Source organism: Pseudomonas sp. 10C3 (assembly GCF_036346185.1).
GTDB lineage: Bacteria > Pseudomonadota > Gammaproteobacteria > Pseudomonadales > Pseudomonadaceae > Aquipseudomonas.
The window spans coordinates 56,536-112,965 of record NZ_JASJVE010000002.1 but is presented as its reverse complement, the minus strand read 5'-3'; the positions used below and the strand labels follow the sequence as shown (position 1 = coordinate 112,965).

Here is a 56,430-nt window from a genome sequence, read left to right as displayed (position 1 = left end):
GAATGCAGGGTCCATGCCCGCCAATGAGGCACATGGTAGCGTAGGTGTGACAGCAGTTGCACGGTCGACGCGATCTGAACGCCGACGGCAAAGAGCCCGGCGTCGGGCCGGGCTCGGTTGTTAGGGTAATCAGTCTTGCTGGGTGGCTAACGATCTGGATGGAGCGTCATAACAACGTCTCGACAGTGTCACTGCCTGGTCGTGGCTGTGAAGAAACGCGGCTTGCCGACATCCTGCGCTATTTGCCGGTAGGTGCAGTCGTCGGTTGCCGCCAGAAGCTTTCTGCCATCTTTTAACGTTGCCAAAAACGTCACTTCCTTTTCCTCACTGGCCAGCATGAAACCTGCTGCGGCGCCTACAGGCCCCAACACCAACCCGCCGGTCAATCCAAAGCCGATAGCGTCTGCGGTTTTTTTAGTTGACGCTTCGCTGGCTACCTCCAGATTTTTTATCGTAGAAACCGAAATCTTGATGCCGGGCCAGGGGTAAAGGGGTGTCGTGAGCGTAATTGAACCGGAACTGTACTCGCCATCACCTTGAAGAAAATCACCCGCCAGCGCTTTGATTTTGGCCATGTGGAATCCTCCTTCAGTGTCACTGCAAAAATATTCAGTCAATCCTGGCGGGATGGAAGACAGTGCCGTCAGTCTGCTTTGGACACGGACGGCTGGCGCCCTTGCGCGTCGGTCTGTCAGGCACAGGATGGATTGTTGATAAAACTCAATACCGCTCCAGCCTCGGGGGGTAAAACCATAATAGCAGTGGGAAGCTCGCTGTCAGATGCGAGAAATCAATGAGTCCATAAAGAACGCGAGGATCCGCCATGAACGATTTAAGTCTACGCCAGGATATTTTGGATGAGCTTGAATTCCAGCCGAACATTGATGCGGTCCACATCGGTGTAGCTGTAGATAAGGGCGTCGTCACACTGACAGGTCATGTCACTAACTATGCGCAAAAAATCGCGGCGGAGCGTGCCGTGAAGAGCGTCAAGGGTGTTCGAGCCATTGCCGAGGAAATCGAAGTGCGCTTTCCGAGTGACTTCGTCGTCGCGGACGACACCATTGCCTCCAGGACACTGGATGTCATCAGTTGGAACACTGAAGTTCCGGATGATCGAATCAAGGTCAGGGTTCAGGCTGGCTGGGTAACGCTGGAAGGCGAAGTGGACTGGCAATTCCAGAAAGAAGCCACTGAACGTGCAGTGCGCAAACTGTCCGGTGTCAAGGGCGTCACTAACCTGCTCACGCTTAAACCACGGGTGAATGCTGCAGACGTTCAACGCAGGATCGAAGATGCGCTGAAGCGTAATGCTGCCCTTGAGGCTCACGGTATTCATGTCAAAGTCACTGGTGGCACCGTGAAACTCGAAGGTAAGGTTCACCTCTGGCTCGAACGTCAGGCAGCTGAGCGGGCGGCATGGTCTGTCCCCGGTGTTTACAAAGTTGAAGATAAGCTAACGATTGGTTGATGCTCGGGGCCAGGCGATGCTCTTCTCGTTCGCCTGGCCCCACGCTGTTGAAAGGAGCACGTTCATGAGCGAGATAAGGCGAGAGCATCTTCGTCGTATTGCACTGGAGTTAGAGACGCTACGCGCGAGCATTCATCAGCTAAAGGCGGAAGAAGACGTCAGCTCCAAACTTTTGCCGGGCAACAATCCTGCCAATAGCCATCATGCGCTTGAGCGCGCTTTTGAAGATTTACGCGACTCCATCAATCATATGGAGGAAGTCTTGGCGACACTGGCCGAGGCCACGGGGGAAGTTTAAAATCGCGATCAATCACCAGGCATTTACCTAACCTTTACAGTCATCGGTTGGCGATACGAAAGCCGTTGATGTCTGAAGTATCAGGTAATAAATACCTGTCGTGAAGAGAGCGAATGTATGGTGAGTCGAGTAGTGAAAATGGCGATTGTGGTGGCGGTATTGTCGTCCATGTCGGGCTGTTTCTTTGGACCTTGGCATGACGGTTATGGGCATGGTCACCGTTACTATGAGGGTGGCCGGCGTTGATCGAATCGGATCTGATCCAGTCAGGCTGTGACACCCAAGCAGCCTGACGGTCCGCAATCATTAAGGCTGCGACTTAAGGAGTTACTCGTCGCGGCCTTCCATCATTGTTCGTTTGAGCATGACGTAAACGGCGCCCGCGCCGCCGTGTTTTGCCAGGCAAGAGGCAAAGCCCAGCACTTGTGAATGCTGGCGCAGCCATGTGTTGACGTGGCTTTTGATCATCGGGCGTTTGCCATCCAGGCGCACCGCCTTGCCATGGGTCACGCGCACGCAACGAACTTCCAGCTTGGTCGCTTCGGCCAAAAACTCCCAGAGTGTTTCCCGCGCTACTTCGACGCTCATGCCGTGCAGGTCCAAGCCCCCCTCGAAGCTGATCTGCCCGAGTTTAAGCTTGCGCATCTGGCCTTCCTGGACGCCATCACGAGCCCAGCTCAATACGTCCTCCGGGCCAACGTCGATGACGAATTGGTCGGACAGGCCATCAACGATCACCGAGTCAGTGCGCACAGTAGCAGCCTGACGCAGTTTGGCCAGGTGCTTACGGTCGGCTTTGGGTTTGCCGACGTCTGCGTGATCGTGCTTGATCGGCTTTACGCCGCGGATCTCGTTTTTAAACAGGGAAAAATCGTCGTCTTGCATTTAAGCCTCCGCGCAGGACGGCTAGTTTACCTGCGTCACGCCTTGCCAGGCGTGACTAAAACGTTATCGCTGTGCCCGGTTGTGTTTCCAGTGAGCGATACGAAGAGGGTTTGTCAGCCTCAGTCGTGCTTTTTCATCAGATGCGGTGCCATGTTCAGCTCGCTGGGCCGGCGCAGACGACGACGGCAGCGACGCCATATCGAGACACCGAGATACAGCAGGAACAACCCGATCGCCACCACGAGACTCGCTCCGCCCGCGCTGGCATTGAGCTCGCCCAGTGCTGGCGGGTGACCGATCAAGCTGGCAATACCGGCCATCACCAGTAAAACGCCACAGGTGGCCAACAGTGCTGCAAATGCGGCGCCGAAGCGCATCCGCCAGTTGCTTGGGCCTTTTGGGCGCAAGCGACGAGCATCGAAACCATCGGATATCTTCATTCCGATTTCCTCTCAGGGTATCGGCGCTCTGACCAGGATATAACCTGGTGGTTCCCGTTTTGGCGGAAATCAAGGGCTGTGGGGATGATTAATGGATGGGCGGTTACATCCAATTCGTCTCTTTGGCAGAGGTAACCCAGCCGTTTTTCAGGAGCTGCCAAAGCGATGAGGCCGGGTCAGCATCCTGATGGATCAAGCCTGACTCAGATCAAATCCCGGGTCAGTGCAAGCGTTGCGAAGTTGTCCGCCATGATCGCCATCTCGGTCTGATGAACTATCTTGGCGCTGATCACGCCCTGCTTGCTGGGCAAGTCGCGGGTTGCGCAGGCGTCGTCCACCAACGTGCAGCGATAACCGTAGTCTTTGGCTGCGCGTACGGTGGTGCTGATGCTTGAATGGCTCATGAAGCCACACACGATCAGGTCCAGAGGCCCCAAGCGTTGCAACAGATCGTGCAGGCCAGTGCCGTGGAATGCGTTTGGCAGGAGCTTCTCGATGACCGGCTCTTCGCCTTGAGGCAATAGCTGGGGAAGGAACTTGCCGCGCTCACCTTGCGGATCGAATAAACCGCCCACGGTGCCAAGATGGCGCACATGCACGATAGGTCGACCCGCTGCCCGGGCAGCGTCCACCAATTGGCAGATATTGGCCACGGCCTCATCAATGCCTGTCAGCGCCAGCGGACCACTGACGTACTCCTTCTGCGCATCGATAATGATCAGGCTGGCATTGCTCAGATTAGCCGGTGCGTAACCACGGCCACTGAGTTGAAACATCGTTTTTGGGTCGGACATCTGGGGCTCCTGTCGGTGGCGCTTTTGTCACATTGTCCTCTGGCTGAGCGGTTCTGTGAATGGCAACGATTGGAAGTGGCGTGGTTACTGGGCTGCAAGCCATCGGACTGTTTGCGATTCATGTCATTTTGCCTGCTTCGTGGCTACGAAGTCATCGCAGGTTGTCTGCTGTCGAGGGTGTGATCAATCATCTTTTGGGCATCGTTTGTTCAGGCCATGGCTGATAGAATCGTCCGTCGTTTTTTCAAGGAGCATGCCCCCGTGATCACTTCCCGCCTGCGCACCCTGCGCGACCATATCCGTTGGGCCGTTAGCCGTTTCCATGGGGAAGATCTGTTTTTTGGTCACGGCACCGACAATGCCTGGGACGAAGCCCGTCAGTTGGTGCTGGGCGCGGTGCATCTGCCGTGGGAAATTGCCGACAGCTACCTGGATTGCCGTCTGGAAGACGACGAGCTGGTTAATCTGCAACGCTTGCTCAAACGCCGCATTGACGAGCGCATCCCAACCGCTTACCTGCTGGGGGAGGCGTGGTTCTGTAGCCTGTCGTTCATCGTGGACGAAAGGGTTCTGATCCCTCGTTCACCGATTGGCGAGCTGATCGAAAAACGTTTTGAGCCGTGGCTGCCAGTAGACCCAGCACGCATTCTCGACCTGTGCACGGGCTCCGGTTGTATCGGCATTGCCTGTGCGTTCGAGTTCCCCAACGCTGAAGTGGTGTTGGCCGACCTTTCTTTCGAAGCGCTGGAAGTGGCGAATCAGAACATCGAGCGTCACGGCGTGGATGAGCGCGTCTACACCGTGCAGGGTGATGGTTTCGACGGTTTGCCGGGGCAGCGATTCGACCTGATCGTCTCCAACCCTCCTTATGTCGATGCCGAAGATTTCGCCGACATGCCGGATGAATATCAACATGAGCCGGAGTTGGCGCTGGCCTGTGGCGATGACGGTCTGAACCTAGTGCGGCGCATGCTCAGTCAGGCTGCGGAACATTTGACCGAGAAGGGCTTGCTGATCGTCGAAGTCGGCAACAGCCAGATCCATGTCGAGGCGCTGTACCCGGAAGTCGACTTCGCCTGGCTGGAGTTTGAGCGGGGAGGGCATGGCGTGTTCATGTTATCGGCCGAGCAATGCCGCGAACATCAAGCGCTGTTCGCTTCTCGGGTTTGATCGTAATGAGGGGTGCGTGATACGGCGCCTTCAAGAAAGTGAGAACCCCGGTAAGTTTAGATTTACCGGGGCATCGTCGACCTCAATCCCCAAGTATCTGACGGTGCTTTCAAGTTTCATGTGACCCAGCAGGAGTTGGACTGCCCTTAGATTCTTCGTTCTACGATAGATCAGGGAGACCTTCGTTCGCCGCAGCGTGTGGGTGCCGTACATGGCTGGGTCAAGACCAATGTTTGTTACCCAGGCTTTGACTATTCGAGCGTATTGCCTGGTGGAGAGATGATCTGAACCGTGGATCCGGCTCTGAAACAGGCAGTCCTCGTTAGTGGTTTTCATGGCTTGTCCTCCACCTTGAGGGAGGACAAGAATGGATCAGTTGCGGTACACGGTCGCTAACCGGCCAGAAGCAGTCATTCGAGCGTGTCTATAAAATGCGTGACGACTCAGTCTGAACTGATAAACCCTTTGGGGAGCTGGTGGAAGGCGAACGCGCTCGGCTAGCTATTTCTCTTCAGGGGCTGCATCCTCGGAACGGTTGGTAATGTCGATTGGCCAGCCGTTGGCCTAGTGCATCAAGCTGTTCATGGAGGAATCATGTCGATATTGAATGACGTACTGCTCTGGTCGGAAAAAGACCTATCTCTTTGGCTTCGAGATGCAGCCAGAAGGCTGCTGCTCAATGAGCAATTGGGCCCTCAGGATTTCCGTGATTTTTACGCGCTTCTGAAGCATGAAAACGACATTGAAGTCGTGGACGGCCTTCAGGCAAACCCGCTCAGTGCCGATCACATACCCGCCGGTGGTGAGGCGGCATTAAGCGTCACGCTCAAGTCGATGAGTGATTTGGAAAACGTCAATAGAATTATGCCAGGCCAAGTCCTTTCCTTTGAGGAGAAGGGCGTGACCGTGATTTATGGCGGTAATGGCGCCGGGAAGTCTGGTTATGCGCGAGTATTGAAACATGCCTGCCGTGCTCGAGACAGGGGCGGTGAGATACTCGGTGATGTCACCAAAGCGGCGGTGGGCGCCGGTAAACCCAAGGCGACGTTCACCGCGTCGTTGAACGGGGTAGCTCAGACGTTTCATTGGACAAGTGGGTCGGTGCCCCCTCCACAGCTTTCTTATGTGAGTGTATTCGATACCTCTTGCGCGAGCGCCTACCTAATAGAGGGCGATGCAGCGTACCTTCCAAGGGGATTAGACGTGGTTGAGGCTCTGGCAAGTAAGGTTGTGCCAGAGGTCTTAGCCTTAATGAATGACGAGTTGAAGGGAATTGACGTCTCGCTCGACATTCTTGCCGGGTTTAATAAAGAAACTGCCGTCGGCAGGTTGCTCGAAAACTTTGGAGAAAAGACAAGTAGGGAGAATATTGTCCGTCTGGGCACGCTTTCGCAGGAAGAGCGAGACAGGCTCAGTAATCTGGAGTTAGCGATAGCAGAGCCCGATCCAATATTGAAATACCAAAGTTTGAAGACTTCTGCCGCTCACATCAAAAATCTTGCAGAAACAATTCTGAAGAAAGAGAAGTACACGACGGAGAAGGCCTTAGATAAGCTTAAGCGTTTGGTTAAAGAATCGTGCGATGCTACAGAGGGCGTGGATGCTGCTGCACGAGCGCTTAGGGTCGAAGATGATCTTTTGCCAGGTTCTGGTGAAGCTATTTGGAAAGAATTGTTTCTTGCTGCGCAGAAGTACTCTACAAGTGTTGCGTATCCAGGCCATGACTTCCCTAATTGTGCGGAAGAGGCTGTCTGTGTGCTCTGTCAACAATCGGTAGAACCAGCCGCAGGTAGAATGCGACGGTTCGATGATTTTATAAAAGAAAATGTAACCAAGCTTGCTTCGGAGAAAAAAACAGCGCTTGATGATGTTCTGGATCAGATAGATCGCTCAAGTTTGGATTTCGGATTTAGCCAAGCCCTGGCAGTAGAGCTAGAGGGAGAGGCAGAAGGGTTGGTCGACCGAATTAAGAACTATCAAGATCAAATTAATGGCTACAAAGCATGGATGTTAAAAGCAGCCCGCTCTGTAAATTTGGACGACGTCCCAGACCTAGATGCTAGTCCTGTTAGTGAACTGCGTAAGGTTGCAGCCATTAAACTTTGGAAAGCCAGATTCTATAAAAAGGCGTCGAATCCCGAAAAGCTCAAAAAGCTATCAAATGAGCTAGCCGAGCTGAAGTCTCGTGCAGCTCTTGCTCTGATAGTTGAGGCTGTGCTGGCCCTTCATGGTCGTATTGTCTATCGTACCAAGCTTGATGGGTGTAAGGGGCAATTGAATCCTAGAGCTATTTCAGCGAAATCTAAAGATATAGCGGGGAAAATAATTACCGACTCCTTGAGGAAAGCTCTTGATGAGGAGTTTATCAAACTGGGTATCGGGCATATAAAAACCAAACTCAAGGAAAGAGTTGATCGCGGCACCGTAAAATTCACGTTATTGCTCGATCTGCCTGCTGCAAAAAAAATAGAGCAAGTTCTGAGTGAAGGTGAGCAGCGAGCGGTTTCGCTTGGAGCATTTTTAGCGGAACTTAAACTTTCGGATCATCGAGGTGGGATTATATTTGATGATCCCGTATCGTCTCTTGATCATGTGAGGCGACGTCAAGTTGCTCGACGATTAGTTGAGGAAGCTGCTTTTAGGCAGGTGATTGTTTTGACGCATGATATATCCTTTCTGAGTGAATTAATCGACTCGTTAGGGGAGGCGAAAGAGATCCCTCACCTTGTTCACCATCTAGAATGGGTGGGAGATGCTGCTGGAGTAATCAAGCAGGGGTTACCGTGGGATAAAACTGGATATAAAGAACGGATTCGCCAGCTTGAAGCTCGAGTAAAAAAAATGGAGCCATGGCCCGTTTATCCAGGCGAAGAATTAGTGCGAGATGTGCGAATTCTTTATAGCGACATACGTGCGACGGTAGAGAAGGTCGTAGAGGATGTCGTATTAAATGGAGTTGTTACTAGGTTTAGTGACATGGTTGGCGTCGGGAATTTGCATAAGATTACGGGACTTCGAAAGCAAGACGCTGATGATATTGTAATGTTGTGGAAAAAGGGCCATAGGATGACGGAGGCGCATCTTCAGGCTATGAATAAAGACATGCCAGTAGCGGGGTTGGAAGAAATCAAGACGGATGTTGCATCTATTCAACTACTAGTAGATAACGTCAATAAATATCGTGCTAAACCCGCCGAAGCGTGATTGCTTCATAAGCCCGGCGTAAGCCGGGCATCACCGAAATTCTTTGATTCAGAGCCCCGCATCGATGATCAGCTCGGACGGATTGCACCCCCGTGCCGCTGAAATAATCGGGGACAGACCACGTATTGATACTGCCGGCAGACCGCACCCTGCAGCTCTTTGCCGGTCACAGCGGGCAGGAGTCGGCCAGAAGCAGACATTCAAAACTTTGAGGCTTAGTTTGTATAGATTTCAGGGATACCGAGGAACCGAGTGATCAAACTGCTATCCATTACCAGCCATAAATCCAGATACAGCAGCGACTTCTACCCAACCTTTGCCATTGACGGCATGGCTCTGGAGATTTGGCTGCCCAAGCAGAATCCGGATGCTGAGTTCCACCTCGTAGGTGCACACTCTGGTTTGTATAATAATATAATAAGCTTTAGTTAAAATGCTTCGACCCGAAAATACAACAGCAACACAACATCAATACAGCCATCGCCTAATGCATGGCCAGGAAAAACTGTTTATGCGCGCTACCCGCAGGCTCAGGTTGCTTCTACAAAACGATCTCCACACACTCAGCCAGATCGATAACAGCAGTAGGCGTGGGAGCCGAAAGAGAATTGAAAAATTGAATCGCCGAGGGACTGTCGATTATGGCTTGGCAAAATGCTGCTTTCCATTCTTTGGGCCGATCCCCTTCTGTGACCCGCTCCCTAATCCGCTGCACCATCGCACTTTGGATATTTATACCTTTAACCGAAACTATCCGTTTCCAGTGATCAAATTCCGAACGTAAAAAAATTTGCATCCGAGCATGGATCTCTATTTTTTTTAGATGCTGCCTCACTCTTGTCAAATCATTCCCGCTCAGCCCTCCAGCCCAAAACTTAACTGTAAATTTTGGGGAATTAGTTTCATTACAAATCTCTATAACTACACCAAATCGCACCTTAGATAAAAGATCTGAATATATTGGGTGTATAAAAATTGCAGACAGTGTCTCATCACAATAGTAACGTTTCCCTTTAATCGGAGCACACCCAATGCACTGGGGAACCAAATTATTTGGATAGATCGAATATTCTGGCCATTTATGTTTGGGAATAAAATGATCAAGAGTATTGGGCTTGTAGGGACTGCCACAAGAAGGACAGGCCCTAAGACCATGATTATTACGCCTATCACGAATAACTTTTTTCAAGTTTGCAGGTGCATCCTCATAATACTCTACAAGCAAGTCCTTTTGTGCTATGTAGTTACTAGGTGGCGGCACTGACGCAAAGTCCTCTATGAGCGACTGATACCCTTCATAAGAATTATTAAGATCATCGTAAAGATCTATTAGATCAGAAACATTTTCTTTATCTGAAGTCTGCGCAATGATTTGCCAATCCGCCGAAATGGCTAAGCGCTCTAAGTAATCCATTACTCGTCCTCAAAGATTATGTTAGCTTCTTTGAGTTCAAATTGGGATGCTATATAGCCTAACGCCTCATCACCTAAGTGCTCTCCCAGCGCCTTTATCGCCTCATCCACATCCTTAAAATTTTCTATTTCTTTATCAAGAGATCTCTGGAAAGGTTTTGGCGTTTGATAATCATCAAAAGCAGCACCAAGAATTAAGTCAAGAGACTCCCCATATGTTTCAAAAATAGGAGATGTCACCACAGTCCCCACTGGTGAAGAATGCAGTATTTGAATACCATCCTGTGAAACCTCTCGGGCTAAGATGGCTGAATGAGTTGCAACAATTGCATATGAGGACGTTTCCTGCATAAGACTTTTCAACATTGAGATCAAACCTACCTCCAAGCTCGGATGCAAATATAACTCCGGCTCATCGAGGATCACCAGGCTTTCATCCTCAATTTCAGCAGCCAAGGCGGGAATCATGTAAGAATATATGATCTGACCTGAACTCAGCGGCATTTCTTTTTCATCCTTTAAAAAGAAAATTCCAGACTTAAAGTCTATAGTTTTTTCAATTTCCTCGACCGAAACACCATATCTATCTTCAACCTTTATAAATTCGCCGTCTTTGGAGCGCAATGCGAGCGTATCGAATTTCACTGACATCTTGAGTGTAGCTATCAGCAAGTTTAATCGATGCTGGTCACTCCACCAATTATTTTGATCGTGGCTCATGATTTTTAAGACTGAACGAGCGCTATGCTCTTTCGGCCAATCCAAATTAAATTTATCTGACTCGTTTCGAAAGCCTATATACGAATATTTATTCACCTTTAGCAATCTTTTCTTTTGAGCTGGCGGAAGCTGCCTAGACCTCAAGCCCTCTGGGGTTTGCTTTTTTAACAACGCCTCGGAAATCTCATTGTCCGTATAGAATTTTTCAAATGGCGAGTATGCAACAACGACTAGCTTATGAAAGTAAGGCCACTTCTCCTTACCCTCAATTATGCCTGTGACAAGCTCCGTGACATGTTTCAGTATATGACTCTTACCAACACCGTTCGCACCAATTATCAAATTTAAATTGTTGCTACCTACTGTCCTGCTGTTATCAAAATTAAACTCTATAGTCTCAAACGACCCCGGGAGCGTATCAATACTTATGCTAATTTTTTCTTCTGGAGAGTAGTTTCCTAGCGCGATAGAGAACCCCTTTTTTATCCGCGCCTCAGCGGGCTGACCATCCCTTAGCAACGTGGACTCAAAGCCTGCCCAAACTCGGTAAGCATCATAATTTCCATAGAAATAACCAGCATCACAGATACCCAACAGATAGGTTTCTGCCTCCTCGGAAGAAAATGAATTCCTAACCTTCTGGTAGTGTTCGACACTAGTTCCAAGTGACACTATTCGCTCAGGATCTAGCAGAGAACTAATCTTGTAAGATTTAGTTTCAGGAATCAAAGCTCCGCTCGCTACAAAAAAGGTCGACGTATCATGAATGCTATTAGCTAGAACCTTAATTTCGCCTAGAGCGAGAAGCTTCTGATCTTTAATCAGAAGAACTTGAAACGTCACTATAAATCCGAAGTCATCCCACGGCGCCTTATGTTTATTCCATATATTATCTTGAACAAGATGAATTCCAGGAATATCAGTTACCGCTTTGGTTTTTGAAAAATAAAATTCCATTTTTTCTCAATTGGCAATTTTTATCAAAGTAGTAATGCAGCCGTCCATAGTTTCGTCTACAAAGATAAGCATGTCAACTACTTGCTTTAGGCACATTCAATCGATGCACGTATGGCAAAAACTTTCAGTTATAAATCTGCCTAGCAACCATCTGAATATATTCATTTGGAAATAGGCCGGAACAGCCGTGCCGCGATGGCTAAGCGCAAGTCCATTTAAGCAAGTTAGCATCGCATTAACGTCTACATATGACGCGACGAAAGTCCCAACTGATCATTACACTAATACGAGCGAAGGCGTTGTTTTATAGACGAGTTCATCCGCTTTGGTTGAAACAAAATCTAGAAAGTTAGTGCATGGTCAAGTCCATGCAATTACGCAATCTGGTGCACCACCACCGATAACAACACACAAATCGCAACCTGGTTTTCTGTGTGACAGCGCGGCGTCGAAGACTCGGTGGGGCCTCCTAACGCAAGGGAAACCTAACGGTGCGTAGCGATCCAGATCAGTAGCCCAGCCTGGAATACCGCGAACGCCACCAGGCAAGCGATGGTGAAGCGCAAGCTGCTGTCTTCGCGTTTGAATCGGGTGACGGACTCCTCCTGTTTGCGCAGCTTGACGTCTTGCTCCTGCAAGTTCTGTTCTGCTTGCTGGAGCATATTGCCCGCGTCGAGAATCTCGACCATCTGGACCTTTTCGCTGTTCCAGGTGTTAAGCAGTTCGCTGACGTTTACCGCTTTGACGCTGCCCTTCATGTGCTGGGCGTCGGCGTACGTAATCTCGAAGCCCTGAGTGCGTAGAAAATTATCCCGGCGCAGGCGCGTGTCTTCGTTAAGGGCGTCTTTACTGGCGAGCACATTTTCGTCGATCTGGTAATGCGACCATCTTTTTTGCGCCCAGTGAATGCCCTGAGCCATCAGAAAGCGACCGAGACCACGATTCCACGGTTCTATCTGTAACCCGGCTTCGGGGCTGAAGCGCACCCGATGAGTGGCGTGATCGACCCATACGTCCAGGTGGTTCTGCTCTTTGCGCACACGTTGCGCAGGCAATTGGATATCCATGCGTAACAGGCTGTGTTCTTTATCGTTGCGCTCGGCGCGGCCGAACTGCACGAAGCGCAATGGGCGGCCGCCGGTGGCCCGGTCGGTCGGCAGTGGCGCCAGGCGCAGCATTTTAAAATGTTCCGGTTGAACGTCCGCCCACGGCAAGCTCGCAGGATCCGGCGCAACGGCTGCGTTTTCGGCTTCAACTTCAGCGTCGGGTGTGGCTTGAGTGTCGGTCATATCAGCAGTCCTGTGGCCCAGGCACCAAGCAGCAAACTCAGTGCCAGCCATCCGCTATCGGCCGTTTTTTTCAGGACTGAAGGCCATTGGCCGGTTTGTGGACAGGCCAGCGCGCATTACGCGGCGGGCAATGCGCCAATAAAACGCAGGATTCGCGTTGAAAGCTCACTGGCGAGCGGTAACTGCGGGTCTTTGTAGGACGCTAGCTGGCGTCCAATGTCATTGGGGACAATACGCAAGACATGGTTCATGCCGTCGATCAGAGCCAGCTCCGCGTCGGGTTTGGCCGCATGGAGAAGCTCGGCATCACCCACCCCCACCTGAATGTCGTTACGACCTTGAATGATCAGCGCCGGAACCTGCAGTTTTCCGAAGGCGGCGGCCGGGTCCTGGCGGAGCAGCGAAATCAAATACGGCTGCACGCTCGGGCGGAATACCACATCGAGAGCGGGTGGCACGTTGTCATCGGTGTGGCCTGCCTTAAGCGAGTCGATCAGCTGTTCGCTACGTTGCAGCAAGGGTGGGGGCAATCGGTATTGCAATTGTTCGCGCAACACTTGATCCACCGGGCGCCCGGTGCCTGCGACGGAAATCACTGCCGCAGCTCCAGCTTGCTCTGCGGCGAGGGCGGCGACCAGGGCGCCTTCGCTATGCCCCAGGAGAATCAAGCGTCCCAGGCGTGGGTCAGTCTTGAGCATTTTTCCCCAGGCCGCTGCGTCGGCGACATAGGCTTCGATGCTCAGGTTGCGCTCATCGGGCGTGGCCGCTTTGCTCGCGGCGACGCCCCGCTTGTCGTAGCGCACGCTGGCGATATTGTGTTTGGCGAGGACTCTCGCCAGAAGCTTCATGCTGTCGTTACGACCGCCGTCGGTGTTGTTGCCATCACGGTCGGTGGGGCCGGATCCAGCGATGATTAATACCACGGGGACAGGGGCGTCGGATCTGGGCAGCAATAAGGTGCCAAACAGCTCGCCGGTTCCCGTATCGAGGCTGATGGGACGTTGCAATACGCTGGGTGTGGCTGCGTGGGCAAGGCCTGTCAGCAGGGGCAGGGTTACGGTAATAGCACGAATTAAAGTGGTGACTCGTAACATCGGTAGGCCATCATCTGTTCAAGTGCCGATTGGACGCGTCAACGCGGATAAGGTTCGGCAATACGCTTGAAGGATGAACTACTCAGGCAGCCTGCGTATACTGGCGTGCTTGCGGTTTTTGATTGATAAACAGACCGTTTGATTGTTTTAGCTTATTTTCGCGGAGCGTCCTGCATGTCCGGCAATACCTACGGCAAGCTGTTCACTGTTACCACTGCTGGCGAAAGCCACGGCCCGGCACTGGTCGCTATCGTTGACGGCTGCCCGCCAGGGCTTGAGCTCTCGCTGGAAGACTTGCAGTTCGATCTGGATCGCCGCAAGCCCGGCACGAGCCGCCACACCACGCAGCGCCAGGAGGCCGATGAAGTCGAAATCCTCTCTGGTGTGTTCGAAGGAAAGACCACGGGTTGCCCTATCGGCCTGTTGATCCGCAATACGGATCAGAAGTCCAAGGACTACTCGGCAATTCACGACCTGTTTCGCCCGGCGCACGCCGATTACACCTACCACCACAAGTACGGCGTGCGCGATTACCGCGGCGGTGGTCGCAGCTCGGCCCGTGAAACGGCGATGCGCGTGGCGGCGGGTGCCATCGCCAAGAAATACCTGGCCAGCCAGGGCATTCGGATTCGCGGCTACATGAGCCAGTTGGGCCCGATTGAAATTCCGTTCAAGACCTGGGAGTCGGTGGATCAGAACGCATTTTTCTGCCCGGACCCGGACAAAGTGCCGGAGCTTGAGACCTACATGGACCAGTTGCGTCGGGATCAGGATTCGGTCGGCGCCAAAATTACTGTGGTTGCCGAAGGCGTTAAGCCTGGGTTGGGCGAGCCGATTTTCGACCGTTTGGACGCGGAACTGGCCCACGCGATGATGAGTATCAATGCGGTCAAGGGCGTGGAGATTGGCGCCGGTTTCGCCAGCGTCGCCCAGCGCGGCACCGAGCATCGCGACGAAATGACGCCGCAGGGTTTCCTGTCGAACAACTCTGGCGGCATTCTGGGTGGGATTTCGTCGGGGCAGCCAATCGTCGTCCATCTGGCGCTTAAACCGACCTCAAGCATTACCACGCCAGGACTTTCGATTGATGCCCATGGCAACCCGGTCGACGTCATTACCAAAGGTCGTCACGACCCCTGCGTCGGTATCCGCGCCACGCCTATCGCTGAGGCCATGATGGCCATCGTGTTGATGGATCATTTCCTGCGCAATCGCGGGCAGAACGCCGATGTGCAGGTGTCGACGCCTGTTCTGGGTCAACTGTAATGCTCGATAACGGTGATGCAGCCACGGCGGTTTAGCCATGGTTTCACTTCCCGAAGGTCAGATCCCTTACTGGCGATTGTCCAGTTTCTATCTGTTCTACTTCGCTTTGCTGGGTTCGACAGCGCCGTTTCTGGCGCTGTACTTCGATCACCTGGGGTTTTCCAGCGCACGCATCGGTGAACTGGTAGCCATCCCCATGCTGATGCGCTGCATCGCCCCCAATATCTGGGGTTGGCTGGGAGATTACACCGGGCGCCGCCTGGCGATTGTGCGCTTTGGGGCGATCTGTACGCTGCTGACGTTTTCCTTGATCCTGTTCGACAAGAGCTACGCCTGGCTGGCAATGGTCATGGCGTTGCATGCGTTCTTTTGGCATGCCGTATTGCCGCAGTTCGAAGTCATCACCTTGGCCCATTTGCAGGGGCAGACCGCCCGCTACAGCCAGGTCCGGCTGTGGGGCTCTATTGGTTTCATCCTCACGGTGGTGGCGTTGGGTCGGCTGTTCGAGTGGTTCAGCCTGGACGTATACCCGCAGGCGCTACTGTTGATCATGGCCGGTATTGTCGCCAGCAGTTGGTGGGTGCCCAATGCGCAACCCGCACCGTCGACGCACAGGTTGGCCAGTGGCGGCTTTCTTAAACAGCTTGCCAGTCCCGGTGTTCTGGCTTTTTACGCCAGCGTTGCATTGATGCAGTTGAGCCACGGCCCTTATTACACCTTCCTGACCCTGCATCTGGAGCATTTGGGCTACAGTCGCGGCCTCATCGGTCTACTCTGGGCTTTGGGAGTCGTGGCCGAAGTGTTGATGTTTTTGTCGATGAGCCGGATTCTGACGCGGTTTACCCTTCGCCATGTGCTCATGGCGAGTTTTTTACTGGCTGCGTTACGTTGGTTGCTGCTGGGCAATTTCGCCGAACATTTGCCTGTGTTGTTGTTTGCCCAGATCCTGCACGCCGCGACGTTCGGCAGTTTTCACGCGGCGGCTATCCATTTTGTGCAGCGCAGTTTCGGCCCCGGGCAGCAGGGTCAAGGGCAGGCGCTGTATGCCGCGCTCGCCGGCACTGGAGGTGCCTTGGGGGCGTTGTATTCTGGTTATAGCTGGAATGTATTGGGGCCGAACTGGACCTTCAGCATTGCCAGTCTTGCGGCGCTCGCCGCAGCCGTCATGATTGCGACACGAATGAAAGAGGACAGGGCATGACCCGCGAACAACTCGCTCAGGAAATCATCGACGCCGGGTGCTTTTTGTATGGCCGTGGCTGGTCGCCAGCCACCAGCAGTAATTATTCGACACGGTTGTCGGCGACCACCGCGTTACTGACAGTGTCAGGCAAGCATAAAGGTCAGTTGGGCCAGGATGACGTGCTGGTCACCGACCTTTCCGGCAACAGCCTGGAGCCGGGCAAAAAGCCTTCTGCCGAAACCTTGCTGCACACCCAGTTATACCGCTGTAAGCCACAGGTAGGCGCAGTGCTGCACACCCATTCTGTCAATGCGACCGTGTTGTCGCGCCTGACGGCGGGGGATAGGGTGGTGTTCGAAAATTATGAACTGCAGAAAGCATTTGCGGGCGTGGCGACCCATGAATCAAAGGTTATCGTGCCGATTTTTGAAAATGATCAGGACATTGCCCGATTGGCGGCAAAGGTCCAACCTTGGCTCGACGCCCACCCTGATTGCCCCGGCTACCTGATTCGTGGCCACGGTCTTTACACCTGGGGCGCGCGAATGAGCGATGCATTGCGTCAGATCGAAGCGTTTGAATTTTTGTTCGAGTGCGAGCTCAAGACTCGCGCTCTATTGAACCGTTAAGGAAATGCCGTCATGAGTAGCTTGTCCGTTTATCACGTCTCTACGCCTGATTTGCCGAACAAAGTATTGACCCATCTGGAAGACATCGCCTCAACCCTGGCCGAACATGGCGTTGGCTTCGATCGCTGGCAAGCGACGGCACCCGTCACGCCGGGTGCTTCCCAGGAAGAAGTGATTACCGCGTATCAGGTACAGATCGATAAATTGATGACCGAGCGCGGTTACGTCACGGTGGATGTGATCAGCCTCGACCGCGACCATCCGCAGAAAGCCGAACTGCGCGCCAAGTTTCTTGATGAACACCAACATGCCGAAGACGAGGTACGGTTCTTCGTGGCCGGACGTGGTTTGTTCACGCTGCACATCGACGACTATGTATATGCCGTGCTGTGCGAGAAGAATGATCTGATCTCCGTCCCGGCGGGCACTCGTCATTGGTTCGACATGGGGGAACACCCGCATTTCGTGGCGATCAGGTTGTTCAACAACCCGGAAGGCTGGGTGGCAACGTTCACCGGCGAACAGATAGCCAACCATTTTCCACGGCTTGAAGACTAAAGACCCGGAGTTTGCATGCCTATTAAAGCTGTCCTTACCGACATCGAAGGCACCACCAGCGCGGTGAGTTTCGTGTTTGAGGTGTTGTTCCCTTACGCCGCCAGGCATTTGCCGGACTTTATTCGTCAAGAGGCCACTCAGCCTGCGGTGGCCTTGCAGTTGCAAGCGGTGCGCCACGAAATCGACGAACCCCAGGCTGATGTCGAGCGTGTGATCGAAATTTTGCTGGAGTGGATTGCCGAAGACCGTAAGGCCACGCCGCTCAAGGCGCTGCAGGGCATGGTCTGGGAGCAGGGCTATCGAGCTGGCCAGTTGAAAGGCCATGTTTACCCGGATGCGGTCGAGGCGCTCAAGCGCTGGCATCAGGAAGGTTATGAGCTGTATGTCTACTCGTCTGGCTCGATTCAGGCTCAGAAGCTGATTTTTGGCTGCTCTGATGCAGGCGATCTGTCTGCGCTGTTCAGCGGCTATTTCGATACGACGTCCGGGCCCAAGCGCGAGCCGCAGTCGTATCGCAGCATTGCCGCAGCAATAGGTCGTCCGGCAGAGGAGATTCTGTTTTTGTCCGATATCGTCGAAGAACTCGACGCTGCGCAACAAGCGGGCATGCCAACTTGTGGCCTGGTTCGCAATGGCGGCGAGTTGGTTGGACACGCTAATGTCGCCAGTTTTGCGGTGATTGACCTGTCGGCGTTCTAAAACGTTTTGCTTTTCGTCTGCAGGGACTTCGTTGTAAGCCCTCTAACTGCAATTACCCTTGATAGAGGGTGATTGCGGCCGACGATAGGCCATGACTTCCATTATGATCGTGCGAAATGTCTGTAAGGTTTTTCTTATTGCTTTGTAGGAAGTGGCTTGTTGGTAAGTAAGTAAACCCTGTTTATAATTTCCTTTATTTTTAAATGCCTTTTACTGTGCAACTCTCTGTCGGTCGATTCCTGAATACTTTATGTCGGGGGTAAAGGGAGGTGGTCATGGGAAGTGCAGTATCAGTCAACGCCGATTTGACCCAGCTCATTCAACAGATGGTGGTCAGCATTACAGAACTCAATGGCGACAAGGCCATCGAAAATGCCTTGGGTTGGTTAAGATGCCAATGCTGTTGTGAGCGGGCCATGCTGTATCAGTTCAAAGGGACCGTATTGCTGACTTGCATTACCTCTAATGTGGACGGTGTCTGGAGCGACCTCTACCGTCATGGTCGATTGATGATGGATGATCCAGTGATCCGCAGTTATCGCGAGCACTTGGGGTTCATGGACTGGGACAAAGCGTTCGAACGTCATCCACCGACGCCGACCTACAAAGAGGTGGTTCAGGATTACCGACTGATGCCCGGCGCCTCCTACGGCTATTCCAACGAGGCTAGCGTCCAGCAAGGTGTTGTTACCGTGTGTTCACTCAATGCGATGAGCCGTACGCTCAACGATAGAGACAAGTACCTGTTGAGCAATCTTGTCCCTATTCTGCATATGGCCGGCAAAGGCCGAAAACTGCATGCCAAGGCGCTCACCGAAAAAGAACTGGAAGTGCTCAAGTGGGCTCGCGCAGGCAAGACAGCGTGGGAGATCAGCGTTATCCGTGCTATTTCCGAAGCCACGGTGAAGTACCACTTCAAAAGTATTTATTCCAAGTTAGGCGTTTCCAATCGAGCGCAGGCGGTGGGGGAGGCGCTTTGCCAAGGCATTATTAAATGACTCAGCCCAAGGGCGTGGCGACCACACCCGGCATCAGCATGTCGATGTGATAGCCCTGACGGCCGTCCCCCACAGCGATGTGCAGGCCTTCGATACCTTCGTTGAGTTGGGAATTGATGCGGTAGTCGATCTTGTCGGCAATGCTGGCATTGACCCCGAATGCACACTCGGTCAAGTGCAGCCCCCGGGGGCCGGTGGCTTCGGTCAGCAATGCACAGTAGTCGCGAGCGTTGACGGTAAAGGACCTGACCTGACTGTCGACGATGATCGCCGTGGCGCCATGGGCAGCGACAGCCTGGGCCAGGCTGGCCAACGATTCGATCAATCGGGGCGCAATAGACGGATCAGGATAGCCGCGGGCGTAGAGGATGCCGGAGACGTTAAATTCGCCATCAAGGGTGAAGGTCCGGGGTTCATCCGGGTCCATATGGGTGTAATGGACTTCCAGCAACTCAGCCAGCGGGAATATATAAAAGCCCTTGGACGCCTGAATGTCTTCCTCGATCATCGCGTAGGGCGCAGCCTCATTGACGATGCGCAATGTACCGAGTGTGTTGTCCCCGGAAAGGCGCAACACGTGATGCTCATCGAGCAGCGACAGCAGTTGCTCCTGCTTGCGCATGGCCAGACGATAGTCGCAGGAACAGATCAGGTCGAGGGTGTAGATCCCGCTTTTCAGCGATGGGTCGAATGCGTGAGCCTGGGTATACAGCGTTTGCCCTGACTGGCAGTGGGCCGCCAGCTGTTGCAGCGATTCGGTTGCTTCTCTGCTGAACGTGATGCACACACTGTTGGCAGGCAAACAGCTCAGTTCGTTGATCAACAGGGCATTGATTGATTGATGTTGTGCGTGGGCAATCAGTGCGCTGGAGTCTGTCAGTAAACTGATATCGCGTGAGCCAAAAAAATGGTCGAGGTGTTTTAAGTTATTCATTGTTGGGTACTCGGCAGTTAAGAAACACACCATGACGATAACGTCATGGTGTGCCTGACCACGTTAAGCGGTTATACACATCACCACTTGGTCAGCGGGTAAAAGCCGAAGGTGTTCTGTTGAGTGGGTTTGATGCGCTTGAGTGTTTGCGTGTTCATCCGGTTCACCTGTTAGTTGAAATCAGGTACGTCATGTACCTGGCAGGGAAACCTTATGATGAACGCGGCACGAATAAAACTATCCGGTCGGGCAGGTGCGCAGTGTTCAGGAAGGGTATTAACTGTTGCGGTGGGCTTCTATGGGGGTGCACATGCAACAAGGCCGTGGACGCTGAATGCGCGCCTACGGCCTTGTTCGCTAATGCTTATGCCACGTTGGATGAACTCAGCGTGTGTAGTAGGTCGGCAGATCGAAGCGGTGCTGACTCTGCAGCATGGAGAGTGCTGGCAGTTCACTGGCTTGTGCGGCCAGGTCTCGGCGAATCGCGCTGATCACCCACTGCAGTTGCACGGCAGTGTGCAGCTGAGCGTAGGACACCGAACGACGGATCTGCTTGCCTTCGCTGTTGCGCAAACTCAACAACACTCCACCATCGGGACGGGCTTGGGTGGTGACTTCGAACTCGGAAAATACGGATGCAAATTTTTCTTGAATGAAAGTCATATCTAGCGGCTCCATTGCTCACGGGATAACAAGCGTGGAGTGATTAGTGCAGTGTCTGTGCCAGTCTCGGACTTTGTATAATACGTAATAAAATCAACAGCTTAAAAATATCGTGTTTTTCTTGAATCGTGCAAAGTGCATGAATGGCTGTCGAGCATCCTGCATTTTGCCGGGAATACAGGGGCGATGGAGTTTGGCAGAGGCTCTAACGATCAGCGGTTTTATGAGGCGTGCTGAAGCTAGGACAGCGGTCAGGTGGGTTAATCCCATCCTTACGCCAATGCTCTTTAGGTGGGAGATACAAAATTTTTCAAATCCATCGTGTACACCCTTTGAACGGCTGACGTACTTTCTTTGTGGTTGCGGCAGGGACGTCACCGCACCGCTCGCGCCCAAAACAAAAAATAGAATCACGCGGCTACGAAGGGGCAACCATGAGTCATAGCGACATGATCACGTGGGCCATGATGGCCCGTAAGCTTCCTTCTATCGCCAGGGCGCTGCCACGGGTGATCAAGGGCATGAAAATGTCCAATGTCACCAAGGCCGATCAGCCGTGCGGCTTGGGCTGGACTTTTGAACACGCGGTGTTGCGCAACCCGCAGGGCCCGGCACTCCTTTATAAAGACTGCGTATTCACTTACGAGCAGGTCAATCAGTGGGCCAATCGCATCGCCCATCACCTGATCGGTCAAGGCCTCCGCAAGGGGGATGTGGTCGGGATTTTCATCGAGAATCGTCCTGAGCTATTGGTGCATGTGCTGGCCGTGGCAAAAATCGGCGGCGTGTGCGCAATGCTCAACACCTCGCAAACTCAGGGTGTGTTGGTACACAGCCTGAATCTGGTGAAGCCGCTGGCGATTATCGTCGGCGAGGAATTGGTGGCGGTTTACGATGCCGTGCGCACCGAGGTCGCCATCGACGCAGGCAAAACCTTCTTCGTAGCCGATCAGGACACCAGCAGGGATGCAGGGCAGGCCCCGGAGGGTTACATCAATCTGGCGCGGGTCAGCGCTGAAGAATCCCCGGCAAACCCAATAACCACCCAGCGCATCTACTTCAATGATGCGTGCTTTTATATCTACACGTCGGGCACCACTGGTTTGCCCAAGGCGGGTATTTTCAAGCACGGTCGCTGGATGAAAACCCATGGTGGTTTCGGCATGATCGCGCTCGACATGCGGCCTGACGATATTGTTTATTGCACGTTGCCGCTGTATCACGGTACAGGGCTGAACGTGTGCTGGGGCTCAGCGATATGCGGTGCTTCGGGCTTTGCGATCCGACGCAAGTTCAGTGCCAGTCAATTCTGGAGTGATACGCGCACGTTCAAGGCGACCACGATTGGTTATGTCGGCGAACTGTGCCGCTATCTGATGGATCACCCGGAGCAGCATAACGACGCGGACAATCCGGTGCGCAAGATGATCGGCAATGGTCTGCGTCCCGGGGTCTGGGCCGCGTTCAAAAAACGCTTCGCTGTCGACCATGTCTGCGAACTGTACGCTGCCAGCGACGGCAATATCGGCTTCACCAATGTCCTCAACTTCGACAATACCGTTGGCTTTTCCCTTCAGGCCTGGACGTTGGTGGAATACGCCCATGAAAGTGGCTCGCCGATCCGTAACGCTGATGGCTTCATGCAGAGGATCGGGAAGGGAGGACAGGGATTGCTGCTGGCGAAGATCGATGAGAAAGCACCGCTGGATGGCTACACCGAGCCTGAGAAAAACCAGAAAGTGATCCTTTGCGATGTGTTTGAAAAGGGTGATCGGTACTTCGACACAGGGGATCTGCTGCGCGATATCGGTTTTGGCCATGTGCAATTTGTCGACCGGTTGGGCGATACCTATCGCTGGAAGGGCGAAAACGTATCGACCACCGAGGTCGAGAACATCATGCTTCAATACCCTAAAATCTCTGAAGTCGTGGCGTACGGTGTCGAGATCATGAACACCAACGGTCGTGCCGGGATGGCGGCGATTACCCCGGCAGAGTCGCTGGCGACCCTGGACTTCCAGGAGTTGCTGCAGTTCGCGAAAAGTCAGATGCCGTCCTACGCAGTGCCAGTGTTCCTGCGCGTGAAGGTCAAGATGGAAACCACGGGTACGTTCAAGTACCAGAAGACCCGACTGAAGAACGAGGCCTTTGACCCCGGCAAAACCGGGGGTGATCCGGTTTACGCCTGGCTACCGGGTTCAGACACCTATGTGCCGGTAACGCCCGATGTGCTGCGGGATATCCATGCTGGCAAGTTTCGCTATTGAATTTGGCTATGGACCACATACCTTGACCCTGGGCGGGCAGCTCTGGAAACTGGCGGACATACGCTGATTCCAACTGCCTGCGCCGTTCAAGGAGTACACCATGTCAGATCATTCCAAATCGGCTGCCGATGCCACATTAATGACCGATGACGAGGCCCTGGAGTTTGCCGAGCAGGTATTTGATGTTGCACGCAAAGGCGACGCATTGATGCTTGGGCGTCTACTGGAAAAAGGTCTTACCCCCAATTTGCGCAATCACAAGGGCGACACGTTGTTGATGCTTGCCAGCTACCATGGACATCTGGACAGCGTCCGCGTGTTATTGGACTTTAAAGCTGATCCTGAAATACGTAACGACAACGGTCAGAGCCCTATTGCCGGTGCGGCGTTCAAGGGTGACCTGCCTGTGGTCAAACTGCTGGTTGAAAACGGCGCCGACGTCGAAGGCGCCTCTGCGGACGGGCGTACTGCGCTCATGATGGCGGCCATGTTCAACCGCACCGCAATCGTCGATTACCTGCTCTCTAAAGGCGCCAACCCTCATGCGCAGGATGCCAACGGCGTCACCCCATTGGCCGCGGCGCAAACCATGGGCGCGGCGGACACCGCCGAGCAATTGAGCAAGCTCAACGGCTGATCGTTCCGACTTCCTTGTGATCGCGCTGGGGCGGTCGCTCAGGGGTAGCGTTAATCAAGGCCTTACCAATAGAGCCCTGATGGATTTCAAGTTATCCTTCGCGCCTTGTTTTCGCGCCCCCTATTCGCCTATTGTCAGGACAGCCCATGAAGAACCAACTCATAGAATTAATCAGTAAAATCAGTTCGGGTTGCATGGGCGAGGAAGAAATCGCGCACATCGCGGCTGAGGCCGCCCAAGCTTACGCCGATCCCCAGGCGTTTCTCGCGACCAATCCTGACATCAACTACGACGACAGTTTCCCCATCCCGTTGGGCGAATGGGTCGTGGTTGGCAGCTTGCCGGAGACCGTGTTGTTTCAGGCCGACAGTTACATGGACCTGTTTGCACAGATCGTTGAATCCTTCGGTCAGGACGTGACCTTCAACATCAAACCCAAGCAATTGGCCAAAACCGAAGCATTGACCGCTCTCAACCGTATTCAGATTCAACTGAGCAGCATGAACCGGGAGAAGGGCGGTTACGTACTGATGAACCTCAGTCAGCCATTGGACGATGAACTGCAAGCGGTGCTGATCTATGGTCAGGATCAGGATCGGGTGATCGAGTTGGCGGCGGCAGTGGGTATCACGGCAGCGCCTTCACTGGAAGCCCTGCGCATTGCCTTGCATGTTTGATCGGCGCACGACCTTGGTCAGCGGGCACGAAAAATAAGATGCTGGCGAAATGGAACCCTCACTGCGTGCAACTATCCTAATCAGAGAAGTATTCAATTAGGAGCAACACCATGGGTTCTACGTTTAATGGTCTGGTCGGTCTGATCATCCTTGCCCTGGATATCTGGGCAATCCTCAATGTATTGAAAAGCGGCGCCGAAACAGGGATGAAGATCCTGTGGGTATTGCTGATTGTGCTGCTACCGGTTTTGGGCTTGATCATCTGGGCGATTGCCGGACCGCGCGGTAACGTGCGCCTCTGACACGTTTGACCTGACGCTGACGTACCCCTCAAGCGCCTGACTGCTGCAGTCAGGCGCTTTTTGTTTTTCAGGTCCGGGCAGCATGGGCTGATCAATAGAGGTTCGACCTGTCATCGTCCGCGACGTAGAATGCCCGACTTTCTCAGGGGCAGCGCTTTTACTAAAAGCGGCTCACTGTCCGTTGCTATCAGCATCCACCGGGGGTTTACCCATGAGCGATTATCAAGAGACGTTGTATGAAGGTTACGGCCAGCGCTTCCGTATGGAAAAACTGCTGCACGAAGTGCGCACCGAGCATCAACATCTGGTGATCTTCGAGAACCCGCGCATGGGCCGGGTCATGGCGCTCGACGGCGTTATCCAGACCACTGAAGCCGACGAATTCATCTACCACGAGATGCTCACCCACGTACCGATCCTCGCCCACGGCGCAGCCAAGCGCGTGCTGATTATCGGTGGCGGCGATGGCGGTATGCTGCGCGAAGTTGCCAAACATCGCAGCATCGAACACATCACCATGGTTGAAATCGATGGCACCGTGGTCGAGATGTGCAAGCAGTTCTTGCCGAACCACTCGAAAGGCGCTTTTGAAGATTCACGCCTGAATCTGGTGATCGATGACGGCATGCGCTTCGTGGCGACCACCGAAGAAAAATTCGACATCATCATTTCCGACTCCACCGATCCGATTGGCCCGGGCGAAGTGTTGTTCTCCGAAAACTTCTATGAGGCCTGCCGCCGCTGCCTGAACGAAGGCGGTATTCTGGTCACCCAGAACGGCACGCCTTTCATGCAGTTGGCCGAAGTGCAGACCACTGCCGGTCGCCTGCGCAGCCTGTTCCCGGACTGGCACTTTTACCAGGCCGCGATCCCGACTTACATCGGTGGCGCCATGACCTTCGCGTGGGGCGCAACCAATACTGACTACCGCAAACTGCCTTTGGACACGTTACGTCAGCGTTTCGCCGGCAGCGGTATCGTGACGCGTTATTACAATCCTGAAATCCATATCGGTGCCTTTGCGTTGCCGCAGTATGTTTTGCAGGCAGTCAACAAGCCAAGTAACGACTGATTTTTGATGTGGAAAGTCGCCATCATTGGCGGCTTTTTGTTACGTGGAATAGCGATTTAGATCGTCGTATGCAAACTCCCCGACACACAACCTTACATTTAAGTCGCTGCGCGAGACGAAATTTTCACAGCCCATTCCAGAAAATCATGCGCGGTTATTTCGCCCTGTGGCGGCCAAGACCCTTGCTTTAGAGCCACGGGAACCTTTTTTTAGATGCGCTGTCGTTGGCGATTTGGCGCGCATCATTGGTAAACTCCACACACGATCATGAATAAATTGCCCGCCGCGCCAACCTCGCTGTCTCGAACAGCGTAGGGCGCACATGCATTTGAACTTCATTTACCCTGAATCCAACGGATCCTAGAACACCATGGCCACACAGGACGCCCTGAGTCATCAGCACGCCTCGTCGCGCTTGCTGCAACCCACCGTCAAATCGCATCTGGCTTACACGCTGCTGAGCGGCTTGGTCTTGATGGTGATGTATACCCTGCTGCGAGTCGCGCTGCTGGTCTATAACCGCGAAATGATTGGTAGCATCCCTGCGTCGACCTTTTTCGAGGCGATGGTCAATGGCCTGCGTTTCGACTTGCGCCTGACAATTTACCTGCTCATTCCTCTGGTGCTGGCGTTGTTCAGCGCCCGGGCAATGACTGGGCGTGGGTTGTTCCGGTTTTGGTTGACGATTGGCGCCAGCATCACGCTGTTCCTCGGCCTGATGGAGTTGGACTTTTACCGCGAGTTCCATCAACGCTTGAACGGGCTGGTGTTCCAGTACGTCAAGGAAGACCCGAAAACCGTGCTGAGCATGCTCTGGAACGGCTTCCCGGTGGGACGCTATCTGCTGGCCTGGGCGGCGGTTACCTGGGTACTGAGTCTGCTCTTCAAGGGCATCGACCGTCTGACTCGAACCCGTCGGCGGCTTAATGTCAGTTCGAGCAGCAACCGCTCGGTCGCACCGTGGTATCTGCGTATCGGCGTGTTCGTGGCCTGCCTGATGGTTGCCGTCGTCGCCGCTCGTGGCACCCTGCGTCAGGGCCCGCCATTACGTTGGGGGGATGCGTACACCACTGATTCGAACTTCGCCAACCAGTTGGGCCTCAATGGCACCTTATCGTTGATCTCTGCTGCCGAAGCCCTGACGTCCGACCAGCGCGCCAATATCTGGAAGGCCACGCTGCCCCAACCGTTGGCGGAACAAACCGTGCGTGACATGTTGCTGACCGCCAGTGACAAGCTGGTTGATGCCGACACCGCTGCCGTGCGCCGCGATTCCTTGCCACCCGTGGAAAAAACACTGCCGATCCGCAACGTGGTGGTGATCCTGATGGAAAGTTTCGCCGGTCATTCGGTGGGTGCTTTGGGCAGCGATGCCAACATCACGCCTTACTTCGACAAGCTGTCCAAGGAAGGTCTGCTGTTCGACCGCTTCTTCTCCAATGGCACGCATACCCACCAGGGCATGTTCGCCACCATGGCCTGCTTTCCAAACCTGCCAGGTTTTGAATACCTGATGCAAACCCCGGAAGGCAGCCACAAACTGTCCGGCCTGCCGCAGTTGCTAAGTGCCCGCAAATACGACGATGTCTATGTCTACAACGGCGATTTTGCGTGGGACAACCAATCAGGCTTCTTCAGCAACCAGGGCATGACCAACTTCATTGGCCGTAATGATTTTGTCGATCCCGTGTTCTCCGATCCAACGTGGGGTGTGTCCGATCAGGATATGTTCGACAGAGGCGCTCAGGAGCTGAAAGCACGCGAAGGTGGCAAGCCTTTCTATGCGTTGCTGCAAAGCCTGTCCAACCATACGCCGTATGCGTTGCCGGAAAACCTGCCCGTCGAGCGGGTTACCGGGCATGGCACGCTGGATGAGCATTTGACGGCCATGCGTTATGCCGACTGGGCGTTGGGGCAATTCTTCGAGAAGGCGCGCAAAGAGCCTTACTTCAAAGAAACCCTGTTCATCGTCGTCGGGGATCACGGTTTCGGTAACGATCAGCAAGTCTCCGAAATGGACCTTGGTCGCTTTAACGTACCCATGCTGATGATCGGCCCAGGCGTCCAGGAGAAATTCGGTCAGCGCAGCAGTATTGTCGGCACCCAGATTGATATCGTTCCGACCATCATGGGGCGTTTGGGTGGCGAATCGCGTAACCAATGCTGGGGTCGTGACTTGCTGAACCTGCCTGAAGGCGATAAAGGTTTTGGCGTGATCAAACCATCGGGGGGCGAGTTGACCGTCGCCCTGGTGACTGGCGATCGTATTCTGATCGAGCCCAAGGATATGGAACCTCGCGTGTACCAATATGAGCTGGGCGCCAAGCCCCACGCCGAACTGATGCCTCAACAAGCTGATTTACCACAGCTAAGGCTGAAGCTGGAAAGCTTCCTGCAAACCGCAACCAAGAGCCTGATGGAGAATACCGCGGGCGTGGTCGACAGCAAGCCGCGCTAAGCGAGCGGCGTACTAAAAAAGAGACCTTTACCGGTCTCTTTTTTTGTCCGCCCGGCAGCCAAAACAGTGGAACGAATACTGGATTTTCAGGGTCCAGATTAAGTAAGCCGCTTTCTTCGGCTTCGCTGAGGAGACATAGATGAAACAGTGGACCATTACTTATCTTGATAAAGATGGCGTCCGACAAAGCCTAGAGTTTGGCAGCGAGCAGCGTCCTGATATGGAGGCAGCGGCAGACTATCTACGCGAGGTTTTGTACCCTGTGGTTGATAAACTTGATCTGAACGACCTTGACGGCCGGGCACCCGAGCCGACGGTAAAATCCCTGAAGGCACTGCACAGTGTGCAAATTATTTCGGTCACTGAAACTCCTTGAATCATACCTTTGGCCATTGCTTGATCTGCCATTTGGCACGGACGGCCGATAGGGTTACTCTGCAAATGAGGCCGAAGCTGGCTTGCTTTGGCTTCCTCCATGTCGATGCCCTGTCTACCTGATAGATCTGGCCTTGTCAGCTACATGCTTGGCTCCTGGCGACAGACTATCTGTTGCTGAGCGACCACCAATCGGCGGGTCGCGTTGGGAGTGTTGAAACTCTATCTATCGTTGCATAGGAGGACGTTTCATGAGCACAGCCTATCAAGAGGACATCAGCAGTAACGTACTGCGCCGCATGAAAGAGGGCGGTTTTGATTTCGCACGTATTCATCCCATCGAGTTTTATGCCGTTTTCCCGGATGAGGAGCGGGCACGGCAAGCGGCAGGGCAGTTTCGTGGGGAATCCTTGAACGCGCAGGTCAGCGTCCGTGATGACGGGGCATGGCATCTTCAATTGAGCAAAGTGATGTACGCCACTTATGGTGGGATCGATGATTTCGAGCAAGACTTTCAAACGGTGATCACACCGCTGGACGGTGAGGTCGAGGGGTGGGGCGTGACTCAGGAAATCAAGCGTTTTAATTAACGCCCGAGGGTGTCCCCGTTGCAATCCCCTTACCGGCTGACCTTTTGTCAGCCGGTTTTAGTTTGTAGGTTCTAACCGTTAGAGGGATTGTTGGGTGGGTTGTGAAACAAAATTACACCTGTGAAATCAACGCTGACTATGCTGGTAATAGATAGCGTTATTGAAGGACGCGTCGCAATGAGGCGTAGGTGAATAAGTTGGGGCGGTTACTGCACAGGAATGGTGCGGTTGCGTTAGGGGATTTATCCAACTGTTTGATATTAAAGCGTTTATGCCGATGGCACGGGCCTTGCGAAGGCCTTTGGTGTCCGTGGTGACAAGGAGTACGGCATGATCCGCACCTTTTATGATGAAATGTACGACGCTGGCGGTCTGGTCCGTCCGCATTATCGGGAGTTTGCCCGTTGGCTGGGTGAGACGCCGCCGGAGCTTTTGGCTCAGCGCAGACGTGAAGCCGACCTTTTGTTTCATCGTGCCGGGATTACGTTCACGCTGTATGGGGACGACCAGGGCACTGAGCGGTTGATTCCGTTCGATACGATTCCGCGCAGTATTCCGGCCAGCGAATGGCGGATTGTGGAACGCGGCTGTATTCAGCGGGTCAAGGCGTTGAACATGTTTCTCGCCGACCTGTATCACGATCAACGGATTATCAAAGCCGGGATTATTCCCGCCGAACAGGTGTTGGCCAACGAGCAATATCAGTTGGCGATGCAGGGCCTGAATCTGCACCGTGACCTTTATTCGCATATTTCCGGTGTTGACTTGGTGCGTGATGGCGACGGCACCTACTACGTGCTTGAAGACAACCTGCGCACACCCAGCGGCGTCAGTTACATGCTCGAAGATCGCAAGATGATGATGCGCCTGTTCCCGGAGCTGTTCGCCGCTCAGCGCATCGCGCCCATCGATCATTATCCGAACATGCTCCTCGACACCTTGAAAAGCTCCAGCCCCATCGACAATCCGAGCGTTGTAGTCCTGACTCCTGGCCGCTTTAACAGTGCCTTTTTCGAACACGCCTTTCTGGCGCGCGAGATGGGTGTCGAGTTGGTGGAAGGGGCCGATCTGTTCGTGCGTGATGATCGCGTCTTCATGCGCACCACTGACGGGCCTAAAGCCGTCGATGTGATCTACCGGCGTCTGGATGATGCGTTTCTCGATCCGCTGGCGTTTAACCCCGACTCAATGCTCGGCGTCCCGGGCCTGCTTTCGGCCTATCGCTCGGGCAATGTGGTGCTGGCCAATGCCATCGGGACCGGCGTAGCGGACGACAAGTCGATCTATCCCTATGTGACGGACATGATCCGTTTCTATCTGGATGAAGAGCCGATTCTGCAAAATGTGCCGACCTGGCAGTGCCGCAAACCGGAAGAGTTGTCCCACGTGCTGGCGCATCTGCCGGAACTGGTGGTCAAGGAAACCCAAGGTTCGGGTGGTTACGGCATGTTGGTTGGCCCGGCGGCTTCGGCAGCTGAAATCGAAGTGTTCCGTGCCCGCCTGAAAGCCAAGCCCCACGCGTACATCGCACAACCCACTTTATGCCTGTCGACCTGTCCGACTTTTGTCGAGAACGGCATCGCCCCACGCCATATCGACTTGCGCCCATTTGTTCTTTCCGGCCGTGAAACCCGAGTAGTCCCAGGCGGCCTTACCCGAGTAGCCCTGCGTGAAGGCTCTCTCGTGGTGAACTCGTCCCAGGGCGGCGGAACCAAAGACACCTGGGTGGTTGAGGATTAAGGATGCCTGCCAATGCTAAGTAGAACTGCCTCGGATTTATATTGGATGTCGCGTTATCTGGAGCGAGCGGAAAACCTCGCGCGGATGCTCGACGTCAGCTATTCGTTGTCACTGATGCCCCAGGATGGGCGCGGCGATGGTCTGGATGAAATGGCCATGCCGCTGTTGATTACCGGCACGCTGGACGACTATCTGGAGCGCTACGGTGAGTTGCACGCCGAACGCTTGTTGCATTTTTTCGCCCTGGATGCGACCAACCCGGCCAGCATTTACAGCTGCCTGGGTGCCGCTCGGGCCAGTGCTCATGCGGTGCGCGGACGAATCACGGCAGACATGTGGGAAAACATCAACGCCACGTGGCTTGAGATACGCGGCATCGCCGAGCAGGGTTTGAGTCGTTACGGCATGAGCCGTTTTTGTGAGTGGGTCAAAGAGCGTTCGCACCTGTTTCGGGGGGCGACCTATGGCACCATCATGCGTCACGATGCGTTCCGTTTTATCCGTCTGGGGACGTTCATCGAGCGCGCCGATAACACCCTGCGCATGCTCGACGCCCGTTACGAGATGCTCGAAGTGCTCGGGAAAAATACCGAAGCGATCTCTGACAGTTCGGCGCACGGCTACTACCAGTGGAGCGCCTTGTTGCGCGCCTTGTCGTCGTTCGAGGCGTACACCGAGCTGTATCGGGACGCGCCGGGTGCGCGTCAGGTCGCCGAATTGCTGCTGTTGCGTGCCGACATCCCGCGCTCGTTGCGCGCCTGTCTGGAGGAGCTCGATCAGATCCTCGCGAGTCTGCCAGGCGCCAATGGCCGTCCGGCACAGCGCTTGGCCGCCGAATTGGACGCACGTCTGCGCTATACCAGCATCGATGAAATCCTGGGTGAAGGCCTGCATGAATGGCTGAATGAATTCATTCCGTTAGTGGCCCAATTGGGTAACGCTATCCACACTTCATACCTGGAGGCTGCATGAGACTCTCAATTAGCCACGAGACCACTTATCACTACGAAGATCAAGTCCGCGCCAGCATCCAGTATTTGCGTCTGACACCTCACGACAGCGAGCGCCAGCAGGTACTCAGCTGGCAGCTGACCTTGCCGCGCCCGGTGCGTGCGCAGATCGATCCGTTCGGCAATATCCTTCATGTATTGACGCTGGATGAGCCCCACGAAGCGATCATTATCGGTGCCCGTGGCCAGGTTGAAATCGACGAGAAGCGTGAGGCTGAGCATGAAAGCCAGTCAGCGCTGCCATTTCTGCGTTTCACCCGTCTGACTGAAGCCGATGAAGCCATACGTGCCTTTGCGCTCAAACAGTGCCACACGCGCAAAGACCGCAATGCCTTGATCGACTTGATGTACGGTCTGAACCAACACATGACCTACAGCCCTGGTTCGACAGAAGTCGATACCAGCGCTGCTGAAGCGTTTGCTGGCCGTTCAGGCGTGTGCCAGGACCACACCCATGCGTTCCTGGCCTGTGCCCGTAGCCTGGGAGTGCCCGCACGTTATGTATCAGGTTATCTCTATAGCGAAAACAGCGAGCATCTGGCCAGTCATGCCTGGGCGGAAGCCTGGATCGATGACGCCTGGTACAGCTTCGATGTGACCAATCAACTGTCCCGGCCTGAGCGTCACCTCAAGCTGGCAGTGGGTCTGGATTACCTCGACGCCTGCCCGGTACGGGGTATGCGCCGTGGCGGTGGCTGCGAGCAGATGCATGCCAAAGTGTTCGTCTCGCCGATGTTGTTGGTGCAGCAGCAGTAACCATCCTGAGCGCGGTGTGCCAGACACACCGCGTCAGCTTCTTCGCAGGCACGTCAGCGCTTAGAGCGGGGACGCTGCCGTTCTGCGTTGCGCCATGTGCCTGAGATAGCCAATCAGTTGATCCAGCTCACCCTCGGACAGCACCGCTGTAGAGATCGCGGGCATTTTTGCCTGTGGCCATTGACGCAGGCTTTGCGGGTTTCGGATGTAGAGCTTGAGGTAGTCCCCCGCAAAGTACTCAATGGGGCTGTGCGGCTGATTCAGGTCCGGACCCAGTTGCGAGTCACCGGCACCGTTGAGGCGATGGCAGGCCAGGCAGTTTTTCTGAAACAGTGCAAACCCTTGATTGATCGGATCATTGGCAGCCAATGCCCGGTCCGGCAGCATCATTGGGAAACGTTCAGCCACGGACGCTAATATTCGTACTTTACTGACCGCGAAGGGCCATTGTTCGGGGCTGATGTTGCCGGCTTTCGGTTCGGTCCATACCAGATAAAAAGGACCGGGGCTTTGCTGGTTTTCGCCCAGCGTGGGCCACGGAGCTGCCGGGTCTTCGATCGCCAGCCACGCGCGTGCGCCAGTGCTCTCAAGCAAAGGCCCTGCGGGCATCTCGGCGGCAAACCCATCCGTGGCCACGGCCTGGAGATGATCCTTTGCAGTAATGCCCCCAAGCAGCGCCGCCATTGGCACTGCGCGATAGGTCATGGCGCGTTTGTAGGAAACATCTTCGGCGATTTGGATCTGCTGCGCTTGCGGATGCTTAAGCAGCTGTGCGGTGTCCCAAATATGGACCCCGTCGGGTAGCTCGACGCTCAATTGAGCGGCTTGGACGACGCCCACGTGGCTGACAGCAAAGCAGCAGAGCAACGGTATGAACGCTAACCACTGACGCATAAACCCATCTCCATCAATTCAGGCTGGAAGATTGGCACAGATGCGCTTTACTCGACAGCGTATCGAATACCTTGCTTTGGCATGGCAAAGATACGCTCAACCGAACAGACGGGTCATGTTCGGCACAATCAATAAAAGAGTAGTGGCGAACACAATAAGCCCCGCCTGACGAACTTTCGAATGTTTAAACATGGCTGACTGCCTTTTGTTGTTATTCCTGAGCGACTAAAGCTCTCCGATTTCGTAGTACATGAATCGGGCAGCTGGCAAAGGTGATACACGCGAACAGGTGTCCCGGCAGACCCGGCAACTCAGACTGCTACTGTATTTTTTGCGTCCGTCTGTTACAGGGTTAACCTTAGGACCCGCGTCACGTATGGCTTAGATCGATTTCGTATCATTCAAGAGACGATATGAATTGCACGTACTAAGGCTCATCGCCAGCTTCCGAGTACTGCCTTTGCTAGACGCTTTGAAGGCTTGCGATACAGATATGTTAGTCAGCTACCGTTCGTCTGAGCGAGGCGGTCAAGCCTAATGAGCGCTTAGGTCATTGAATCAGCTCGGGTGACGTTTAAGGTGTCGGTACAGGAACCCACTTTCCACTGCGCTCCGAGGACCTCATGACTGAAGCTTTGATTTTCGATGCGGTACGCACGCCCCGTGGCAAAGGCAAACCGGGTGGGGCGCTGTACAGTGTCAAGCCGGTGAACTTGATAGCGGGATTGCTTGTTGCCTTGCAGCAACGCAACCAACTGGACACCCGTCAGGTCGATGACATTGTTCTGGGGTGCGTAACGCCGGTGGGTGATCAGGGCGCGGACATTGCCAAAACGGCTGCACTGGTCGCCGATTGGGACGTCAGCGTCGCGGGGATGCAGCTCAACCGGTTTTGCGCGTCGGGCCTGGAAGCGGTCAACCTGGGCGCGATGAAAATTCGCTCAGGCTTTGAAGACCTTGTGGTGGTGGGCGGGGTCGAGTCGATGTCACGTGTACCAATGGGCAGCGACGGCGGTGCCTGGGCGTTGGACCCGCAGACCAACATGCACTGCCATTTCACCCCGCAAGGGATCGGTGCCGACTTGATTGCGACGATGGAGGGCTTCAGTCGCGGCGATGTCGATGCCTATGCTTTGTACTCACAGCAAAAAGCCGCCCGTGCACGCGCCGATGGTTCGTTCAACAAATCTCTGGTGTCGGTAAGAGACCAGAACGGCACGCTGCTGCTTGATCACGATGAGTTCATTCGCGCCGACTCGACCCTGGAGGGGTTGGGCAAGCTCAAGTCGAGCTTCGAAATGATCGGCCAGATGGGATTCGACGCCACCGCGCTTCGGGTCTACAGCCATGTCGAGCGCATCAACCATGTTCATACCCCCGGCAATAGCTCCGGGATCGTTGATGGTGCGGCTGCCATGCTTATCGGTTCCGCGGCCAAGGGCCTGGCGCTGGGTCTGCGCCCTCGGGCACGCATTGTCGCGACGGCGGTGACCAGTGCCGACCCGACCATCATGCTCACCGGTCCCGCGCCAGCGACGCGCAAGGCCTTGGGCCGCGCCGGGTTGAAGGTCGAGGATATCGACCTGTTCGAAGTCAACGAAGCGTTCGCCTCGGTAGTGCTCAAGTTCATCAAGGACATGGACATCAGTGGCGACAAGGTCAACGTCAATGGCGGCTCAATCGCCATGGGCCATCCACTGGGAGCAACCGGGTGCGCAATTCTTGGCACCTTGCTCGATGAGCTGGAAGCCCGCCAGCTGCGCTATGGCCTGGCGACACTGTGTGTCGGCGGCGGCATGGGCATTGCCACCATCATCGAACGCTATTAAGCCTGTCTCCCGACTTCACCAGGATTTCTCTATGACCTCCGCCATGACTGACGCCATCCATTATGAGAAGGGCCAGGACCAGATTGTCGTCCTGACCATCGACATGCCCGGCCAGACCGCCAACACCATGAACGCGGTGTACCGCGATGCCATGGCCAGCATCGTCGCCCGACTGAACACCGAGAAAGACTCGATTGCCGGGGTAATCATCACCTCCGCGAAGAAAACCTTTTTCGCCGGTGGCGATCTCAACGAACTGATTCAGGTCGACAAGGCCCGTGCACAGTGGTTCTACGAGATGGTCCTGAACCTGAAGGCACAGCTGCGCACGCTCGAAACCTTGGGCAAACCGGTGGTCGCCGCCATTAATGGCGCCGCGCTGGGCGGCGGTTGGGAGATCTGCCTGGCTTGTCATCATCGCATTGCTCTGGACAGCAGCAGTGTTCAGATCGGCCTGCCGGAAGTCACCTTGGGCCTCTTGCCGGGCGGCGGCGGGGTCGTGCGGATGGTGCGCATGCTCGGTCTGGAAAAAGCCCTGCCGTATTTGCTCGAAGGTAAGAAAATTGGTCCGCAACAGGCACTGCAAGCAGGCCTGATTGACCAGATCGCCAGCGACCGCGACGACATGCTGGCCAAGGCCCGCGCGTGGATCGGCGCCAACCCGTCCGCGAAACAACCGTGGGATGTGGCCGGGTACCAGATTCCCGGTGGCACGCCCTCACACCCGAAAGTCGCGCAAATGCTCGCCATTGCGCCGTCGATCCTGCAAAACCGTACTCAGGGATGTTTCCCGGCGCCCGAGAAAATTCTGTGTGCTGCTGTAGAAGGCGCACAGGTGGATTTCGATACGGCGCAGATCATCGAAACACGCTACTTCACCGAACTCACCACCGGTCAGGTCGCGAAAAACATGATCGGCACTTTCTGGTTTCAGCTCAATGAAATCAATGCCGGTGGATCACGCCCCACAGGTATTCCGGTTCATCAGACCAAAAAAGTCGGCGTGTTAGGCGCGGGCATGATGGGCGCGGGCATTGCTTACGTGAGCGCGTCGGCGGGTATCGAGGTGGTACTTAAAGACGTCAGTCAGGCTGCGGCTGAGAAGGGCAAAAGCCATTCTGCCAAGTTGCTGGACAAGAAGGTCTCCAGTGGGCGAATGACCGCCGAGCAGCGGGATGCGATTCTGGCCCGCATCCTGGCCACTGAGCTGGATGCCGATCTGCATGGCTGCGATCTGATCATTGAAGCCGTGTTCGAAGACCGCTCGCTCAAAGGCACTGTCACGGCTGCAGCGGAGCGGGTTGCCTTGCGTGACGCTGTCATCGCGTCCAACACCTCGACCTTGCCTATCAGCGGCCTGGCGAAGGCGATTGTGCAAGAGAACCGGTTTATCGGCCTGCATTTCTTCAGCCCGGTGGACAAGATGCAACTGGTGGAGATCATCAAGGGTGCCAACACCAGCGATGAAACCCTGGCCCGAGGTTTCGATTTTGTCCTGCAAATCAAGAAAACCCCAATCGTGGTCAACGACAGTCGGGGCTTCTTCACCTCACGGGTGTTCGGAACCTTTACCAACGAAGGCATTGCCATGCTTGGCGAAGGCGTATCGGCGGCGATGATTGAAACCGAAGCGCGCAAGGCCGGTATGCCCGTTGGGCCGCTGGCAGTGTCCGATGAAGTGTCTTTGAGCCTGATGAGCCACATTCGCCAACAGGCGCGCAAGGATCTCGAGGCTGAGGGCAAACCCGTGCCGCAACACCCTGCGTTCGCGGTGGTCGACCTGATGCTCAATGAGTACAAGCGCCCAGGCAAGGCCGCTGGCGGTGGGTTTTATGACTACCCACAAGGCGCGCCCAAGCACTTGTGGCCGGAACTGAAATCGCGCTTCGAAAAAGCCGATGGGCAGATTGCCGCGCAGGATGTACGCGATCGCTTGCTGTTCATTCAGGCCATCGAAACCGTGCGTTGCCTGGAGGAGGGCGTTCTGTTGTCCACCGCCGACGCTAACATTGGGTCGATCTTCGGCATCGGCTTTGCCGCCTGGAGCGGTGGTGCGCTGCAATTTATTAACCAGTACGGGCTCAAGGATTTCGTCGCTCGCGCGCAGTATCTGGTCGAACAGTACGGAGAGCGTTTCGAGCCACCGGTACTGTTGCTGGATAAAGCCGCGCAGAACCAATTGTTTTAAGGGGCGCGCGCGAAACTGGAGTAAATGAATAGTGCGTGGGCACTTGCCTTGATGTGGTTATTCAAGGCAGGCTTTGCCCCTGCGCTATTGCCTTTACTGTGTCAGGTACTTTTTTATGTCGTTACGCATCTGCATTCTGGAAACCGACGTCCTGCGTCCGGAGTTGGTCAATCAATATCAGGGTTATGGGCAGATGTTTGAACGGTTGTTTTCGCGTCAGCCGATTCCGGCAGAATTTAGCGTCTACAACGTGATGCATGGTGATTACCCTGCTGCTGATGAGCGTTTCGACGCGTATCTGATCACCGGTAGCAAAGCCGACTCATTCGGCAGCGATCCATGGATTCAAACCCTGAAAACCTTCCTGCTGCAGCGGTTCGAGCAAGGTGACAAGCTGCTGGGTATCTGCTTCGGCCATCAATTATTGGCGTTGCTGCTGGGTGGGAAAAGTGAACGTGCCCATCAGGGCTGGGGCGTCGGTACGCACCGATATAAACTGGCTCCGGCGACACCGTGGATGAGTCCGGCTATCGACGAGCTGACGTTGCTCATCAGCCACCAGGATCAAGTCACGGTACTCCCGGAAAACGCTACCGTAATTGCCTCCAGCGATTTCTGCCCGTTCGCCGCGTTCCACATCAATGATCAAGTGCTGTGCTTTCAGGGTCACCCGGAGTTCATCCACGATTACTCCCGCGCCTTGCTGGAGATCCGCCAACAGCACCTGGGTGAGCAGATCTATAACAGCGGCATCGCCAGTCTGGAATACGACCACCACGGCACGACCGTGGCTGAATGGATGATGCGTTTTGTGGCGCACAAGCCTGAAACACAGGTGGGCTGAGGGTAAATCGCACCTGCTCTACCGCTGTCGAGCAGGTGCGCTACAACCATCCCGAGCGCTTGAAGCTGGCATACAAACCCACGCATCCTGTCGAGATAAACCCGAGCACCGCGAAATAGCCGTACTGCCAACCCAGCTCCGGCATGTTCTGGAAGTTCATCCCGTAGATCCCCGCAACCGCCGTCGGAAACGCCAAAATCGCCGCCCAGGCTGCGAACTTGCGCTGCACGATGCTTTGCCGCGAGGACTCCAGCAGTAGACCGATTTCGATGGTCTGGCTGGCGATGTCGCGCAGGTTGGCCAAATCTTCCATTTGCCGAGTGACGTGAATTTCCACGTCGCGAAAGTACGGGCGCATGTTCTTGTCGATAAACGGGAAGCTCAGTTTTTGCAGTTCTTCACCAATCTCCACCATGGGCGCCACGTACCTGCGTAACCGCAGCAGATCGCGGCGCAGACTGTGAATGCGCTGAATATCGACTTCGTTCATCGCGCCGCTCAGTACACCGTGTTCGAGTGCGTCGAGTTCGCTGTGGATGGCCTCGGTAACGGGTTGATAACACTCTGTGACGAAGTCGAGGAGCGCATACAGCACGAAATCTTCACCATGTTCAAGCAGCAACGGCCGCGCCTCGCAACGCTGGCGCACCAGCCCGTACGATTTCGAGTGGCCATTACGGGCGGTGATGATGTAGCCCTTGCCAGCAAAGATATGCGTCTCGATGAATTCGAGTTTGCCGTTTTCGCGAACAGGGGAGTACGTGACGATGAACAGTGCGTCGCCGAAGGTTTCGAGCTTCGGTCGGCTGTGTGTCTCAAGTGCATCTTCGATGGCCAGTTCATGCAAATTGAACTGACGTTGTAGATTAGTCAGTTCCTCCGCATTGGGTTGTTCCAGGCCAATCCAGACGAAGTGCCCGGGCTTCGCAGCCCATGCGGCACCCTCGTCGAGGGTAATGTTGGTGACTTTTTTTCCGGCGCTGTAAACCGCAGCAGCAACAACTCGGCCCATAGTGGTATCGCTTCTTCTTTTTTGGATGACAGTGGCACGTAGCGCTTAGCTTAACGTGGTCTGACTGATCAGAGTCAGCGATAGCGGGTGAGTTCACGGGCAATAAAGCCGACTCAACGGGCTTGAAGGGTGAGCGTCATGCGCCGAGCAGTTGCTTGTCCATGGCGGCGATACAGATTTGCATCTGCTCGCGGCATCGGCCCATCAGTATGGGCACGTCATCCAGGCTCAAGCCAGCCGTCGGGATGGCGGGCAATGAACGAATCATTATTCGGGTCGTGCGCCAGCGATTGAGTTGCATGTGTTTGATGTAGCTGCTGACGCATACCTGCACGATGGGCACGCCGGCAGCGATGGCCATCTGGAACGCGCCCTTTTTGAATGGCAGCAAGTCTTCTCCGAGGTTGCGTGTGCCCTCCGGGAAGACCCATATCGAGGTGTCCTTGTGCTGCAAGGTGTCGGTCGTGGTCAACATCGACTGCCGGGCTTTGTGGACGTTGCCGCGATCAATCAGGACATTACCCGCCAACCAAAACAGCTGACCGAACAATGGCACCCATTTAAGGCTTTTCTTGCCGATACAAACGGTGCGTGGAGGGACCACATTGCCGAGGACAAAGAGGTCGTAGTTCGACTGATGATTGGCAATGATTACGCACGGTTGCGACTGCTTGAGCAACGGGGCCATGTCGGCCTTCAGACGCAAACGTAAAATATACATCGCAGGCCAGGCGTAAATGCGCGCGCACAGACGACTGTTATCCGGATTGAATGGACGGCACAGCCCTAACAATACGCCCAGTACACCCGCTGCAATAAAGTGCAGGCCCATTAACAACATGCGAAACACCAACAGCATCAACTGGCCCACCAAGGCAAAAGGTGGCGCAGTGTACGGATGTGCACTGAGGACAGCAATTGCAGAGCAGGGCTGTTCAGGGTTGATTGTTTGAGGAGATATTTCTTGTGTCGGGACAGGCTTGCGTTAGAGCGGTCGGTTGAAAAGACCTGGCAAAGAATCAGGCTTTTTCAACCGATTAAAGATCAAATCACGGAGTGTTGCTGATCCAGCACGATGGACTGGTCGAGCGCCTCAAGCAGCGCCTTGCGCACTTTCAGCTTGGTGTTCTTGTGCGCCACCATATTGAGTTTCTTCAATTGCAAGGCCGCTGTGCGTGCGGCGCTTTGCAGTTCTTCGGCGCTGACAACCTTGTCGAGAAAACCTGCATCCAGAGCGCCTTTAGGGTTGAACATCTCGGCGTTGATCACCGACCGATGGAAGGCCGATTTGCTCAGGCGATCACGCGCCAATTCGATCCCGGCATGGTGCATGGTCATGCCAATCTGTACTTCGTTCAAGCCGATGCTGAACGGACCGTCCACGCCAATCCGGTAATCTACCGACAAGAGCAAAAATGCGCCTTTGGCCACTGCGTGCCCGGGGCAGGCAACCACCACCGGGAAAGGGTGCGCTAAAAGCCGCCGTGCCAGGCTCGAACCGGCCGTGACCAGGCTGATTGCATTCTCAGGACCGGACGTCATCACCTTGAGGTCATAACCACCCGAAAGAATCCCCGGTTGCCCGGTAATGATCACCACCGCGCGATCCTGTTCGGCCTGATCCAGCGCCGAGTTGAACGCTACGATCACCTCCGGGGAAATAGCATTGACCTTGCCATTGCTCAAGGTCAGCGTGGCAATACCGTCTTCCAGGTGATACGAGATCAGATCACTCATGACGCGATTCCTTGTGTTGAAGTGGGGCAGACGTTACCCACCCGCGACGCCAAGGTAAAGCGCTATGGATGACTGGTGAGTCAGGATTTTAGCCGGCCTCAGCCTTGAATCACTGGATAAAGCGGGCTGCCGCAACGGTCGGTCGTGCACGTGCGGCAACACATTTTTTCAACGGCGGATCACCTTGAGGCTTATCACTCCTCGATATCGTTCAGCTCGCAGTACTCTGCCCAGTTCATACCGAGTGTCTCGGCGACTTGTTTATGGGCTTCAAGACGCATCGTCTTAAGTTGTTCGGGCGACTCGGCAACCAGTTGCAACGCCAACTCCCAGGGCTCGATACCTTGAGACTCCGCCTCATCCTCGAAGGCCCAGTGGGTCTGCTGCTTTTGCTCCTCGGGGCTCAGGTTTTCGATCTCTGCCTGCAAGAAAGAATTGTCAGCGAGAAATTTCGCCAGCGCGACTTCGTTCCACTCTAATGCGTTCATGCTTCGTCTCCTCTGGCAGATTAACGTCGAGCTATGCGACAACCGGCGCTAGGTTACACCGGAAACGAGTCTCGGTCGTCGTACGGAGTGAGGATCAACTTCCTAACCGTGGATCCCGATCCATGTTCACTTCTTGGCCTAGTATTGGAATGGACGGGCAGCGTCCGAGCCTGCGACGAGTGTGGGGTTTGAGGGCGGTTGCCGGGTTGATACAAGGAAGGTGCACAGTGAGCGTTCAAGCAGCTCCGGAGGTTGCCATGAGATACCTGTCGATACCCGAAGAACACTGGGCCACAGTCACATCGGCCGTGGAAGAGTCAGCCCAGCTAAAAAAATATGCTGTCAGGTTGACGGCGAGGCTGAATGCGCTTTTCGAGGACGAGCACTCCAGGCAAACACTGGGGGTGACCTTCGAAACTCTTGGGGATGGCACTGCCTGGCATATCGAGTCGCCGTTCGGCGTAGCCAGAGCCCATTTCAGGGTATTCACCCGTGAAACCGGGCTGTACGGAAAGTATGTGATTCAAAAGCTGAACAACGACCCTAGAGATGAACCGTTTTGGCATCAAGTGTGGGCACTGCGTATCACACTGCAAGGCCTGGTCCATCCCGGGGATGAAGGGGGTGAACTGATCAGTCTGAGGGCTTCGCTTTCAAACCGGTCAGACGACGCAATCCTGCATTTGGGGCTTTCACTGCTCTATTCGTTGGGGCAGGAATAGCGCCAAAAAAGGCTGGCCTGCTCATCATCAGGCCTTTCTGTCAGGTTCCGCCTCGCCCTCGTCGGTGGGTGCTTTAGGGCTATACGCCGGGGCAGAATGAAAAAGCCCGGCGCTGGGCCGGGCTATAGCGAGCGTGTCGACAGATCAGGCGTCGCGCGCAATCAATCAAAAGCGACTCAGTCGTGTTTATGCTTGTTGCGTTTGTGGCCGTGCCTCTTCCCGTCGGATCGATTATTACCACCGTCATCGGCCATGTTGTTACCAAGGGCTCCGCCCGCTGCACCACCAAGGCCTGCACCGATGGTTGATCCGGTCGTGCCGCCTAGCTTGTTGCCGATTATCGAGCCACCCGCCGAACCAATACCACCGCCAATGGCCGCTTCGGTTTTGTTGCCTCTTTTAGCGCCTACAGCACTGCCAGCAGCGCCGCCGACACCTGCTCCAACCGCCGCCCCGGTGCTTCCGCCCATCTGTTGACCGATGACATTTCCAAGCGCGCCGCCAAGCCCGCCACCAATAGCAGCAGTGCCATCTCCGGCAGCCATGACACCTTGAGCAGCAAGAAGCCCTAAAACTAGTACGGGCAGCGTCAATCGCATGATTTCAACCTCAAAAGATAGGTACAACGTTGTGGGTTAGTGCAGTGGGCAAACAATGAAAAAGCCCGGCGCTGAGCCGGACTAGATGACGAGGTAATATACGGTGTCTCATGCAGTGTTTTAACACGATACAGGGTCGGCGGGTCCTCCACTGTCTCTATCCACATCGTCCTCTGTTCGACGTATACAGGCTATTTGCAGGAATGAAACTTATTTGAACAAAGTTGAACGGTTAGAGAGAGACTGATGCATGATGAGTATCATTCAAACGGGTTGCCATCATGACCACGCGAGCCTTCATAAGGATGTTGATGGTTTTGGGAGTGTTTTGGCTGGGCCTGGTGTGGAGCATGGTCGCTTGGCTGTCTACGTCGGAACAGGGAGATATCTCCTGGAGCGTGTTGAGTGCCCACCACGGAGTGAAGCAATCTGAAACTCGCATTTCCCCTAAGCGGTCTTGATGCATTCCACTGGCGTGTAAGGAGCGCGAGCCTGGCTGATGGGCAGAATACGCATAAAAGTGTGGCAGCCGTCATCCGTCCACGGACAGGAAAGTCTATTTCAACCCAGCCATTTTCCGGTCACCGGCCTGACTGAACAGCGTTTCCAACTGATCGATATCCTCTGGCTGCATTGCCTTGAGGCAGACGATACCCAGTACAAAGCCTTCAGCGATCCCTCCCGCCATTGTCGCATCGATAATTCCAGTCGACTGCTCAATGCGCGCGATGATATCGGCGGCTTGAGTTTTGATCGATAGAGGAATGTTCATTTCTTCGAGAGTCATGGGTGGCCTCCTGTATAGAAGGCTGAGCCTAGCAAATTTGATTGGGTGTTGGTCGAATGGCGAAAGAAAGGTTTTGATGGGGGACATGGACCGCCTGGAAGCGAAGTCCAGAATGATAACGCCAACTACCAAAGTAATCAGTGACCCTTTGATCAAGTCCTTGATCAGCCCTTTGAGCAACGTGCCAGTCGCTCAAAGGTAGTGTGCGGAGGGTGGGGCTTACTTCAGATTGCCGCTGAGAAACTGCCGCAGCCGCTCGCTTTGGGGATTGCCCAGTACGTCCTCGGGTGCTCCCTGTTCTTCGACCAGCCCTTGATGCAGAAACAGCACCTGATTTGACACTTTACGAGCGAAGCTCATTTCGTGGGTGACCATGATCATGGTACGGCCTTCTTCGGCCAGCCCCTGAATGACCTTCAGTACTTCGCCAACCAATTCCGGGTCGAGTGCCGAGGTCGGTTCGTCGAACAGCATGACCTCCGGTTCCATGGACAAGGCCCGGGCGATGGCGACGCGCTGTTGCTGACCTCCAGAGAGAAACGCGGGATATTGATCGGCGACACGGGATGGCAGACCGACTTTGTCGAGATAGCGTCGAGCCCGATCCTCTGCATCCTTCTTGCTGACCCCCAGCACTCGGCGCGGGGCCATGGTGATGTTCTCCAGCACAGTCATGTGGCTCCACAGATTAAAGTGCTGGAACACCATCGCCAGGCGGGTGCGGATTCGTTGCAGTTCTGCGTCGTCGGCTACGCGCATGCCGTGTCGATCACTGATCATGCGAATCTGCTGGTCGTCCAGGCTCATGCTGCCGCTGTTGGGTGTTTCGAGAAAGTTGATGCACCGTAGAAACGTGCTCTTACCCGAACCGCTCGCGCCGATCAGGCTGATCACATCGCCGGTTTTGGCTTTCAGCGACACGCCTTTGAGTACTTCGTGGCTGCCGTAACTTTTATGCAGGCCGTCAATGGTCAGTTTGTACATGTGTGCAAGCATCCTCAAGAGGGAAGTAGATAGCCGCTGCGCGTGCAGTTGACGTCCTAGTGAGCCGGGCCAAGAAACGCCAGCCATCGGTGTTCTGCCAAGCGGAACAAACCGACCAGTGCAAAGGTGACGCTCAAGTAGATGAGCGCGGCAATTCCGAACGATTGGAAGGTCAAAAAGGTCGCCGAATTGGCGTCTCGTGCAATTTTCAAAATATCCGGGATGGTCGCGGTAAAGGCCACGGTGGTCGAATGCAGCATCAGAATCACTTCATTGCTGTAGTACGGCAACGAGCGGCGCAGTGCCGACGGCATGATCACATAGCCATACAGCTTCCAGCCGGTCAGACCATAGGCCTTTGCCGCTTCGACTTCACCGTGGGCCATGCTGCGGATTGCCCCGGCGAAAATTTCCGTTGTGTAGGCGCAGGTGTTCAGGGCAAAGGCGAGAATGGTGCAGTTCATCGCATCGCGAAAGAACGCATCGAGCACCGGTTGAGCGCGAACTGCGGCGATGCTATAGATCCCCGTATAGCAAATCAGCAGTTGGATATACAGCGGCGTACCGCGAAATAGATAGGTATAGAACTGGACCGGCCAGCGTACCCATACATGGGTTGAAACCCGGGCAATCGACAGCGGGATCGACACCAGAAAGCCGATGAAGATCGAGGCGCTGAGTAGCCACAAAGTCATGGCCAGCCCGGTGATGTGATAACCGTCGTTGTAAAGGAACGGTTTCCAGTATTCCTGTAGAAGATCGATCATCGTACCGCCTCCCTGGAGCCTGCGGCATAACGGTATTCCAGCCTGCGCAGGACATAGTTCGAAGCGCTGGTAATCAGCAGATAGATCAAGGCGGCGAGTACCAGAAAGTAGAACAGTTGATAGGTGCTTTTGCCGGCATCCTGGGCAGCCTTGACCAGATCGGCCAAGCCGATGATCGAGACCAGTGCGGTGGCTTTGAGAATCACCATCCAGTTATTGCCGATGCCGGGCAGGGCGAAGCGCATCATTTGCGGGAACACCACGAAGCGGAAGCGCTGGCTGCGGCTCAAGCCATAGGCCGTTGCAGCTTCCATCTGCCCACGAGGCACGGCGAGGATCGCGCCGCGAAAGGTCTCGGTGAAATAAGCGCCGTAGATGAACCCCAGGGTAATGATCCCGGCGCTGAATGAATCAATCTCGATATAGTCCCAGTCCAGCGCCACGGTGAGGTTGCTCAGCCAGGTTTGCAGGCTGTAGAAAATCAGCAGCATCAGGACCAGATCCGGCACCCCACGAATCAGCGTGGTGTAGAGCTGCGCTGGAATGCGCAGCAGGGACGAACTGGACAGCTTGGCACTGGCGCCGATCAGACCGAGTAGAACGCTCAACAGTAGCGACAGTATCGATAGTTTGATGGTCATCCAGGTGCCTTCCAGTAACAGCGGGCCAAAGCCTTTAAGGCTGAAAGCTGAAAGTCCCAGAATATGTAATAGGTTTTCGAACATTGGTCAGGCCCTTGGCAAGCAAAAAAGCGCCCATCTTGAGGATGGGCGCCGGGGCATTATTTGCCGCTGTAGAGATTCATGTCGCCAAAGTGTTTTTTCTGGATCTCGGCATATTTGCCATCATCGTGTAATGCCTTGATACCTTTATCCAGCAGTGTCTTGAGGTCTTTGTTACCTTTCGAGATGCCGATTGCGGTTTTTGCTGGCAGCAGTGGATCGTTGATGGGTTTGCTGACTTCGAAACCAGCACCGGCTGGCGATTTCAAAAAGCCCAGTTCCGCCTGCAGCATGTCTTGCACGGCAGCATCGAGACGGCCAGACGTCAGGTCAGCATAAACCTGGTCCTGGTTCGCATAGGCCTGGGTTGTTACACCCGCCTTGTCCAATACAGCCTTGGCGTAGGCTTCCTGAATGGTGCCTTGCTCATAGCCAACCTTCTTGCCTTTGAGGGTTGCAGGGTCGGCCGTTACGCCCGCGCCTTTCTTGAACACCAGTGCAGTCGGGCCAGAGAACAGTTCCTCGGAGAAGTCGATAACCTTCATCCGCGCATCTGTTACGGTCATCGACGAGATAACGCCGTCGAATTTGTTGGCTTTCAGGCCCGGAATCATGCCGTCGAAATCGCTTTCGACCCATTTGCACTTGACCTTCAGTTCGGCGCAGATCGCATTGCCCAGATCGATATCAAAGCCCACCAGGCTGCCATCAGCGGCTTTGGACTCGAAAGGCGCATAAGACGGATCGACGCCGAAGCGCAATTCCTTGTACTCCTTGGCCAGCGCAGAACCGGCGGCGATGCATAAAGCCAGTGCAGAAAGGGTCAGCAATGCTTTTTTCATTATTCATTTCCTAAAATCAATATGAGCGCTTGTGACGCATAAGTACTGTTGCGGGAACGCGTATGACGCTATGAACGTAGAAATTTCCGAACCGAATCCCCGAGCAAGGGCTTTAAGCAAACCTGTGTGTCGGCCCTTCTGGCGCTTACGCGTCTGAACACATGCTTACTTGTACGTACAAGCCTATGCAATCGAACGGCCAACTCGTTGATTGGGCGTTCAAGAAAGTTCTAAAAATAACTGGAGGCTGTCTAGATCAACGTTTTTTAGACGGTATAAAACTTATCGAAGGTTTTTGAAATGCGCTTGCGGCTGTTACCGAGGCAGGGTTTTAGCCCAGGCTGGGGCGTCCGGTAACAATTTGAAATGAGCGAGTGCGGTCGGGGAAGACCCCAGGTTGAACCGCTCCTTTGCTCGCCGACATGTTCAAGCGCGCTGATCGGCGAGCGGCCGATCTGGCAGGATATGCTGACCAAAGCCATGCACGGGGTGTGACGTGCGAGCAGGCGTTTGATGGGGTGGGTAAATAAAGAAGGTATTGTGTTAGATCGGCAGGACGCCGGGGAAGGGTGAGCCTAAAGCGGCCTAATCCAGGCTTAAAGTCGTCCTTTTCGCCCTAAAAATTGCCTGAATAAACAGGCATAAACGAAAAAGCCCCGATTTTCTCTAGGAAAATCAGGGCTTTAGCGTATTTCTAATATGGCGGTGAGGGAGGGATTCGAACCCTCGATACAATTTCTTGTATACACACTTTCCAGGCGTGCTCCTTAAGCCTCTCGGACACCTCACCGTATCTCGTCAAACCATTCAGTCTGTCGAGGCGCGCTAATGTAGTCGAAACCTTTGACGAAGGCAAAAGTTTTTTTCAGAATTTTCATGTGCTTAAGCAAATTACGCTGTCATCGACGTGGTGATGAGTACAGATACGACTCGGCCCTGTCATCTGTTCGAAGTCCGTGGCTGTCCTTAAGCAGGAATCAGGCGCCGAAGCCGCCGTCGATGGACAGGCTTGCGCCAGTGGTGTAACCGGCCTCCTGGCCTGCCAGGTAGGCCAGGAAGCCGGCGATTTCTTCGGCTTTACCGTGGCGACCTACTGCGATCAGGTGGATCAGTGAGTCCGCAAAGTCACCTTCGGCCGGGTTCATGTCGGTGTCGACCGGGCGGACCAGCGTCCTGGGGTTCGAGGTGCTGGTGCCTCACGATGCTTGTTTTACGTTTGATCAGACCGACTTCTTTGGCGCTCCGCATGCGGCACAGGAGGTGCACGCGATGTCGTTGAGCAACCTGCATGACGAGTATGCGACGGTGCTGTCGACTGCTGAAATTCTCACAGGGATAAGTCGGGCCTGATGAGGCGGGCACTCACGAATGCGGAATATCGGGATACCAAGAGCGAGGCGAGCGTTGCGTTTTATGCAAATATGACGGGCGCGAAAAGGTCAGTCGAAGACCTGAGAAGGCGATTCGGGAATTTAATAATTGGACGGTAATTTTTCTTGATGAATGTCGTGTCCCCACTGGAGGCCTATCAACAGGCCATTGATGAGCAAGGATTCAAGCCTGATGCGGCGCAATTGAAGGCCGTTCGGTTGTTACAGGAATGCTACGTGGCGCTGCATGAGAGCAAGCACCAATCGCCAATCAAGGGTGTTTACCTGTGGGGCCCGGTAGGACGAGGCAAGACCTGGTTGATGGACCGCTTTTACGAGAGCTTGAAAGTGCCGGCCCGACGCCAGCATTTCCATCACTTCATGCGTTGGGTGCATATTCGGCTGTTCCAGCTGACTGGCACGGCCAATCCATTGAGAGCCTTGGCCCGCGAGCTAAGTCAGGAAGTGCGGGTGCTGTGCTTCGATGAACTGTTTGTCAGTGACATCGGCGACGCGATCATTCTGGGTGGCTTGCTGCAGGTGATGTTCGAGGAAGGCGTGGTACTGGTGTCCACCTCCAATCAACCGCCGGAGCAGTTGTATGCCGATGGCTTCAACCGTCAACGGTTGGTTCCGGCCATCGACGCGATCAACCGTGAAATGACGGTGGTGAGCGTCGACGGTGGTGAAGATCACCGCCTGCATCCGGGGCAATTGCATCAGCGTTATTGGCTCAGCCAGCCGGATCAGCCGAGCGTTCTGGGTGACGTGTTCAAACGCCTGAGCGCGGGCCATGCCATGTCGAGCGAGCCGGTCGCGTTTGGCCTTCGTAGCGTGAATGTGGTGCAGCACAGCGAGAAGGTGCTGTGGTGCCGTTACGCCGACGTCTGTGAACAGCCGCTGGCAGCGATGGATTTCATTGAATTGTGTGATCGATTCTCGGTCATTCTGATCAGCGACGTGCCTGCGCTGAGCGCCAAACAGCGCGAAGGAAAAATTGCCCGAGGGACCGAAGACGCGGCGGTGCAGGTCGCCGCCGGTGACCGGGAGCTGCCGCAGCTGTCGGTGCATGACGACGGTGTGCGGCGCTTCATCGCGCTGGTCGACGAATGCTATGACCGTCGCGTGCCGCTGTATGTCGAAGCGCAGGTGCCGCTTGAGCAGTTGTACACCGAGGGTTATCTGGCCTTTGCCTTCCGCCGCACCCTGAGTCGCCTTCAGGAAATGCAGCTGGAGCGGTTCGCCCCCTTATGATCGGTGCACCATCTGATCGCCCTATTGCTATCCATATCGTGCATGACTCAACCGTTCAGCACGAAACGGATAGAGGTCTGCACTAAACGGATATTGCGCAGACCGCTGGATTTCTAACCTTGGCAGGCCTTGATAAAAACAATAAAAGAGTCCCGCCATGCGAAAAATAGACGTCCACACCCTGGTCGACGAGGCCAGGTTCAATCGCTTTCATTGGTTGGTGCTGTTCTGGTGCGCCTTGATCATTATTTTCGACGGTTACGATCTGGTGATCTACGGCGTGGTATTGCCGGTGTTGATGGTCGAGTGGGGGCTGACACCCTTGCAAGCTGGTGCGCTGGGAAGCTATGCGCTGTTCGGCATGATGTTCGGTGCGCTGTTCTTTGGTCCGCTTTCGGACAAGATCGGACGCAAGAAAGTCATCGCCATCTGCGTCACGCTGTTCAGCGGTTTCACCGTCCTTAACGGCTTTGTCACTAACCCCACCGAATTTGGCATCTGCCGCTTTATTGCTGGCCTTGGCATCGGCGGAGTCATGCCCAATGTCGTGGCATTGATGAGCGAATACGCACCGAAAAAAATCCGTAGCACGCTGGTGGCGATCATGTTCAGCGGCTACTCGGTGGGCGGCATGTTGTCCGCTGGTCTGGGCATCGTGTTGTTGCCGCGTTTTGGTTGGCAGTCGGTGTTTTTCGTCGCTGCGATTCCGCTGCTGCTATTGCCGTTGATTCTCTGGTTTTTGCCGGAATCGGTGGGCTTCATGGTCCGCGAGGGACGCAGGCAGCAGGTCGTCCACGTGCTGCAACGCATTGAGCCGGGTTACACGGCCCAGCCCGATGATCAGTATCAGATGGCTGCGATAAAGGCTGACGGCGCCCCGGTGTTGCAACTGTTTCGCGAAGGACGGGCCATCAGCACGCTGATGCTGTGGGTCGCCTTTTTCTGCTGTCTGTTGATGGTTTACGCGCTCAACTCCTGGTTGCCGAAGCTGATGACCAGCGCCGGTTATGGCCTGGGCTCAAGCCTGATGTTTTTGCTGGTACTGAACTTCGGCGCGATATTCGGCGCGGTCGGCGGCGGTTGGCTGGGCGACAAATTCAACCTGCAGCGCGTGTTGGTGGTGTTCTTCGCCATCGCCTCGGTGTCCATCAGCCTGTTGGGGTTCAACAGTCCGGGATGGATGCTCTACAGCCTGATCGCGATTGCCGGTGCGACCACTATCGGTTCGCAGATTTTGCTGTACGCCATGGGTGCGCAGTTCTACGCGCTGGCGATCCGCTCCACCGGATTAGGTTGGGCTTCGGGCGTGGGGCGCAGCGGTGCCATCGTCGGCCCGATTCTAGGCGGCGCACTGTTCGGTATAGGTCTTCCGTTGCACTACAACTTCATGGCTTTCGCTGTGCCGGGCGCCGTGGCAGCGCTGGCGATGTGCTTCGTCTATCGGCGCAAGGTATCGCCGGTAGTCGCGCCGGTTGAGGTCCAGGTTCGGTCCTGATCGTGTGCTGGAGCTGCGTATTGCCCGAGCCATCACTTTTTATCGAGCAACGGAAACCATGAAAACACTGATCAAAGACTTCTCCCTGTCCGCTGCCGTCGCCGGTTTTATCGCGACGATCATTTCCTATGCAGGGCCATTGGTAATCATCTTCCAGGCGGCGAAAAGCGCAGGTCTGCCTGCCGATGTGCTGTCGTCCTGGGTTTGGGCGATTTCCATCGGCAGCGGTGTGTTGGGCATTTACTTGAGCTTGCGCTTCAGGGTTCCGGTGGTGATCGCCTGGTCGGCGCCCGGCTCGGCGTTGTTGGTGGCGCTGTTGCCGGGCATCAGTCTGAATGAGGCGGTGGGGGCGTATATCGTCTCCAGCCTGATCATTCTGCTGGTGGGTGTGTCCGGCGCGTTTGACCGCATCGTTGGCAAACTGCCTGCGGCGATTTCGGCCGCGATGTTGGCGGGGATTCTGTTCAGTTTCGGCACCCAGCTGTTTGTGTCGATGAAGGACAAGCCGTTCATGGTGTTGGCGATGTTTGTCACCTATCTACTGTTCAGGCGTATGAAACCACGTTACGCGGTGTTGGCGGTGCTGGTTGTGGGCTGCGTGATCGCTGTGTCGGCCGGGGAGTTGAACAGCTCTGCGCTGGTGATCGATGTGGCGAAACCGCTGTGGATCAGTCCTGAGTTCAGTTGGCATGCGTTGCTCAATATCGCCTTGCCACTGGTGATGGTGGCGTTGACCGGGCAGTTCGTGCCGGGCATCGCCGTATTGCGCAACGACGGTTACCACACGCCTGCCAGCCCGATCATTGCCAGCTCGGCGCTGGGCACGTTGTTGCTGGCGCCATTCGGTTGCCACGGGCTGAACCTGGCAGCGATCACCGCGGCCATCTGCACGGGACGCGAGTCTCATGAAGACAAGAGCAAACGCTATGTCGCCGGGGTGATGGGCGGGGTGTTCTACCTGCTGCTGGGCATCTTCGGTGCGACCCTGGTGTCGATCTTCAGCGCCTTCCCCAAGGAACTGATCGCGGCACTGGCCGGGCTGGCGTTGTTTGCCGCTATCGCTGGCGCATTAGCCGGGTCCATGGCCGAACCCAAAGATCGCGAAGCAGCACTGATTACCTTCCTGGTCACGGCATCAGGCATGTCATTACTGGGGCTTTCGGCGGCGTTCTGGGGCTTGATCTTCGGGCTCTTGGCGCATCTGCTGCTGACCTTTGGGAGAGTGAAAAAAACGGGGGCGCTAGCGGCCTCGGTACAAGCAAGGTAGCAAGGTAAAAAAGGTACGGATCGGGAGCGTCCGTTACTCGCATCAATCCATCGATCTCTGACTGACTGTCGCGGTTTTTAAAACCCACGCCACGGTATAGGGATCGTTTGACCTAATAAAAACAAGAGTGACCCTATGAAAAACAGTGCAAGCGTCATCGGAATGATGGTGTCAGCGGCGGTGGCCGGTAGTTTTTGCGAAGTGGCGCGTGCAGACGAAAGTGCGTTCTTCAAGGATTCGACGGCAACCTTGCAGGCGCGTAACTACTACTTCAGCCGCGACTATTCGGGCATCGTTGGTCCTAACAAACAGTCCAAGGCTGAGGAATGGGCGCAGGGTTTCATTCTCAACATAAAGTCCGGCTATACCGAAGGGCCCGTAGGTTTCGGGGTGGATGCCCTCGGTTTACTGGGGATCAAACTCGACAGCAGTCCAGATCGGGTCAAGACCGGTTTACTGCCCTTGCATACCGACGGCAGTTCCGCCGACGAGTATGGCTCTCTGGCCGGGGCACTGAAAATGAAAGTGGGCAAGACCGAACTGCGCGTGGGTGAACTGCAACCCAATCTGCCCGTGCTGGCGTTCAGCGATATCCGCTTGTTGCCGCCGACCTATCAGGGCGCCAGCGTGGTCTCCACTGATATTGAAGGTTTGACCCTCAATGCGGGTCAATTGCGCTCTACCAACTTGCGCGACTCCAGTAATGACCAACCGATGTACGCGTTGATCAATGACCCGATCAACCCACGGCGTATCGCAAATATCACCTCCAATCGTTTCAACTACGCGGGTGCTGATTACACCTTCAACGACAAGCGCACCACGGTCGGCATCTGGCAGGCGCAGCTCAAGGATATCTACCAGCAACGCTTCTACAACCTCAAACACATCGAGCCGTTCGGTAGCTGGAAACTGGGGGCGAATCTGGGCTTTTACGACGCTCAGGATGACGGCCAGAGCAAAGCAGGCAGCCTCGACAACCGCGCGTTTTACTCACTGATGTCCGCCGCCCACGGGGGGAATACTTTTTACGTTGGCTATCAGGCGATCAACGGCAAAGACGGCTTCCTGCGGATCGGCGACAACATCTCGCCGCTGGGTAACGAAGTACCGACCTATGAGTTCGCGGCTCCCAAAGAGCGCTCCTGGCAACTGCGCGACGAATACAACTTCGCCGCCATTGGCCTGCCGGGTCTGGTGGTTGGCGCGCGCTACCTCAAGGGCGATAACGTCAATACCGGGCGGGGCTTCGAAGGCAAGGATTGGGAGCGTGATCTGGACATTGGCTACGTGATCCAGAGCGGTCCCTTCAGGGATGTGGGCGTGCGCATTCGCAACGCGACAGCGCGCTCAAACTACCGCACTGACATCGACGAAAATCGGTTGATCCTGAGCTATACCATCAAGCTGTTCTGATCCGGACGTCGCTGTCGGAGTGCTGATGGGCTTCGGCAGTGACACCTCACGCGGCGTTTCTGCGGCGATGGGCCAGCAAGTGTTTGCTGCCTTCAAACACCAATACCAGCACGGCCACCCAGATCGGCAGGTACGTCAGCCATTCATCGCGGCCGATGCTTTCTCCCAGCAGCAAGGCAACGCCGACCAGAAGCACGGGTTCGACATAACTGAGCAGGCCGAACAGGCTGAAGGCCAGCAGGCGACTCGCGAGGATATAGCTGACCAATGCCGAGGCGCTGATCATGCCCAACAGCGGAATCAACAGGTACAGCCGTGGGTGTTCAGCGACGACGCTGGGGTCACCGTTGAGGATGAACCAGGTCGCGATGGGCAGCAGCAGGGCCATGTCGAACCACAGACCGCCGAGGTTATCGTTGCCCAACCGGCGCCGTAGCACGAAATACACCGGATAACCGAGGGCCACCAACAGGGTTTCCCAAGAGAAACTGCCGACTCGATATAACTCATTAGCGACCCCGACCAGAGCACAAAAGGCGGCTATTTTTTGCAAGCGTGACAGGTGCTCGCCGTAGGCGATTCGGCCGGTGACGATCATTGTCAGCGGCAATAGAAAATACCCCAGTGACACTTCCAGGCTACGGCCGTGCAGCGGTGCCCACATGAAGAGCAGGAGCTGCGCACCGAGCAGCGTCGAAGACAGCAGCATGCCAATAAGCAGAGCCGGTTTTTGTCGCAGGCGTCGACCGATTTGGCAAACCAGCGGCCAATCACCACTGATCATCATGAACAGCGTTACGCAGGGCACGGTGAGCAGCATGCGCCAACCGAAGATCTCTTCACCGCTCAGAGGTGTCAGCAGCGAAGTATAGAAATACATGACCCCGAACAGGACAGAGGCCATAACCGACAGTACAACGCCTTTTGACACAATATCCTCGCGCAGCTTCAAGCTTTTATAGGGAGCTTGTTTGTGAAGGGCTCTCTGGTTTCAACCTTGAGAGAAGCGGCGCACAGTCTAGCTGATCCTTCATGGCAGGACAGGATGGACTCCGTTCAGTGTTCCTGTGAATCCGGAACGAAACATTTGGTTAGGCCGCGAGCTTTGTTAGGCTGCTGCGATTGCCCGGTTGAACCTGCCCGGGGTTATCGAAGGACGCCCCATGACGGCCATCAGCACCGCGGCACCGGTTATCCCGGGCCGAATGGAACAGTTTTCCACGCGTATCGGTTTTTTTATCGCCGGGTTCGGCATCGCAGCGTGGGCGCCGTTGGTGCCCTATGCCAAGGCGCGTGTCGGGCTGAATGACGGGACTCTTGGGTTGTTGCTCCTGTGTTTGGGTGTCGGCTCGATTATCGCCATGCCGCTGGCAGGGGCGCTAGCGGCGCGGTTCGGTTGTCGCAGTGTCTTGATCGTCTCCAGCGTATTGATCTGTCTGTGTCTGCCCTTGCTGGCGTCGGTCTCCAGCCTGTCGTTGCTGGTGGCGACGCTGTTCGTGTTTGGCGCCAGCATGGGCGCGCTGGACTGCACGGTGAACATTCAGGCGATCATCGTCGAGCGGGCCAGCGGCAAGACCATGATGTCGGGCTTTCATGGCTTGTTCAGTCTGGGAGGGATCATCGGTGCTGGTGGGGTCAGCGGCTTGCTCAGTGCGGGCGCTTCGCCGTTGATCGCGATGTGGGTGGTGGTTGCCTTTATGGTCATCGCCTTGCTCAGGGCCTCTCCGCATTTCCTTACCTATGGCAGTGAAAGCGATGGCCCGGCGTTTGCCGTGCCCCACGGCGTGGTGCTGTTTATCGGTTTGTTGTGCTTTACCGTATTTCTCACCGAAGGCGCGATGCTCGATTGGAGTGCGGTGTTCCTCAGTTCCTTGCGCAATGTCGATCCGTCTTATGCCGGGCTGGGCTATGCGGTGTTCGCGCTGACCATGACCCTCGGCCGTTTTTTTGGTGATGCCATCGTTCGTCGAGTCGGGGCCAATCGCGTCATTATTCTGGGTGGCCTGTGCGCAGCGCTGGGGTTGGCACTGTCCACACTGATTCCCACTTGGGAAGCAGCGCTGCTCGGTTACGCGCTGGTCGGTGCCGGTTGTTCCAACATTATTCCAGTGCTCTACAGTGCCGTCGGCCGACAAAAGGTCATGCCAGAAAACGTGGCCGTCCCGGCGATCACCACCTTGGGGTATGCCGGGATCCTTGCCGGTCCAGCGCTCATTGGCTTCATCGCCCACGCCAGCAGCCTGAGTCTGGCCTTTCTGATTGTCGCCGTGTTGCTGCTGGGTGTTTCGCTGAGTGGACGTATCTTGAAGGTATGAACCCCTAAGGTTCAGGGCCTTGGTGCCGTTGGCAACGAAGACGCCAGCAGATCACAGATCAATACATAGTGCGGAGCTTCCGAGGGCATCTGCGCTGCGAATTCGCCAACGACTTCCTGGGTCAGGCTGACGATGTCTTCAACCAGCTCCATGCCCGCGCCGGTGCGCCAACTGGCGACGATGTCCATGGCCGGCGGCAGGGGTACGTCATGGATCAGGGTCAGGACGCCCTGCGTCAGTTCTCCGCGTACCAGCGCTGCCGGCAATGCACCGATGCCGAAGCCGTCGCGCACCAGGCGGGTGATGGCGGAGGCCGAGTTCACGCAATTGATGCGCTGCGTCACGATGT

53 protein-coding genes, 1 tRNA gene and 5 pseudogenes (2 of these 59 cut by a window edge) are annotated in these 56,430 nt (G+C 55.1%); 32 read left to right on the top strand and 27 right to left on the bottom strand.

Translation table 11 applies throughout. The features are described from left to right. Positions 1-49 (bottom strand): annotated as a pseudogene (locus QN399_RS02355) (site-specific integrase) (its annotated part extends 150 nt beyond the left edge of the window); the annotation flags it as partial. A 139-nt stretch (positions 50-188) separates the two neighbouring features. Continuing rightward, positions 189-575 (bottom strand): hypothetical protein, encoded by a 387-nt coding sequence (locus tag QN399_RS02350; protein WP_322179825.1) that lies wholly within the window; start codon positions 573-575, stop codon positions 189-191. A gap of 248 nt (positions 576-823) precedes the next feature. Here QN399_RS02350 and QN399_RS02345 point away from each other — a divergent pair, with 248 nt between their 5' ends. Next, complete coding sequence (locus QN399_RS02345) at positions 824-1,471, top strand: BON domain-containing protein (protein WP_322179823.1); 648 nt, start codon at positions 824-826, stop codon at positions 1,469-1,471. A 64-nt stretch (positions 1,472-1,535) separates the two neighbouring features. Beyond that, positions 1,536-1,769, top strand: a complete 234-nt coding sequence (locus QN399_RS02340; protein WP_322179821.1) for a hypothetical protein — start codon at positions 1,536-1,538, stop codon at positions 1,767-1,769. A 327-nt stretch (positions 1,770-2,096) separates the two neighbouring features. On the opposite strand, the gene QN399_RS02335 is transcribed toward QN399_RS02340, so the two are convergent. The 3 genes from QN399_RS02335 to QN399_RS02325 all read right to left on the bottom strand — a co-directional run bounded on the left by QN399_RS02335 (position 2,097) and on the right by QN399_RS02325 (position 3,888). Further along, positions 2,097-2,654, bottom strand: coding sequence for a Smr/MutS family protein (locus QN399_RS02335; RefSeq protein WP_322179819.1), 558 nt, complete (start codon positions 2,652-2,654; stop codon positions 2,097-2,099). A 119-nt stretch (positions 2,655-2,773) separates the two neighbouring features. Next, complete coding sequence (locus QN399_RS02330; RefSeq protein WP_322179817.1) at positions 2,774-3,094, bottom strand: hypothetical protein; 321 nt, start codon at positions 3,092-3,094, stop codon at positions 2,774-2,776. A 203-nt stretch (positions 3,095-3,297) separates the two neighbouring features. After that, the gene (locus QN399_RS02325; RefSeq protein WP_322179815.1) at positions 3,298-3,888 is read right to left on the bottom strand and encodes a cysteine hydrolase family protein; all 591 of its coding nucleotides are present in this window, start codon (positions 3,886-3,888) and stop codon (positions 3,298-3,300) included. A gap of 261 nt (positions 3,889-4,149) precedes the next feature. Between QN399_RS02325 and prmB the strand changes: the two genes are divergently transcribed. Then, the gene (gene prmB, locus QN399_RS02320) at positions 4,150-5,058 is read left to right on the top strand and encodes a 50S ribosomal protein L3 N(5)-glutamine methyltransferase (protein ID WP_322179813.1); all 909 of its coding nucleotides are present in this window, start codon (positions 4,150-4,152) and stop codon (positions 5,056-5,058) included. A gap of 30 nt (positions 5,059-5,088) precedes the next feature. Here prmB and QN399_RS02315 read toward each other — a convergent pair. Further along, positions 5,089-5,382: pseudogene (locus QN399_RS02315) on the bottom strand (tyrosine-type recombinase/integrase); the annotation flags it as partial. 270 nt (positions 5,383-5,652) lie between these two features. On the opposite strand from QN399_RS02315, the gene QN399_RS02310 reads away from it, so the two are divergent. Further along, positions 5,653-8,262 (top strand): AAA family ATPase, encoded by a 2,610-nt coding sequence (locus QN399_RS02310; protein WP_330200504.1) that lies wholly within the window; start codon positions 5,653-5,655, stop codon positions 8,260-8,262. Between the two features lie 541 nt (positions 8,263-8,803). On the opposite strand, the gene QN399_RS02305 is transcribed toward QN399_RS02310, so the two are convergent. The 4 genes and pseudogenes from QN399_RS02305 to QN399_RS02290 form a co-directional block, all read right to left on the bottom strand. Continuing rightward, complete coding sequence (locus QN399_RS02305) at positions 8,804-9,676, bottom strand: hypothetical protein (protein ID WP_330200503.1); 873 nt, start codon at positions 9,674-9,676, stop codon at positions 8,804-8,806. Next, the gene (locus tag QN399_RS02300; RefSeq protein WP_330200502.1) at positions 9,676-11,352 is read right to left on the bottom strand and encodes an AAA family ATPase; all 1,677 of its coding nucleotides are present in this window, start codon (positions 11,350-11,352) and stop codon (positions 9,676-9,678) included. Before QN399_RS02300 ends, QN399_RS02305 begins: the two co-directional genes overlap by 1 nt. Before the next feature lie 485 nt (positions 11,353-11,837). Then, entirely contained in the window at positions 11,838-12,641 is an 804-nt protein-coding gene (locus QN399_RS02295; protein WP_322179805.1) for a hypothetical protein, read from the bottom strand. A gap of 116 nt (positions 12,642-12,757) precedes the next feature. After that, positions 12,758-13,757, bottom strand: a pseudogene (locus QN399_RS02290) (alpha/beta hydrolase). A 152-nt stretch (positions 13,758-13,909) separates the two neighbouring features. Between QN399_RS02290 and aroC the strand changes: the two are divergent. The 6 genes from aroC (at position 13,910) to QN399_RS02260 (ending at position 19,068) form a co-directional block, all read left to right on the top strand. Beyond that, positions 13,910-15,001, top strand: a complete 1,092-nt coding sequence (gene aroC, locus QN399_RS02285; RefSeq protein ID WP_330200501.1) for a chorismate synthase — start codon at positions 13,910-13,912, stop codon at positions 14,999-15,001. Between the two features lie 37 nt (positions 15,002-15,038). Next, positions 15,039-16,202 carry an MFS transporter gene (locus tag QN399_RS02280; RefSeq protein ID WP_330200500.1) on the top strand — a complete coding sequence of 388 codons (1,164 nt, stop codon included), beginning with the start codon at positions 15,039-15,041 and terminating at the stop codon, positions 16,200-16,202. Further along, positions 16,199-16,813: a methylthioribulose 1-phosphate dehydratase gene (locus QN399_RS02275; protein ID WP_322179801.1), complete on the top strand. Its 615-nt coding sequence runs from the start codon at positions 16,199-16,201 to the stop codon at positions 16,811-16,813. Before QN399_RS02280 ends, QN399_RS02275 begins: the two co-directional genes overlap by 4 nt. 12 nt (positions 16,814-16,825) lie before the next feature. Continuing rightward, positions 16,826-17,371, top strand: coding sequence for an acireductone dioxygenase (locus QN399_RS02270; protein WP_322215628.1), 546 nt, complete (start codon positions 16,826-16,828; stop codon positions 17,369-17,371). 15 nt (positions 17,372-17,386) lie between these two features. Beyond that, complete coding sequence (gene mtnC / locus QN399_RS02265; protein ID WP_322215631.1) at positions 17,387-18,070, top strand: acireductone synthase; 684 nt, start codon at positions 17,387-17,389, stop codon at positions 18,068-18,070. 275 nt (positions 18,071-18,345) lie between these two features. After that, on the top strand, positions 18,346-19,068 hold the full coding sequence (locus tag QN399_RS02260) for a helix-turn-helix transcriptional regulator (RefSeq protein ID WP_322179795.1): 723 nt from the start codon (positions 18,346-18,348) through the stop codon (positions 19,066-19,068). A 1-nt stretch (position 19,069) separates the two neighbouring features. Here the strand turns inward: QN399_RS02260 and QN399_RS02255 are convergent, their stop codons facing one another. Both QN399_RS02255 and QN399_RS02250 read right to left on the bottom strand, forming a co-directional pair. Next, a complete protein-coding gene (locus QN399_RS02255) occupies positions 19,070-20,002 on the bottom strand; it encodes a hypothetical protein (protein WP_322215634.1) in 933 nt (310 codons plus the stop codon). Between the two features lie 384 nt (positions 20,003-20,386). Then, on the bottom strand, positions 20,387-20,665 hold the full coding sequence (locus QN399_RS02250) for a DUF3509 domain-containing protein (RefSeq protein ID WP_322179791.1): 279 nt from the start codon (positions 20,663-20,665) through the stop codon (positions 20,387-20,389). Between the two features lie 434 nt (positions 20,666-21,099). Here QN399_RS02250 and QN399_RS02245 point away from each other — a divergent pair, with 434 nt between their 5' ends. The 11 genes from QN399_RS02245 (at position 21,100) to QN399_RS02195 (ending at position 32,549) form a co-directional block, all read left to right on the top strand. Then, positions 21,100-22,932, top strand: a complete 1,833-nt coding sequence (locus QN399_RS02245; RefSeq protein ID WP_323565637.1) for a long-chain-acyl-CoA synthetase — start codon at positions 21,100-21,102, stop codon at positions 22,930-22,932. 100 nt (positions 22,933-23,032) lie between these two features. Next, entirely contained in the window at positions 23,033-23,569 is a 537-nt protein-coding gene (locus QN399_RS02240) for an ankyrin repeat domain-containing protein (RefSeq protein WP_322179787.1), read from the top strand. Positions 23,570-23,715: 146 nt separating this feature from the next. Continuing rightward, positions 23,716-24,246, top strand: coding sequence for a hypothetical protein (locus tag QN399_RS02235; RefSeq protein ID WP_330200499.1), 531 nt, complete (start codon positions 23,716-23,718; stop codon positions 24,244-24,246). A 110-nt stretch (positions 24,247-24,356) separates the two neighbouring features. Continuing rightward, positions 24,357-24,548: a PLDc N-terminal domain-containing protein gene (locus tag QN399_RS02230; RefSeq protein ID WP_219060598.1), complete on the top strand. Its 192-nt coding sequence runs from the start codon at positions 24,357-24,359 to the stop codon at positions 24,546-24,548. A gap of 211 nt (positions 24,549-24,759) precedes the next feature. Beyond that, on the top strand, positions 24,760-25,620 hold the full coding sequence (speE, locus tag QN399_RS02225) for a polyamine aminopropyltransferase (RefSeq protein WP_322179783.1): 861 nt from the start codon (positions 24,760-24,762) through the stop codon (positions 25,618-25,620). A gap of 370 nt (positions 25,621-25,990) precedes the next feature. Continuing rightward, positions 25,991-28,078 (top strand): LTA synthase family protein, encoded by a 2,088-nt coding sequence (locus tag QN399_RS02220; RefSeq protein WP_322215646.1) that lies wholly within the window; start codon positions 25,991-25,993, stop codon positions 28,076-28,078. A 139-nt stretch (positions 28,079-28,217) separates the two neighbouring features. Beyond that, a complete protein-coding gene (locus QN399_RS02215) occupies positions 28,218-28,454 on the top strand; it encodes a hypothetical protein (protein ID WP_322215649.1) in 237 nt (78 codons plus the stop codon). A 250-nt stretch (positions 28,455-28,704) separates the two neighbouring features. Beyond that, the gene (locus tag QN399_RS02210) at positions 28,705-29,043 is read left to right on the top strand and encodes a ribonuclease E inhibitor RraB (protein ID WP_219060602.1); all 339 of its coding nucleotides are present in this window, start codon (positions 28,705-28,707) and stop codon (positions 29,041-29,043) included. A 330-nt stretch (positions 29,044-29,373) separates the two neighbouring features. Then, on the top strand, positions 29,374-30,783 hold the full coding sequence (locus tag QN399_RS02205) for a circularly permuted type 2 ATP-grasp protein (RefSeq protein ID WP_322179777.1): 1,410 nt from the start codon (positions 29,374-29,376) through the stop codon (positions 30,781-30,783). Between the two features lie 12 nt (positions 30,784-30,795). After that, on the top strand, positions 30,796-31,755 hold the full coding sequence (locus QN399_RS02200; protein ID WP_322215653.1) for an alpha-E domain-containing protein: 960 nt from the start codon (positions 30,796-30,798) through the stop codon (positions 31,753-31,755). After that, on the top strand, positions 31,752-32,549 hold the full coding sequence (locus tag QN399_RS02195; protein ID WP_322179773.1) for a transglutaminase family protein: 798 nt from the start codon (positions 31,752-31,754) through the stop codon (positions 32,547-32,549). Before QN399_RS02200 ends, QN399_RS02195 begins: the two co-directional genes overlap by 4 nt. 60 nt (positions 32,550-32,609) lie before the next feature. Here the strand turns inward: QN399_RS02195 and QN399_RS02190 are convergent, their stop codons facing one another. Beyond that, a complete protein-coding gene (locus tag QN399_RS02190) occupies positions 32,610-33,443 on the bottom strand; it encodes a cytochrome c (protein ID WP_322215656.1) in 834 nt (277 codons plus the stop codon). Positions 33,444-34,066: 623 nt separating this feature from the next. On the opposite strand from QN399_RS02190, the gene QN399_RS02185 reads away from it, so the two are divergent. The 3 genes from QN399_RS02185 to QN399_RS02175 all read left to right on the top strand — a co-directional run bounded on the left by QN399_RS02185 (position 34,067) and on the right by QN399_RS02175 (position 38,304). Beyond that, positions 34,067-35,272: an acetyl-CoA C-acetyltransferase gene (locus QN399_RS02185; RefSeq protein WP_330200498.1), complete on the top strand. Its 1,206-nt coding sequence runs from the start codon at positions 34,067-34,069 to the stop codon at positions 35,270-35,272. Between the two features lie 43 nt (positions 35,273-35,315). After that, positions 35,316-37,460 carry a 3-hydroxyacyl-CoA dehydrogenase NAD-binding domain-containing protein gene (locus QN399_RS02180; RefSeq protein WP_322182740.1) on the top strand — a complete coding sequence of 715 codons (2,145 nt, stop codon included), beginning with the start codon at positions 35,316-35,318 and terminating at the stop codon, positions 37,458-37,460. A 115-nt stretch (positions 37,461-37,575) separates the two neighbouring features. Beyond that, positions 37,576-38,304 (top strand): amidotransferase, encoded by a 729-nt coding sequence (locus QN399_RS02175; RefSeq protein ID WP_322179767.1) that lies wholly within the window; start codon positions 37,576-37,578, stop codon positions 38,302-38,304. A gap of 40 nt (positions 38,305-38,344) precedes the next feature. On the opposite strand, the gene QN399_RS02170 is transcribed toward QN399_RS02175, so the two are convergent. The 4 genes from QN399_RS02170 to QN399_RS02155 all read right to left on the bottom strand — a co-directional run bounded on the left by QN399_RS02170 (position 38,345) and on the right by QN399_RS02155 (position 41,541). Continuing rightward, positions 38,345-39,316, bottom strand: coding sequence for a magnesium and cobalt transport protein CorA (locus QN399_RS02170; protein WP_322179765.1), 972 nt, complete (start codon positions 39,314-39,316; stop codon positions 38,345-38,347). Between the two features lie 136 nt (positions 39,317-39,452). Beyond that, positions 39,453-40,175 (bottom strand): 1-acylglycerol-3-phosphate O-acyltransferase, encoded by a 723-nt coding sequence (locus QN399_RS02165; protein WP_330200497.1) that lies wholly within the window; start codon positions 40,173-40,175, stop codon positions 39,453-39,455. 185 nt (positions 40,176-40,360) lie between these two features. Then, positions 40,361-41,053: a crotonase/enoyl-CoA hydratase family protein gene (locus QN399_RS02160; RefSeq protein WP_322179761.1), complete on the bottom strand. Its 693-nt coding sequence runs from the start codon at positions 41,051-41,053 to the stop codon at positions 40,361-40,363. A gap of 194 nt (positions 41,054-41,247) precedes the next feature. Next, positions 41,248-41,541 (bottom strand): DUF6388 family protein, encoded by a 294-nt coding sequence (locus QN399_RS02155; RefSeq protein WP_322179759.1) that lies wholly within the window; start codon positions 41,539-41,541, stop codon positions 41,248-41,250. A gap of 227 nt (positions 41,542-41,768) precedes the next feature. Here QN399_RS02155 and QN399_RS02150 point away from each other — a divergent pair, with 227 nt between their 5' ends. After that, entirely contained in the window at positions 41,769-42,263 is a 495-nt protein-coding gene (locus QN399_RS02150; protein WP_322215662.1) for a hypothetical protein, read from the top strand. A 176-nt stretch (positions 42,264-42,439) separates the two neighbouring features. Here the strand turns inward: QN399_RS02150 and QN399_RS02145 are convergent, their stop codons facing one another. The 6 genes from QN399_RS02145 to QN399_RS02120 all read right to left on the bottom strand — a co-directional run bounded on the left by QN399_RS02145 (position 42,440) and on the right by QN399_RS02120 (position 46,964). Next, positions 42,440-42,862 (bottom strand): hypothetical protein, encoded by a 423-nt coding sequence (locus tag QN399_RS02145; protein ID WP_322179755.1) that lies wholly within the window; start codon positions 42,860-42,862, stop codon positions 42,440-42,442. Between the two features lie 556 nt (positions 42,863-43,418). Continuing rightward, entirely contained in the window at positions 43,419-43,649 is a 231-nt protein-coding gene (locus QN399_RS02140) for a hypothetical protein (protein ID WP_322179753.1), read from the bottom strand. Positions 43,650-43,868: 219 nt separating this feature from the next. Then, positions 43,869-44,633, bottom strand: a complete 765-nt coding sequence (locus QN399_RS02135; RefSeq protein ID WP_322179751.1) for an ATP-binding cassette domain-containing protein — start codon at positions 44,631-44,633, stop codon at positions 43,869-43,871. Positions 44,634-44,689: 56 nt separating this feature from the next. After that, positions 44,690-45,400: an ABC transporter permease gene (locus tag QN399_RS02130; RefSeq protein ID WP_330200496.1), complete on the bottom strand. Its 711-nt coding sequence runs from the start codon at positions 45,398-45,400 to the stop codon at positions 44,690-44,692. Continuing rightward, on the bottom strand, positions 45,397-46,125 hold the full coding sequence (locus QN399_RS02125; RefSeq protein WP_322179747.1) for an ABC transporter permease subunit: 729 nt from the start codon (positions 46,123-46,125) through the stop codon (positions 45,397-45,399). The genes QN399_RS02130 and QN399_RS02125 overlap by 4 nt, the downstream gene beginning before the upstream one ends. 56 nt (positions 46,126-46,181) lie before the next feature. Next, the gene (locus tag QN399_RS02120) at positions 46,182-46,964 is read right to left on the bottom strand and encodes a transporter substrate-binding domain-containing protein (protein WP_322179745.1); all 783 of its coding nucleotides are present in this window, start codon (positions 46,962-46,964) and stop codon (positions 46,182-46,184) included. Positions 46,965-47,374: 410 nt separating this feature from the next. On the opposite strand from QN399_RS02120, the gene QN399_RS02115 reads away from it, so the two are divergent. Next, complete coding sequence (locus QN399_RS02115) at positions 47,375-47,494, top strand: DUF2514 family protein (protein ID WP_322215665.1); 120 nt, start codon at positions 47,375-47,377, stop codon at positions 47,492-47,494. Between the two features lie 170 nt (positions 47,495-47,664). Here QN399_RS02115 and QN399_RS02110 read toward each other — a convergent pair. Then, positions 47,665-47,754: transfer RNA gene (locus tag QN399_RS02110), tRNA-Ser, on the bottom strand. A 187-nt stretch (positions 47,755-47,941) separates the two neighbouring features. Continuing rightward, a pseudogene (locus tag QN399_RS02105) lies at positions 47,942-48,124 on the bottom strand (SDR family oxidoreductase); the annotation flags it as partial. Positions 48,125-48,137: 13 nt separating this feature from the next. On the opposite strand from QN399_RS02105, the pseudogene QN399_RS02100 reads away from it, so the two are divergent. The 5 genes and pseudogenes from QN399_RS02100 to QN399_RS02080 form a co-directional block, all read left to right on the top strand. After that, positions 48,138-48,314 (top strand): annotated as a pseudogene (locus QN399_RS02100) (cysteine hydrolase); the annotation flags it as partial. A 149-nt stretch (positions 48,315-48,463) separates the two neighbouring features. Further along, positions 48,464-49,588 (top strand): cell division protein ZapE, encoded by a 1,125-nt coding sequence (gene zapE, locus QN399_RS02095; RefSeq protein WP_322215668.1) that lies wholly within the window; start codon positions 48,464-48,466, stop codon positions 49,586-49,588. A 157-nt stretch (positions 49,589-49,745) separates the two neighbouring features. After that, complete coding sequence (locus QN399_RS02090; RefSeq protein ID WP_322179734.1) at positions 49,746-51,083, top strand: aromatic acid/H+ symport family MFS transporter; 1,338 nt, start codon at positions 49,746-49,748, stop codon at positions 51,081-51,083. 58 nt (positions 51,084-51,141) lie between these two features. Continuing rightward, on the top strand, positions 51,142-52,350 hold the full coding sequence (locus tag QN399_RS02085) for a benzoate/H(+) symporter BenE family transporter (RefSeq protein WP_322179731.1): 1,209 nt from the start codon (positions 51,142-51,144) through the stop codon (positions 52,348-52,350). 162 nt (positions 52,351-52,512) lie between these two features. Further along, complete coding sequence (locus QN399_RS02080) at positions 52,513-53,766, top strand: OprD family porin (protein ID WP_322217738.1); 1,254 nt, start codon at positions 52,513-52,515, stop codon at positions 53,764-53,766. A gap of 46 nt (positions 53,767-53,812) precedes the next feature. Here QN399_RS02080 and rarD read toward each other — a convergent pair whose 3' ends face one another. Next, positions 53,813-54,697: an EamA family transporter RarD gene (rarD, locus tag QN399_RS02075; protein WP_322179726.1), complete on the bottom strand. Its 885-nt coding sequence runs from the start codon at positions 54,695-54,697 to the stop codon at positions 53,813-53,815. Between the two features lie 232 nt (positions 54,698-54,929). On the opposite strand from rarD, the gene QN399_RS02070 reads away from it, so the two are divergent. After that, entirely contained in the window at positions 54,930-56,081 is a 1,152-nt protein-coding gene (locus QN399_RS02070; RefSeq protein ID WP_322179724.1) for an MFS transporter, read from the top strand. An 11-nt stretch (positions 56,082-56,092) separates the two neighbouring features. Here the strand turns inward: QN399_RS02070 and QN399_RS02065 are convergent, their stop codons facing one another. Then, on the bottom strand, positions 56,093-56,430 hold the 3' end of the coding sequence (locus QN399_RS02065) for a LysR family transcriptional regulator (RefSeq protein WP_322179722.1). Its footprint extends 628 nt past the window's final position; the window shows 338 of its 966 coding nt (coding positions 629-966); its start codon lies beyond the right edge, outside the window — the gene reads right to left on this strand; the stop codon is at positions 56,093-56,095.

Coding starts and splice junctions, on each gene's coding strand:
- QN399_RS02350 (WP_322179825.1), bottom strand. CDS start 575: ATGGCCAAAATCAAAGCGCTGGCGGGTGATTTTCTTCAAGGTGATGGC.
- QN399_RS02345 (WP_322179823.1), top strand. CDS start 824: ATGAACGATTTAAGTCTACGCCAGGATATTTTGGATGAGCTTGAATTC.
- QN399_RS02340 (WP_322179821.1), top strand. CDS start 1,536: ATGAGCGAGATAAGGCGAGAGCATCTTCGTCGTATTGCACTGGAGTTA.
- QN399_RS02335 (WP_322179819.1), bottom strand. CDS start 2,654: ATGCAAGACGACGATTTTTCCCTGTTTAAAAACGAGATCCGCGGCGTA.
- QN399_RS02330 (WP_322179817.1), bottom strand. CDS start 3,094: ATGAAGATATCCGATGGTTTCGATGCTCGTCGCTTGCGCCCAAAAGGC.
- QN399_RS02325 (WP_322179815.1), bottom strand. CDS start 3,888: ATGTCCGACCCAAAAACGATGTTTCAACTCAGTGGCCGTGGTTACGCA.
- QN399_RS02310 (WP_330200504.1), top strand. CDS start 5,653: ATGTCGATATTGAATGACGTACTGCTCTGGTCGGAAAAAGACCTATCT.
- QN399_RS02305 (WP_330200503.1), bottom strand. CDS start 9,676: ATGGATTACTTAGAGCGCTTAGCCATTTCGGCGGATTGGCAAATCATT.
- QN399_RS02300 (WP_330200502.1), bottom strand. CDS start 11,352: ATGGAATTTTATTTTTCAAAAACCAAAGCGGTAACTGATATTCCTGGA.
- QN399_RS02295 (WP_322179805.1), bottom strand. CDS start 12,641: ATGACCGACACTCAAGCCACACCCGACGCTGAAGTTGAAGCCGAAAAC.
- aroC (WP_330200501.1), top strand. CDS start 13,910: ATGTCCGGCAATACCTACGGCAAGCTGTTCACTGTTACCACTGCTGGC.
- QN399_RS02280 (WP_330200500.1), top strand. CDS start 15,039: ATGGTTTCACTTCCCGAAGGTCAGATCCCTTACTGGCGATTGTCCAGT.
- QN399_RS02275 (WP_322179801.1), top strand. CDS start 16,199: ATGACCCGCGAACAACTCGCTCAGGAAATCATCGACGCCGGGTGCTTT.
- QN399_RS02270 (WP_322215628.1), top strand. CDS start 16,826: ATGAGTAGCTTGTCCGTTTATCACGTCTCTACGCCTGATTTGCCGAAC.
- mtnC (WP_322215631.1), top strand. CDS start 17,387: ATGCCTATTAAAGCTGTCCTTACCGACATCGAAGGCACCACCAGCGCG.
- QN399_RS02260 (WP_322179795.1), top strand. CDS start 18,346: ATGGGAAGTGCAGTATCAGTCAACGCCGATTTGACCCAGCTCATTCAA.
- QN399_RS02255 (WP_322215634.1), bottom strand. CDS start 20,002: ATGAATAACTTAAAACACCTCGACCATTTTTTTGGCTCACGCGATATC.
- QN399_RS02250 (WP_322179791.1), bottom strand. CDS start 20,665: ATGACTTTCATTCAAGAAAAATTTGCATCCGTATTTTCCGAGTTCGAA.
- QN399_RS02245 (WP_323565637.1), top strand. CDS start 21,100: ATGAGTCATAGCGACATGATCACGTGGGCCATGATGGCCCGTAAGCTT.
- QN399_RS02240 (WP_322179787.1), top strand. CDS start 23,033: ATGTCAGATCATTCCAAATCGGCTGCCGATGCCACATTAATGACCGAT.
- QN399_RS02235 (WP_330200499.1), top strand. CDS start 23,716: ATGAAGAACCAACTCATAGAATTAATCAGTAAAATCAGTTCGGGTTGC.
- QN399_RS02230 (WP_219060598.1), top strand. CDS start 24,357: ATGGGTTCTACGTTTAATGGTCTGGTCGGTCTGATCATCCTTGCCCTG.
- speE (WP_322179783.1), top strand. CDS start 24,760: ATGAGCGATTATCAAGAGACGTTGTATGAAGGTTACGGCCAGCGCTTC.
- QN399_RS02220 (WP_322215646.1), top strand. CDS start 25,991: ATGGCCACACAGGACGCCCTGAGTCATCAGCACGCCTCGTCGCGCTTG.
- QN399_RS02215 (WP_322215649.1), top strand. CDS start 28,218: ATGAAACAGTGGACCATTACTTATCTTGATAAAGATGGCGTCCGACAA.
- QN399_RS02210 (WP_219060602.1), top strand. CDS start 28,705: ATGAGCACAGCCTATCAAGAGGACATCAGCAGTAACGTACTGCGCCGC.
- QN399_RS02205 (WP_322179777.1), top strand. CDS start 29,374: ATGATCCGCACCTTTTATGATGAAATGTACGACGCTGGCGGTCTGGTC.
- QN399_RS02200 (WP_322215653.1), top strand. CDS start 30,796: ATGCTAAGTAGAACTGCCTCGGATTTATATTGGATGTCGCGTTATCTG.
- QN399_RS02195 (WP_322179773.1), top strand. CDS start 31,752: ATGAGACTCTCAATTAGCCACGAGACCACTTATCACTACGAAGATCAA.
- QN399_RS02190 (WP_322215656.1), bottom strand. CDS start 33,443: ATGCGTCAGTGGTTAGCGTTCATACCGTTGCTCTGCTGCTTTGCTGTC.
- QN399_RS02185 (WP_330200498.1), top strand. CDS start 34,067: ATGACTGAAGCTTTGATTTTCGATGCGGTACGCACGCCCCGTGGCAAA.
- QN399_RS02180 (WP_322182740.1), top strand. CDS start 35,316: ATGACTGACGCCATCCATTATGAGAAGGGCCAGGACCAGATTGTCGTC.
- QN399_RS02175 (WP_322179767.1), top strand. CDS start 37,576: ATGTCGTTACGCATCTGCATTCTGGAAACCGACGTCCTGCGTCCGGAG.
- QN399_RS02170 (WP_322179765.1), bottom strand. CDS start 39,316: ATGGGCCGAGTTGTTGCTGCTGCGGTTTACAGCGCCGGAAAAAAAGTC.
- QN399_RS02165 (WP_330200497.1), bottom strand. CDS start 40,175: ATGCTGTTGGTGTTTCGCATGTTGTTAATGGGCCTGCACTTTATTGCA.
- QN399_RS02160 (WP_322179761.1), bottom strand. CDS start 41,053: ATGAGTGATCTGATCTCGTATCACCTGGAAGACGGTATTGCCACGCTG.
- QN399_RS02155 (WP_322179759.1), bottom strand. CDS start 41,541: ATGAACGCATTAGAGTGGAACGAAGTCGCGCTGGCGAAATTTCTCGCT.
- QN399_RS02145 (WP_322179755.1), bottom strand. CDS start 42,862: ATGCGATTGACGCTGCCCGTACTAGTTTTAGGGCTTCTTGCTGCTCAA.
- QN399_RS02140 (WP_322179753.1), bottom strand. CDS start 43,649: ATGACTCTCGAAGAAATGAACATTCCTCTATCGATCAAAACTCAAGCC.
- QN399_RS02135 (WP_322179751.1), bottom strand. CDS start 44,633: ATGTACAAACTGACCATTGACGGCCTGCATAAAAGTTACGGCAGCCAC.
- QN399_RS02130 (WP_330200496.1), bottom strand. CDS start 45,400: ATGATCGATCTTCTACAGGAATACTGGAAACCGTTCCTTTACAACGAC.
- QN399_RS02125 (WP_322179747.1), bottom strand. CDS start 46,125: ATGTTCGAAAACCTATTACATATTCTGGGACTTTCAGCTTTCAGCCTT.
- QN399_RS02120 (WP_322179745.1), bottom strand. CDS start 46,964: ATGAAAAAAGCATTGCTGACCCTTTCTGCACTGGCTTTATGCATCGCC.
- zapE (WP_322215668.1), top strand. CDS start 48,464: ATGAATGTCGTGTCCCCACTGGAGGCCTATCAACAGGCCATTGATGAG.
- QN399_RS02090 (WP_322179734.1), top strand. CDS start 49,746: ATGCGAAAAATAGACGTCCACACCCTGGTCGACGAGGCCAGGTTCAAT.
- QN399_RS02085 (WP_322179731.1), top strand. CDS start 51,142: ATGAAAACACTGATCAAAGACTTCTCCCTGTCCGCTGCCGTCGCCGGT.
- QN399_RS02080 (WP_322217738.1), top strand. CDS start 52,513: ATGATGGTGTCAGCGGCGGTGGCCGGTAGTTTTTGCGAAGTGGCGCGT.
- QN399_RS02070 (WP_322179724.1), top strand. CDS start 54,930: ATGACGGCCATCAGCACCGCGGCACCGGTTATCCCGGGCCGAATGGAA.